Source organism: Acidaminobacter sp. JC074, from assembly GCF_022496765.1.
GTDB lineage: Bacteria > Bacillota > Clostridia > Peptostreptococcales > Acidaminobacteraceae > JABXKX01.
On record NZ_VANV01000009.1, the window covers coordinates 287,928 to 345,598 of the forward strand.

Consider the following 57,671-nt stretch of genomic DNA (forward strand, 5'->3'; position numbering starts at 1 on the left):
AACACCTTTTAAATAACCTATCCCACTTTCTTAGTGTAAACAATTTTCTTTATAGTCTCTTCACTTAAATAAAATTGTTCAGATAATTCCTGCACTCTCACGCCAGTTTTAAACAGTCTACGGATATTTCTGTTTCTATTATCAATATCCAGTCTCGAACCGCTTAATTCACCCCAAGCTGCCTTTTTTGTTGTCTTAGGAACGTAAATTATCCCACCACTAAAATATTCTTGCAAATCCTTTAGTAGATCTGGTGGTAATAATTCCGCCGCATTCTTGTAACCCATATATAGTGCCTCCTAAATCTAATACTACCTTATTACCAATATGTGAGTTTACCGAACTCGTTGTCATTAATCCACCTCCCATCTATTTATTACATTTATAATTATAACCGAAAAATACCTAGTTTTATTTTACAAAAGTATTACACCAAAAATGACACCCTAAAGTGCCATCTCTTTTTCTTCTGTATTTGAAACAGATTTCTTTAATTTTATAGATGCAATAAAAATAATCATCATGACAATAGGTACCACATAAAGAACCGTTTCTATAGGATTACTATAGACAATCGGTGCAGCAATTGCCGGTGCTGCGGCCCAAGCCATAGAACCTACCATACCCTGAAGTCCAAATAAAGCGCCTCTTTCTGAAGCATCAACAGACATGGCTGAAGTTGAAGTAACAATCGGTTCTATACCACCTACTATAACAAAGAACAACATATATATAATTGAAAACAATACCAAACCATTGACACCTAGTAAAGCTGCTAACTTATCATACTGTGTCAGCATGGCCATCACAACAACACCTGATAAAACCAAAGTCGGTAAAACTTTAAACTTATCAAATCGTCTTGTTATCTTACCGATGTTCATAGATGCAAAGGCTGTAGAGAAACCAACCAAACCTGTTAAGAGCCCAGTCACAGATGAAACATTTTCAGGTGCTACAAACTTCTTTACAAACAAGGCCAAATAAGGTGAAAAGATTGTTCTTGAGATTCTTAAGAAGAAAAGTGTTATCAATGCTGCTATGACAGTCGGTATCAATACATTGCCATAAGACTTAAACAAAGAAACTTTTTCTTCTGTTTTCTTTTTAAGTGTTGATTTATCTTCAGATATTAAAAATGTTACCATCAAGGCCCCTATCAGCATGATGGCCCCTCCTAAATAAAACGACATTCTATAACCAAAGAACTTTGCAAATAAACCACCAATCATAGGTCCTAACGAATAACCTATAAAAGTTGAGGAAGATATAACACCAAGGGCATCAGTCAAATGATCTCTAGGTGTATTTGATCCAACAAAGGCTGCAGCTGCAGTAACTGTTCCTGTTAAAAGTCCCTGTAATAGTCTTAAAGTTAAAAGTTGATAAACATTTGACACGGCTCCCATTAAGCCGATGACGATTACAGCTGAAAACATAGCCCTTAGAATCATAAGTTTTCTACCGTATTGATCAGAAAGCTTACCCCATATTGGCGCCATGATCCCCATCGTAATGGCAGGAGCCGCTGCTAATATTGATGTCCATAAATTAACCTGGGCTTCTGATGTAACCCCTAAATCTTCTATAATATAGAGTGGTAGAAATGGTAAACCAAATCCAAAACTCATTAATGATATAACCTGTGTTGTCCATAGAATCCATAGATTCCTTTTCCAAAGTTCCATAAAGCCTCCAATACTTCGTGTATCTAAATAAAAAGATACAGGACTTAGCCTCATAAGTCAATATGATTTACACAAAGAAAAAAAATAGTCAAAAAAGACTATTTTAAATAACCGGAAGCTCTCCGTGATGTTTAATACCTGTTATGACAGACATATATCTTTTATTGTCTGCAAACTTATCTTTGTTCATCCTTAAAATAATATAAGTCACAGCCATAAATGCCAAGCCTAATAATATGGCATAGACATCATATAGTTTTAACCCCATTGATTGAAAAAGATAAATACCAGAAAATAGACCAACTAATAAGGTAATTAGTGGAATACCATATAAGAAAAATGAAGCTCTAAAGAAGTTTACATTTTCCATACTAAGTTCAACCTGGTCACCGACTTTAGCGCCAGCATGGTTGACAGCTGTCACCTGCATATTTAAAGTTTTTTCATCAAAATGACATGCACCGCAATTTTCACACGCTGTGTTTCTAGCGATATGAACATAAGCTTTTTCATCTTCTACTTTAACTACAACACCTGTTGTTATCATATCATCACTCCTATCATCACTAACTATACATTAGTATTCTAAAAAAGTAAACTATAGAATCTTATGATAGATCAAATCATCTATGTAATCACCAAGCTCAGGTTCATATTGGTGCATGACAACTCTACCACCAAGCTCAAAGCCACATTTTTCTATGGTCTTAATAGAAGCCTTGTTCCAAGAATAGATCTTTGTTCTAGCAATTAAAACACCTTGTGATTTCATATCCGCAAGTCCATAATTAGTCAAATCGGTGGCTAGATGTCTTTGCCTGTAGGTTTTTTTTACAGCACATGCTATATAACAAGCATGCGACTTGTTGCCTTCACCTCTTATCGCCCTAAACATTGCCGTAACTATATCATCTTCAACGGCTATATATAGATTAACTTGATCTGATTTTAGTTCATCTACGATTTCTTCTAAAGTATCCATAGAAGTAAAACTCATTTTTGCATCTTGGGCCTTGAGTTCAAGACAAAAGTCTAAAATCAAGTCAGCATCTTTTAAATCTGCCTTTTTATACATATTACCTCCAAAAAATTACAGTGCATATGCACTGTAATATTATTTGTCTATTTCTTTTAATCTTGTATCGATTTCATTATCAATTTCTTCTTTACGCTTATCAAATCTAGAATATTTACCAATGATAGAGTTGAAAAGATAATGTGCTGAAAGAATAGATCTTTCTTTTAACAAAGCATAAGCTCCAGCCGCAATAAGTCTTGTACGTCTATTCTCTTTTTCCATAAATTCTTGATTTAAGTATTCTAAAACTTCCTCAGACTTAGAATCTAACATATTGAAGAAGAAAGCAAGTTCAGCATTACCATATTTCTTATTGATAATATCAGTTACATAGTCCATACCCTTGTCATGACGAATCTTAAGTAGTGCTAGTAAGTCATACTTAAGCTTTCTAATGTCACCCTCAAATGGCTTATACTTGATTGTTGAATCCAACTTAAAACCTTCGGTTTCCAAATCATCAGCATTAGCAGTTGTATGTAGGTTTTCGATTAAGAAATCTGTTCCTAGTAAGTTCATTAGGAAATGATAGATGGCATCTGGATCGAAATTCTTTTCAATCATCAATAACCCCATACCAGTGATTGTGATTTGAGCGTAATATATATCACTTGTTTCAAAGTTCTTGCCATAGTTTACAATAATCTCTTTTACTAAGTCATAGTCACCTAAGTTAACAATTAACATGGCAAATAAGTTATAAGTCTTATTAATTGTATAGTTTGGTGATTTCTCCAATTGTTTGATACCTTCTTTGCAAGCATACTCAGCTTCTGTATAAATCAGCTTCACATACTCATAGAGTTTAAATTTTTCAGTTACAGGTAATTTTCTAATTCTATCTAGTTCTATATGATCTACTAGATTGTTTAATACATCGATTTTTTTCATAGGCTACTCCTTTTGTAAAAACTCTAATTGTTACTTCTATTATACCCATAAAAGATTGAAAATAAAACCAAAAGGTGATACTTTCGTATCACCTTCATTAATCTAGCTTAAATTTACTTAATTCAGTTTTTAGATGTACAGATACTTCGTTTAAGCTATCTGCAGCTCTAGCCACCTCTTCAACAGCTGCATTTTGCTGTTGCATAGTTGCTGTTACTTCTTCTGATGATGCAGCCGTTTCTTCTGAAACAGCAGAAATATTATCAATTGAAGTTACAATTGCATTCTTATCATCTTCTAAATCATGAACACTAGAAGAGATCGCATCAATATTCTTAGTTATATGGTCTACAGAAGACGAAATAGATACAAAGGCCTCATTTACCAGGCTAACTGCTTTAGTTTGTTCCTGAGCAATTTCTTTAACCTCAACCATAGAGTCAACCGTCTGATTAGAGTCATTTTGAATGTTAACAACAATTTCTCTGATTTCTTCAGCTGATCTTGAAGATTCCTCAGCCAGTTTTCTGATTTCATCAGCAACAACTGCAAAGCCTCTACCATGCTCACCAGCTCTTGCAGCTTCGATAGAAGCATTTAAGGCAAGCAAGTTGGTCTGTTCAGCAATCGAACTGATAGCATCTAATATAGTTGAAATTGATTGCGTTTTAGAATTAAGCTCATTGATGATAACTTCAATGTCTGCATTGGCTTTATCACTTAACTCTGTTCTGTTTCTTAACTCCTTAATGGCTTTAACACCATCTTGATTGGCACCAATAACTTCTTGAGTAGAAGATAATAGGACATTTGTATTTTCACTAAGCTCTTGGAATTTAACAGATAAATCTCTTGCTACTACAGCACCAGCTTCTGCATCACCTGCTTGATCAGACGCACCTTGAGCAATTTCATCAACTGTTCTTGCCACTTCATCAGAAGAAGCACTTGTTTCTTCAGCTGTGGCTGCTAAGTTTTGAGCAGATTCTGCTAATTCATCAGAAACAACTTGAACGTTTCTAATAAGGCCTGCAACACCATCAATTGTTTCTTGTAAATAAGAACCAATAGCTCCAATCTCGTCATTTGATTTAACATCTACCTTAACCGTTAAATCACCTGCTTTGATTCTTTCCATGTTTGTAAGAACTTCTTTGGTTCCCTTAGAAATAGATTTAGCAAATGCTAATGCAATTAAAGCACTGACAACCAAAGCAATAGCAATAGCTGATAAAACTGCATAAGTCAACTTACTTACCTGGTCACCAAATTCTGACCTGTTCATTGTTACAAGTACATGAATACCTGCATTTTCTACAGTCTGGAATGTAGCGAACTTATCTTCATCATTAAACTCATACTCAGAAGCTACATGTTTATCACTTTGAATCATTTTTTCAATTTCTGGAATCGGTAATGCCTTACCAACAACATCAGGATTGGGATGAGTTAAAGTTACCAAGTCCTGAGAAACTAATATTGGATAACCTGTTTCACCAATTTTTATGTTGTTTAAGATGTCAGCAATGTAGTCTATTTGAACATCCATAGCTGCCACACCATATAGTCTGTATCCAGTAGAGTTGTATATCGGCATAGATACTGTAAAGTAATAAGAACCATCTTCATTTTGTCTTGGAAGACTCCATGTCAAATCGTCATTTTCTACTGCATCTAAATAGATAGCATGTTCCGAAAGATTTTCACTCGTATTCATTTCAGGATAAGAGAATAAATCTCCTCTTGTATTGATAAAGTATACAGCTGACATGAACTCATTGGCATCATACATATTTTGCATAAGTTCAGATAATCTTTCTCTATAAAACTCACCTATGGTGATTTTTCTTACATTTGGATTAGCCCCGAATATAAGGAGTAAATCTTCATATTCCCTAAAGAAGATTTCTACACTTTTAGCTGTTTGGTTAGCAATCTCTTGTGCGTTATCTTTTGCATTGCTTTCTAGCATACCTGCTGCACTGCTTGTAGCAAAGCTACCAAGTGCATATAAGGCTAAAGATATAACCACACAAAACACGATGACTAACTTAACACCTAATTTAAACATTCTTTTCTTTTTATCTTTGTTACCCTTTTCCATTGTACCTCCTCAACTATCTTCTACCACCAGATGATAACCTCTGTACTCTATAAGACTTCCCCTTTAATTTCATTTTTCTCATAGAAGTAGCAACACTGTCAATTATAGCTGCATTGATTTCAACAATTGTGAAGTGATCTTGTACTTGAATTTTTCCTAAGTCTTTTCCTGTAACCCCTGGGAGACGTGTTATGGTATGCATAAAGTCTCCAGCTTTTAAATGCGCTCTTCTACCAGCAAAGATTTTAACCTTAGAAAACTTAACTGCCTTATCAGCCTTAAACTTAGTTCTCCTAGTTTCTTCTTTTTTAGGTTTTACCCTTTTCTTTGGTCCTTTACGCACAATTTCATAACCCAGATACTCTTGAAGCGAGATGATATTCTCACTTTCTTTGTATGAACATAAGTTAATGGCAATACCCGTTTCGTTGACACGCCCCGTTCTACCAATACGGTGAACATAGTTTTCAAACTCAAAAGGTAGATTAAAGTTTATAACATGCGACAGGTTTCTAACATGTAAACCCCTAGATGCTAAATCTGTTGCAATTAAATACTTTAATTCGCCACGTTTGAACTTAGATATCATCTTCATACGCAGGTCTTGTTCCATACCACCGTGAAGCATACCCGTCTCATTGTTCCATTTACTCATGATTTTGTAAATAGATTCAACTTTGTTCTGAGTATTGGCAAAGATAATACATCTTACAGGCTTTTCATAATCAAGCATTTTTCTTAGAAAGTCGAGCTTTTTGTGTTCTTCTACTTCATAGTAGATCTGCTCGATTTTCTTATGAATGTCCACTTCAGCCTCTATTTCAATTCTCACCGGCTCAATCATGTCATCCATAATAATATGTTCAATTTTGGATTGCATGGTCGCTGAGAATAAAAGCGTATTTCTTTCTCTAGGCATCTTTGATAGTATGTCGTGAAGTTGTTCTTCAAAACCCAGATTTAATAGTTCGTCGGCTTCATCAAGTACCAAATACTTAAGGTCATCAGTTCTTAAAAACTTTCTATCAACTAAATCCCTTAATCGACCAGGTGTCGCCACAACAATGTGGGGATACTTCTTAAGTGCATCTCTTTGGTCTTTGATAAGCGTTTTACCAAAGGCAACCAATGTCTTAATTCCCCTGTATCTACCAATGTTTATTATATCTTCATTAATCTGTAGGGCAAGTTCTCTTGTAGGTGCAATAACCACTGCCTGAGGATGTTTATCCTCAATTTCAATATGATTACATAATGGAATTGCAAAAGCAGCTGTTTTACCAGAACCGGTTTGAGACTTAACCACCACATCTTTACCTTCTTCTATTAAAGGTAGGACTTTTTTCTGTACTTCTAAAGGTTCTTTAAAACCCAGTTCAGAAAGGGCCCTCTTGATGTTATTATCTAATGGATATTCTTTAAATTTCATATCATTCTCCTTTTGTAGCCCATATACCCTAATTACTTCTATTAAACTTGATTTCAATAAAAAAAGAGTATTTTCGACATACGAACGTATTCTAGCATGTTTCAAGCTAAATGGCAACTAAAAAGAGATAATTAACTTATCTCTTCATAACAAATTCGTATACTTAATATAATGAGTAAAACCATATAAACGATGGCAATCAGTAATGAAAATCCATCCACGCCATAACCAAAGAACAATCTTCTCATGAGACGTGTGGTATGTGTCAGCGGAAAAAGTTCAATGATGCCTTTAAAGTACCAAGGTAAACCACTTACTGAATAAAATGTACCACATAAAAAAGTCATGGGTGTAATGACCATATTGGTAAAGCGGTTTAAATCATAATGGGTATCTATGGTCATTGCTGCTATAAAACCAAGTGATGAGAAAATAATGGCGTTTATGATGATGACCACAAACAACATAACAGACCATGTCATGGCCCCAGCAATAAGACCTATTATAATAGTAAACATGCCAGCATAGATACCACGTAGAGCCCCTGCTAAAATATAACCAATGGCAAATCTAGACATTCTAGTTGGAGAATAGATATAAGATTCTAAAGATCTTTCGTGCAATCTGGCTATTGAGATTCTCATAGAAACTGCTGAATAAGAGTTACGCGTTGTCGTCATGGCAAGAAGTCCAGGTATGATAAAATGCAGATAGGGCTTGCCTTCAATAACAACACCAGAAAGTCCAACACCAAAAGTTATCAAGTATAAGAGTGGACTGACCAGTTGTGACGATGTAATCTTTAAAAACCTATGTTTAAAGAAAGTCCGCTCTCTCCATAGTATCGTTAGGATTTCCACTTTATCACCTCTTTTGTGTACTTATAAAATACATCTTCAAGACTTGTCTTAGAAATATTATAAATACATTTCAGTTGACTGGAATAAGCATGAGCCTGATCTAGACTGTCAAAGAAGTACATGTCTTCGTCAGTTTCTATTTTAAACTCACCTATTTCCTTGATTAAATTACCTGAAGTGTTTTCTTTAAATACCTTGCCCCTGTTGACCATAAGGACCCAGTCGCATAGCTGCTCAGCCTCTTCAATATAATGCGTCGTTAAAATGATGGTTTTGCCCTGCTTATGGTAGTCTCTAAGAAACTTCCAGATTTCTTTTCTAGCATGCACGTCAATACCAACAGTTGGTTCATCTAGAAAGATGTAATCTGGGTTATGCATAAGGGCTTTTGCAATCATAAGTTTTCTTTTCATACCACCTGAGAGTTTCTTAGTCACACGATTTCTGACATCACTTAAACCAAGGAGTCCCAGTAGCTCTTCTATTCTAACTTTAATCACATCTTTTTTTAAATGATAAAGTTTACCCGCAAATATCATATTTTCTTCTACCGTCAGTTCTTTATCTAAATTGATATGCTGGCTGACAACACCGATTTTCATTTTGATGTCTATTTGGTCTTTGCCCATAGGAACACCATCGTAAAGAATTTGACCTTCCGTAGGGTCTAAGAGACCGATCATCATACGAATGGTGGTTGTTTTTCCAGCACCATTTGGACCTAGTAAACCTAAAAATCTGCCATCTTCAACTTCAAAATCTATGCCGTCTACAGCTTTTACATCATCAAAATACTTCTTAACCTTATCAACTTTAATCATGTATAAGTCCTTTTTTTACATCATCTAAACTAACGGCATCACTAGGATTGAAGTTACCGTTTTCTAAGTCCATTAAACCATTATAGACAATTGTCTGTATAATTCGTGGATTTTCACAAGCTTCTAGATCATTGATTTTAAAATCTTCATTCTTAAAATCATTGATCAAATATAGAATCATGGCAAACTCTTCACGACTTACAGTCTTTTCAGGATAAAAGTATTCAACTTCATCTATGATTTCATTATGGAAATACCCTTTTTGCATGGCTGTTTCTATCACATCAAAATAGTCATGATCTAAAGTCACATCTTCAAATGCACCATAGTAATGTTCTTTGTTTTCATCTCTATAATAAGAAGCAGTCGGTACAAATATAGGCTCATGTTTATAAGAGATTAAAATATCTGAAAGACTTGCACGTGTAATGGTTTCTGGCCAAACAAGCTTGTCATAAATTTCAGGGTAAAATGCTCTTCTAAGTTCATGAATCCCTTTTATAAATCTAAAGGTTGGACTTGAAATAATCTTCTGATTGATTTCTAGTACCCTATCATTTTTTACAGCCTTTATAACATCAAACCCTGGTCTGATAGATATGGAATGAGTATTACCACCTGCACCCATAACACCACGTTGCGTGACATATACCTCAATTTCACCAGCCTTTTCAATGATCTTTTCTGTACCGTAAATAGCAATCGAAGACCCTTCTTCAATCGGAACAGCATCAGCCGCAATATTCTTACCACCTGCAAACTCAATGGCATGTGCTGGCATAGAAACATTTGTTACTGTCTTATATTCTCTATCTGACGACTCAAAATAAACACCAACTTTATTTTCAATCAAATCAGCATCAGATTTATAAGCTTCAAGTGCAGCATAAAAGTCTTCTAATGCTCTTTTAGCAGTGCTTTCTTTGCCTGTCAAATATGCCAGTTTCATGATGTAATCATCAAACTCGTCATAGTTATCAGGATATAAAGAGACCACTGTAATGCCTGTTCTTCTTAAACTCTTAACAAAATCAGGAGAGTGCCTTTCAATAAAAGGTCTTATCAAAACCACATCTGGTCTTGCAGCTATTACTTTTTCTGGATCGGACTTGTAGTCATAGACTTCTTTAGAAAGTGCCTTATAAGGATAAACATCTGACGTACCAACACCAATAATTTCTCTATCAAGTCCAAGTGCAAATAGATTTTCTGTATGAGCTGAATAAAGTGAAATAATCGTATCCGCAGGTTTTTCCATGCGGATACGATATCCAGAATCATCAACAAAATCTATACTGTAATCACCACTTGGCAAATGGTTGATGCCTTTTTCAATAAAAGGTCGTGCTAAAAACAAAGTAATTAATACCACCAATCCAATGCTCAAGTAAGTCTTAAGTTTTAATTTCAATTAATGTGCTCCTTCAATTGCGTCTTCAGCGTGCTTGATGAAGATATCTCTAATACCTTGATTTTCACCCATACCATGCATATAAACATCTACTTCGTAACCTTGCTTTTTAAGCATTACTTTCCAAGCATCTTCTTCGTCACCACCCATGTCATTTTCAGCATGGTCACCTGCAACGATCATAAGTGGCATTAAAGTCACTTTTTCAATACCTTTTTCTTCTAATTGGCTGACAACATTTTCAAAAGTTGGGAAGCCTTCTACAGTACCAACAAAGACATTGTCATAACCATCTACATGGAATGCATACTCTAAAGATGCATAAACAGCATTGGCTTCATGGTGAGTACCGTGACCCATAAATACAACCGCTTCATTATCCTTCATTTCTGGGAAATTAGTCGCTAATGCTGCAATTGTGTTTTCATAATCTTCATGAGAAGTTAATAATGCTTTACCAACCTTAATCTCGTTAAAGTCATCTCTAAACTCATCAATAACAGCCATCATATCATCGTACTCAGCACCATTCATAACATGTAGAGATTGTACAACTACAGTGCCATAATTTTGCTTTTTAAGTTCTTCAAATGCTTCACGCACATTGTAAACATCGATGCCATCACGTTCTTCTAAAATATCAATAATTGTTTGTGCTGTAAAAGCTCTGTATAAATCGTAAGAACCAAACTTCTCTTCAAACACCTTTTGTGTTGCATCTAAAGTCGCTTCTCTTGTATCAGCATAAGAAGTACCAAATGATACCACAAGCATTGCCTGCTTGTTTGCATCTGGTCCACATGCAACCATCATTGATAATACTAATAAAGCAATTAAACCTAAAATCATAGTTTTCTTCATCTTATTCACCTCTAATAATATAACCTTTATTCTCAATATACTCCATACTGATGCCATAAACTGCTTTTATAGCATCTTCCGTCAACACCTCTTTAGGTATCCCTTCAGCATAGACTTTACCGTCTTTAAGTAAAATCACATGATCGCTGTACTGATAAACCAAATTTAAATCATGCATAACACAGATAATGTTCTTATCAGATAAGCCTTTTAACATGTTTAAGGATTTTATAGTATGATAAATATCCATGGCTGAAAAAGACTCGTCTAAAAGCAGATAAGGTGTATCTTGAACCAAACACTTAGCTAAGTTGATACGTTGAAGTTCCCCTCCACTGACTTCATTTAAAGAAGCGTGGATAAAATCTTCTGTATCTGTCATCTTTAAAAACTTCTCTACTAAGTTTAAATCATCTTTTGTGAAGTCTTCAAAGTGAGTTTTATAGGGACGTCTCCCCATTAAAACATAATCTAAACACGTAAAAGGAAAAATCCCGTTTACATCTTGTCTATTAAAAGAGAGGAGTCTTGAAAATTCACCTGTTGAGTAATCCCCCTGGGCTTTACCCTCAATATGAATTTGTCCCCTCTGATAATCTAAATCATTGCTCAATAGCTTGAGCAGCGTAGATTTACCACATCCATTTGGACCGATAATCGAAACAAACTGACTTTCCGGAATCACTAAATCTAATGACTCAAAGATAGTTTTTTTGCCATAAGAAAAGAACAGATTCTTGATTTCTATCATAGAATTTCTCCCTTCTTATTCATGTATATGTAAATAAAGAATGGACCACCAATAAGTGTTGTAATCACGCCTACTGGAATCTCTACCTGGAACATCAGCCTAGAGATTGAATCTGCGAGTACAAGTACAAGTCCACCTAGTAAAGCTGATAAAGGCATCAGGTAACGATGCTTGGCAGTAAAACCCATCCTGATTAGATGCGGTACAATGAGACCGACAAAACCAATGATACCGGAAGTCGAAACACAAACTGCTGTCAAAACAGCTGCGATAATTAAAAACTGTCTGGCACGTTTGTTAGCATCTACGCCAATCGATCTGGCTTCATTGATGCCTAGTGTTAAAACATCTAAATCATCTGACATGGCATAGGAGATGATGATAGAGATCATTACAAGCGGAAATAATATGACGACGTCCATCCAAGATTTTGCTGATAATCTTCCCATCAACCAGAAAACCATAGCACTAACATCTTCTCCAGCCAAGTATTTCAGAAGACTGATGCCTGCTGAGAAAATGGAACCGATGATAATACCCGCCAGTATAAGTCTAGTTGAATGTAGGGTCCTACCTGCAATTTTCATAATGATTACCAAGGTCAAACCTGCAAATATAAAGGCTACTGGCATGATGGGTATCAAAAGGCTGTAAACCATATTGATGTATATGGTGAGTACTGCACCAAAGGCAGCACCTGTTGATACTCCTAAAGTATAAGGGTCTGCTAAAGGATTTCTAAGTACAGATTGAAAAATAACACCTGCTACAGAAAGGGCTGCCCCTATTAGAAAGCCTGACAAGATTCTTGGTAAACGGATATCCCATACAATGGATTCTTTGATTTCATCATTTTCAAGCCCAAACACCTTATTAAAAATAACTTGATAGCCATCTGCCATAGACATCTCAGATGCCCCCAAAGAAACGGTTGTTACAATTAAGATTATCAGCAGAACCAAACAGATCGTCATATAACTAATGAATTTTCTTTTCTCTTTTAACAATACATGTTGGAGCATCTTCATCTACTTTCATTTTATGCGGAATAAAGTGTGGCGTGTTATTTCTAAAATCAGTATAAAAATCACTATCCACCCTAAACACTTCTTTAAGTTTTAACTGATCAATCACTTCATTGGGTTGACCGGCTGCAACAATTTGACCACGTTTCATCATATAAATACGATCAGAATATCTCATTGCCTGATTTAAATCATGTAGGACCATGAGTATGGTTACTTGTTCATTCTTATTTAAATCCCTGATTAACTCCAATACGTCTAGTTGATGTGATAGGTCTAAAAAGGTTGTTGGTTCATCAAGAACAATAATCTCTGTCTTTTGGGCAAGAGCCATAGCGATCCATGCACGTTGTCTTTCACCACCTGACAATTGGGTCAGCTTCTTATCTTTATGGTGAGTCATACCTGTTTTAGTAAGTGCCCACCTGATGACATTAAGATCTTCTTCCTTTAATTTGCCTGTAAAATTACCATGTGGATATCTGCCATAACGAATCAGCATTTCAACTGTAAAATCCTCAGGTGTCTGACGTATTTGCGGAAGAACTGCCATCTTCTTGGCAACTTGTTTGGTATTCATCTTCAAAATAGACTTGCCCTCTAATGCGATGGATCCAGCTGTTGGTTTCTTTAATCTTGTTAAGGCTTTAAGAACCGTTGATTTGCCACAACCGTTCGGTCCAACAATCGTCAGAATCTCACCTTTTTTCACATGCATATCTATTTGATGAACCACTTCTTTGCCATCATAGGCTATAGATAGTTTGTTAGCTTCAATCAACATTATTTTTTCTCCCTTAACAGATATAAGAAAAATGGTGCACCCAGCACTGCCATAATAATACCAACAGGCAGTTCTATTGGATCAAACATCATTCTGGCAATGGTATCACAGCCAACCAAAACTGCACCTCCTAGGCCAATTGTCGCTGGATACAGATACCTATAATCCGATCCAATAATGAGTCTTGCTATATGAGGGACTATTAAGCCCACAAAGCCAAGTAAACCTGCAACAGAAACCGCTGATGCAGCTAGTAGGGCCGATAAAATAATAAAAACCGTTCTGATTCTTTCCACATTTAAGCCTAAACCAGTCGCCACTTCATCTCCAAGTTGCAACAAGTTAATCTGATTCGATAAGAGCAAGCTCAAAAGACCAGCGGCTAATGTATAGGGCCAAATCAGAATTAGATCAGGCCAAGTTTTACCTGATAAACCACCGATCATAAAAGAAAGACCGCCTTGTACCCTCTCTGGATAAAAAGTCATAAGTATATTTATCCCAGCTCCCAGAAAAGCCGATACAGCTACACCGGATAAAATCAATCTAACTGGACTGACACCATTTTTCCAGGCTAGGGTATAAATTAAAAATGTGGTTAAAACCGCACCAATAAAAGCACCTATGGGTACAAGATATGTATAATCAGGAAACAAAATCATAATGACAAAAGCCATAAGTCCTGCACCTGAAGATATACCAATGATACCTGGGTCTGCTAGAGGGTTGTTCATAACCCCTTGCAATGTGACACCTGATAAAGCTAAGTTGATACCTACAAAGGCTGCTGCCAAGTTTCTTGGCAGCCTCACATTGTAAATAATGTTATGGTTTAAAGTATCTGTTTCAAAGAAAATAGCTTTGATGACATCCACAATACCTATCTTTAAAGAACCCATGCTGATACCAATCAGCAAAGAGAAGGCAAAGACTACGTATATAATGGATAACTTTAAAATTCTACGGTCCTTAACCATTAGTTACCTTCTAAAATGCCTTGAATGTACTCATATGCTTCTAAATATCTCATATTTGGCTTGTATAAGAACAACTCCTTTGGTAAGTAGATAAATCTTTCTTCCTTTACAGCTGTTAATGAGGCCCATGCAGGATTAGATGTAACATCCATTTCAAGTCTAGCTTGTGCATCTTCAACCGAACCCATTGTTTGAACAAAAATATAATCTGGATCGATTTCTAAGATTTTTTCAAAAGAAAATTGCTTTGTTTCTTCGTTGGCAATTTGGTAATCAGATGCAATATTTTTACCACCCATATTGTTTAAAATATCAGCTGAAATATTGTCATCTTTCGCAGAGATTGACTTTGATGATGCAAATAATAATAAGTATGAAAACTCTTCTGTTTCACTTGTTAAAGCAGTGATACCTTCAACTAGAGGTGTAGACTTCTCAACAAATAATTCTTCGTTTTCATTCATACCACAGAAGTTTTCAAACGTAGTCATCGTTTCATCAAAATTATTGTAATCCGCTTCATATACTGCAATATTGTTTGACTCAAAAATTGGCATTAACTCTTCTTGCTTTGCATATCCTGAACGAATAATTACTAAATCAGGTTGCAAAGCTAAAATAGCCTCAATATTCGGCGTAGACATCTTACCTACCTTAGGAAGATCTACAGCTTTCTCATGTAATCTTGATGACTCGATAATTCCAACAAGTTCACCACCTGCTTCATACCACAAATCAGCAAATGAACCATATAGACATACAACTCTTTGAGGTTTAGATTCCACAACAACCTCTCTACCTGCAGTATCAACAAATGTAGTTATTCTTTTAGCTACTTCTTCTGTTTCTACAACTTCTTCCGTAGTCTCTTCAACGACTTCCTCTGTTTCAACAGCTTGGTTTGTTGCTTCGTTTACCTCGTTACCGCCGCCTTGGGCACAGCCTACTAGCATAAAGGCAATCATTAAAAATATAAATAGTCTCTTCATTTTTTTCTCCTAAAATTCTCTCAATAAATTATCTAAGTTGTCATATGTAAGTCCATAATCAATATTTGGACGACTTAGGACATATGTTTTTATATTCAAAGCCTTAGCTGCATCCATCTTTTCTTTAAAACCCCCGGCCTTACCGGACGATTTGGTGACTAGATGTTTGATATCTAAAGACTTAAATATCGCTTGGTTTAATCCCTGATCAAAGGGACCCTGCATGCCAATGATCTGTTTTGGGCTAAAGCCAAGATCATGACATTTTTTTATAACACTTACAGTTGGCAAAACTCTACAGTAAACCCTTTCTATAAGTGTTTCTTGATTAAAGTATTCAAGATTGTTTGAACCTGTTGTTAAAAGTATATTGCCTGAAGTTTTTAATAGCTGATCAACAATGGATTCATATGAATCATAGCCAGACTCTAAATCATCTGGTCGTTCGTAACGCATATAATCAATCTCAAAATCTTTACAAATATCAATCAGATTTTGAGAGATCACTTGTGCATAAGGATGGGTACAGTCCACAACCTTATGAACATTTTTTAACTTCGTCACTAGTTCTACCTTGTTCATTTTCTTATCATAGACAGTCAGGTTTTTATGAGGCTGATAAAGCTCGCCACCATAGGGTGTTGCATTAAAACAAGTCACTGAATAATCTTTTTCCAATAAGTTTTCTACAACTTTTCTACCATCTGATGTGCCTGAAAAAACCGCTATCAAACCGTATATCCTCTAGGTGTAATCATAAAGTCCTCATACTTGTAGGTATTAGAGTTACCGATGACAACCATCGTAGTCATATCGATAGGATGGTCTAACATTTGGCCTAAAGTCGTAATGGTTACTTTTTCACCTTGGCGTTTGGCGTTTTTAACGATGCCCACGACAGTATCTTCTGATTTATGCTCAAGTAGTATATCTCTTGCATCGTTGATATGAGTCGGTCTGCCTTTAGACTTTGGATTAAAGAGGCAAATGACAAAATCACCTTCTGCTGCAAGCTTAAGTCTTTTCTTAATCAAGTCATAATCTGTCAATAAGTCACTTAAGCTGATATAAGCATGATCGTGCATAATTGGTGCACCCAGGGATGCTGAAGCACCATTTGCAGATGTAATACCTGGAATGATCTCTACTTCTAACTTTAGTTTTCTTGATGAAACGATTTCTAGTACAAGACCACTCATAGCATAAACACCTGGATCGCCTGAAGAAATGACAGCAACATTTTTGCCTTCACTAGCCAAATCAACAGCTTTGCTACAACGCTCTACCTCGCCTCTCATACCATTCACGACAACTTCTTTATCAGTTATCATATCTTCAATTAGGTCAATGTATGTTTTATAACCTACAATAACATCAGACGCTTCAATGGCTTTAATGGCATTTAAAGTCATCTCGCCCTTGTTACCTGGACCAATTCCTACAACGTATAACATTTTGTATTCTCCCATATTGACAAGGTCATACCTTGCTTTTTTATTTTATGTAATAAGCACGAGCCTTTATCAGATCCTAGGTATCCACTCGGTTCTGATACACAGCCAACACCTATGGTTTCTTTCACAAATTCAGAGCTTTCAAACAAAGTCTCTACAGATAAAAGCTGATCTTTATCATATGTTTCAAAATCTATTTGCCATGCCTCTGAAAGGACATTTAAACAGTTTTCATCTTTTTTAACCCATGCAGATGTTATCTTTGAGACAGCCTCTTTTTCAAAACCATGTTCACGTAAGACTACCATAATAAAGGCTTCTAGAATGTGATAAGGTGTGTTTTTTCTACAACCAATACCTAATACTAGATTCTTTGGAATCAGTCTTACATTTGGCTTGTCAAAGGTCATATCCTTATGACCAAGATAAACAAGACCATCACCATTTTGATCATCATAAGCTTTTTCATCTACTTTAAAATTATGAGTATGAATCTTATGGCCATCGACCAATAAGGCCGTCACTTTTTTCGCACCTTCAAAGTCTCTTAAAAGCCACCCATTTTTTTCAGCTAACATATCGACACTCAGCAGATTGTTGGTATCGGATGAGGTCGTTATAACTGGAACTGAGTTAAGTAGGCCTGCTATTTCGTGTGTTAAAGCATTGGCGCCACCTAAATGGCCTGATAATAAACTGATGACATGCTTTCCTTTTTCATCCATAACTAGAACAGCAGGATCTGATGACTTATGACCAAGTACTGGACCCAGTGTTCTTACCACGATTCCTGTAGCCATAATAAAAAGTATTTGATCATAGTCTCTATAAATTCTTAGGACTTCTTCTTTAAATGGTTTTGGCTTATGAAAAACATGACACGCTTTAAGGGCTTTTAACTTTTCAGCTTGTTCAAGTCCACCCTTTGTTAAAGAAATCACTGCTAACATTAGCATTTAGCCTTTCTGTATTCATGAGTAAAGCTTGGATCATAGAGTTTTGAAAACTCATATTCATCACCTAAGAAATGGCCAACTAATATTTGGGCTGTTTTTGTAATCTCTGCTTCTTTGACCTTGTCAGAAATTGTTTCTAAAGTACCTATAACAATTTTCTGGTCAGGCCAAGAGGCTCTTTGAACAACTGCAACAGGTGTTTTTATATCATAGTGTGTTAAAAGCTCTTCTACGACTCCGTCAATCATACCCACTGAAAGGAAAATGGCCATTGAAGCCTGGTGAGAAGCTAAAAGTCTTAACTTTTCTTTTTCCGGTACTGGCGTTCTACCTTCCATTCTTGTACAGATAACGGTTTGAGAGATACTTGGTAAAGTAAATTCCTTTTTTAGAGCAGCTGCAGATGCTACAAAGGAAGACACACCAGGAATCACTTCATATGTAATATTTAAATCTTCTAAAATATCCATTTGCTCACGGTGGGCACCAAATATACTGGGATCCCCAGTATGTACCCTAGCAATCATCTTGCCTTCTTTTACACCTGCCTTCATCACATCAATCACTTCATCAAGTGACATGCCAGCAGAGTTGTAAATTTCAGCACCTTCCTTATGATCATCAATAACCGCCTTAGGTACCAAAGAGCCAGCATAGATAATGATATCCGCTTCTTTAACAAGGCGTTTACCTTTAACAGTGATTAAATCAGGATCTCCAGGTCCTGCACCTATAAAATAAACATTAGTCACGGAAACCTCCTTTTTTAATGATCATAGTAGATAAATATGGTAGCTTGGTATTTTCAAGTACCTCAATATCTCTGATCATATGCGAACCTTCAGTACCCACTTTTGAAATCAACATAAAGTTATTTTCTAAACCATGATGTCTAATCGCTTCTACAATTGCCTGAGTATCTGAAGAAGGTTTCATCAAGACTAGGTTGTCATGTTCACCTACGGCCTGAATCAAGTGGTCCTTGGAATTTTTTCTGACAGGCATGACTTTCAATGACTCTTCCCATACCATAAGTGGTTGTTTGATTTCACTGGCTACTGCACAAAATGAAGTAATACCTGGAATCAACTCTAAATCCATAACTGCATCATCAATGTATGGCAGTGTGTAGATAAAAGTTGAATAGACAGTTGGATCACCCAGTGTAATAAATCCGCAAGTTTTACCCTGACTTAAGAGGTCTGAAATCACTTTGCCATTCTCAGCCCATTTTTTCTTAAGATCATGAGTCTTATAATGCATAGGGAAAATCATTTTAAGAACTTCCACATCTTTATTTTCCATGTTTGGTTTAACAATTTCATAGGCAAAGCTTTCTGCATCTTCTGATTTCGAAGGACAAATCAGGACATCCACACTGTTCATGATTCTTTTTGCCTTCAGTGTTAAATACTCTGGATCACCAGGACCAACACCGATTCCATATAACTTAGTTTTCATTCTTTTCTCCTGTAATAATATTGATAGGATTTTGTCCCATCATCATTGTTACACCACCGACACTCCTTGATTTGGAAATGTTAACTGTAACAACTTCTATATTCTTATAATTTTTAGACTTCATAGCCTCTAGAGCCTTAGTTGTATTTTCAAGAGTAATGGTGTTTACAACTACCTTCTTGATAGGATATTTTTCAATGCTTTCAAAGATGTCATACATCTTACCACCTGAGCCACCAATGATGACCTTAGTAACCGCATCATCTGGTAAGCCCTCTGGCGCATAGGCATCAATTACTTGAAGATGACTGACACCAAACTTGTCTTTATTTTTCTTAATCAGATCTAGTGCCGCTTCTTTTCTTTCTAAAGCGTAGGTTTTACATATCCTTGCCGCTTCAATACTCAGAGAGCCTGTACCAGCACCGATGTCTAGTACAATATCTGAATCTGATAGGTCTAATTTTGAAATAGTAACAACTCGAACTTCTTCTTTGGTCATAGGTACATCACCACGAATAAATTCATCGTCTTTAATACCAATTGTTCTAATCAAATGTCATCACCACCACACACAAACTGCTGTGAGTCCTTTCTTTGTAATCTTCTAATCTATATGACGCAATAACTTCATCTTCATAAGAAAGATTTTCACCTATATGAATCCATCCAGACTTGCCTAGCTTTATAGCTTCATCCACAAGAACACTTGGCGTCATGATCTTATCCGTTAAAAGACCACATACATTCTTATTAAATACCTGATCTAGATCGGTCCTTCTACCATGAACACTGCCTATAAAGGCTTCTTGATAAGACATATTCAGTCTAGAGAACATGTATTGTAAAGAGGAAATTCCTGGATAGGTCTCAAGTTCATCTGATTTAAAGTCTCTTTTAAGGGTTTCAAGAAAGCTATAAAAACCTGTGTCGCCTGATACCAATACAGCAACTTGTTTGTCTTTATAATATTTTTTTATATCCTGAATGGTTTCTTGTAAAGGTATCAAAAGTTTTACCTTATCACCTTCTACATCTAAACCTTCTAGATGTCTTTTACCACCATAGATTCTGTCTGCCTGGCTCAACTTAATCTTAGCTATTGGTAGCATATAATCAGGATGGCCAGGTCCTAAACCGATCACCCAAATTTTATTCACTCAGCACCTCCAATAACTCTTCAGCTCCAGATGTTTGAGAAAGCCAACCTTGATCCATTGAAAATACAATCACTTCAACTTCAATTTGATCAAAGGTAAACAATTCTAGCCTTTGCTTGATACTATTTGCAATCAAGAGAAAAACATTCGTTAACTTTTTATCTACTATGTAATTAACCGCTTCTTCTGTGGTATTGCAACCCAAGACATAATGTAAATCTTCATAAGGTGCGTTGATTCTAACAAGAAAAGATGTCAGAAGATCCATTCTAGCATCCGATACACGACTGTGTGTATGAAAGATACCCCCTGCGACTTTTATGAGTTTACCTATATGGCCTGCAAATAAGATTTTTTTCTTCTTTTGCTCTACTGCTCTTTCAAACATATAACCGATAAAGTTAGATGTCTTGATAATTCGTTCTTCATTAACACCCTTAGACACACAATAATCTCTGCCATAGTTACCAGGCGCCATGACAAGTGTATCTTCATGAATCTGTTTAAGCTCTATATTTAAACTATCTTTAAAGGCTTCTTCGCTCATCGGTTCTACAATACCTGTTGTCCCAATAATTGAAAGACCACCTACAATGCCAAGTCTAGGATTAAATGTTTTCTTAGCAAGCTCTACACCCTCTGGCATAAAAACCTTTACTGACACATGAAGACCATCACAAACTTCTTCAATGGCATCAAAGATCATTTGCCTTGGTACAGGATTAATGGCGTACTCGCCAATAGGAACAGATAAGCCTTTTTTAGTCACCATGCCCACACCAATACCGCCTGTTAAAGAGGTCTGGTCTGAATAAGTAACTTCAGCATATATAGTCATCCCATTTGTAATATCCGGATCATCGCCTGAGTCTTTCACAATACCACAGATCACCTTGTCAGGTGTCATTTCTATATCTATAACATCAAGATTTAAAAGCCATCCCTTAGGTGTCATCAAGTCAATTTCGTCCACGAGTTTTCCACTTACAAGCATCTTTACAGCAGCCTTAGTAGCAGCAGCAGCGCAAGAGCCTGTTGTATAACCAAACCTTAGATTTTTCCCATTCTTATAGATGGACTTTTTCATATCATTTTAAATATGGCATTGATTATAGCAACCGCTACGGGACTGCCACCCTTTCTACCGTTAACCCTAATATAAGGCACATCCATATCAGATAAAATTTCTTTAGATTCATCAGCACCTACAAAACCCACGGGTACACCGATAATTAAATCAGGCTTAGGATAACCTGCCTCAATAAGCTCTTTTAATTGAAAAATTGCTGTTGGTGCATTACCTATTGCAAATATTTTAACCTTGTCATCTTTACAGGCTTTCTTTATGCCTGCCATTGATCTTGTAATGCCTTCTTTCTCAGCAGTTTCATAGACATCTTCATCATGAACATAGTTTAAAACAGAAACATCAAACTCTTTTAGTTTTCTTCTGTTAACGCCCATCATGATCATAGACGTATCTGCATAGATATGGTGTCCATTTCGTAATGCTTTTTTTGCAGCTTCAATGGCTTTTGGATGAATCTCAGTTAACTTTGCATATTCAAAGTCTGCTGTTGTATGAATGATTCTTTTTACAATCATCAACTCTTCTTTAGTGAAATCCTTTAGTAATTCTTTGCCCTCTTCACCTATGATGTCAAAGCTTTTTTCCTCTATCATCATTGGATTTTTAATATAATTCATGATCATCCTTTCTATACAGTTCTGGCCTTCTTCTATTTATATAATTAACTTTGTGTTTTTTTCTTCGTTCTCTCAAAGCGTCTATATCTATTTCTAAAACTCTCGTACATGGCACTCTATCAAAATGACCTAAAATTTCATTACCTAGATAATCATAGGCTAAAATACCACCTGAGAACTTATCACCTGTAAGATTTAAGGCGATCACATAAACACTGTTGTCATAAGCCCTTGCAGGTAAATACTTTGACCATAAATCATATCTATCACCACACACATGTGGCGATGCAAATGGCATGATAATGACTTCTGCTCCCATCAGCCTAAGGGTCTGTGAAATATCAGGTATATGACTTTCAATACATAAAGCTACACCTACTTTTACACCTTTAACATCAAAAACTTTTAGTTCATTACCAGGTTTGAACAACTTTTTTTCTTTTAAGCCTAAGTGACTTTTATGATAAAGGTCTATTTGATCACTTATGTGCAAATAAGATATATGACCATCTATATTTGCACCTAATAAATAATGCATGTTCTTTTCTTGCAGGGCTCTAATGGATGAATGATCTAGTGTGATGGAATTATCACAATCTGACCGATAACCTGTTAAGGCACTTTCAGGAAAAACAAGAACATCCACGTCTTCTTGTAATTGCAATATATTTGATAAATTATCATTTATATCCATGCACTGCTTAAACTGTACCAATCCTAGTTTCATATTTACTCCAAAAACATAAAAAAAGCTGATTTTTAAAATCAGCTTTGATAGACATATATCGTATATTATATTTTATCTATGGCTCCCCACCGAAGCTGATTACAAATCAAGGCAGGTTTCCTGGCTTATAGATCAACTTACTCTCTAGTCTTCCCAATTTCTCAGTGACATTTAGATTTCATCCCTATATACAGTAGCGGTGGCTGCTGAGGCATTGAACCTCATTCCCTATTACCCTTTTTCAAGGCACCTTAATCGCTTATTGTTAACTTTTAATCAATTCTCGCTCATTATAGCACAGCATGTGAAACGATTCAACACATACATCTTATTTTATTTATAATTGCTTATATACAAAATCTCACCTTGTTTTATATAGCTAAATAAGAAGTTCCATCATCTCTTGACTATAGATCAGTTTCAAGGTAAATATATGGTCATCTGACATTTCCACTAGAACACTTTCATATATTTTAGACCACACTTCTCTGGATTCTGTAATGACACCATTTTCATCACATTCATCTTGATAAAGCTTGATCTCTTGGCTCATAAGATAAGCTATTATCTTATCTATAAGATCAGATGAAAGCTTTGTCTTATATTCTTCTAAGCAGACTTGGACCTCATTGGAAACTCCGCCTAGATTCATTAAGATTGTCTGACCATCTTCTATAATCTGATCACCAATTTCTATTATCAACTCTTCAACTCTACTCGTCATTATGCTCCTTATTTTTAGATACTCTTGTCATGAGTTCCCACAGTGCTGTTCTGTTGCTGTCATACTTAAGCAAGTCAATAGCTTCTTGATAGGAAACCCACTTATAGGATTTGTGTTCTTTTGAAAGAAATAAGTTTTCATCTTTTAACTCTACGCCAAAAGCATATTCTGGTATGACATAAACATGGTCTCCCCATGGAAACTCCCCAAATATGGATACTGGTATAGAAGTCACAGTGTCCAAGCGAAGAAAATCATGTTTATCCGAAATCCCTGCTTCTTCTAGACATTCTCTTTTAGCAGCGTCCAAAATAGAAGCATCAAAGTCTTCTCCACCGCCTGCAATCCACTGGAAGCAATCCATATCCGCTCTAGAAAAAATTGCAAAACTATAGTCGTTATCCTTTTTTAAAAAAGGAATAACCAACACTTGGTAAGGTGCTCTCATAGTAATCCTCTTTCTATCTTATAATATCAAAATCTTATTCCCGTCAGGATCTTGAATCTTTAATTCCATGCCACCCCAAGCAGCTCTAAAAGGTGGTTCAATGTTCGGTATGACTTTCTTCAGTTTTTCATATTCACCATCTATATCATCTGTAGATAAAACGATGGTTACAAAACCAGAATTAGAAGGTCCCCATTTATTTTCATCCCACACCCATATAGAGATTCTGTCATCTGTTTCTTTTTCGCCTAAAGTCCATCCGTCATAGGTATCACCATCGACAAAAACACCCACACCTATACTAGTGTAAAATTCTGCTAAGGCTTTAGCCTGTTTTGAACTGATATTAATGCCTGAAACCTTCATATATCCCCCTTGTCTTAATATTTATAACACCTTATTTATGAAGTGATGCTTTTATAAACATCTCTTCATTTAAGTTAGTTTGGTTCAACGTAATATTTGTCTAAGCCCGTGTATTTTCTCCATTCAGCAGAGATTTCAGCTAAGCTCTTATCATAGACATCTTCAAACACATCTTTAAAATTATATGAGCTTGTATGAATCCTTTTATAGACTTCAAGTATCTTTTCTTTTCCATAAACATTGACAAGATATTCTATAGCAGAAGCTTCTAAAATTCTACCATTTTGAACACAAGCCAAACGGTATGAGTTATGATTTAGATTTTCAAGTGTTCTTAAATCTGTATATACAAGGACTGGATCTGTATCTTTTATCTTACCTATTACAGAATACGAATCCATCATAACTTTTAAGTCATATGCACCATCAGATTCAAAATAATCAAAAATAACTCTACTCGTTTCATCAGGATAATACTTAGGATCGATTTTCTTGTACTCAAAGTTGTAAGCCAAGTAGTATGCCATAGACTCTTCAAACCAACCACCATCTGAATCAAAGTTCGGAGGTATCTCTATCCAGTGGGCCAACTCATGTAAAACAGTGGCTCTAGGATCTTCATAGTTGTTACCTTGGATATTTACCATATCCGCTGAAAAAGTTATGGCCTCAGTCGTATGATTAAAACCAGATCCCCTATAATTTCGATCATTTATGAGTTCTTCTTTTTCATCTAGAAAATAAAGTTTCGCTTTTTTACCATCCCATGTCTTTTCATGAAAGTCTAGAATATACTCAATCATATCATCCACATCATTTTTAATATAAGAAAGCCTAATAGCCTCATCATAAAAATATACATTAGCATACTTGGTCTCAACCTTATACCACTTGTCACCAGACTTTCCACTGGTTTTACCTATAAACTCAAGTTCATAAGCACTTTCCACTTGGTAGTCAGTGGATTTGGGTACTCTAATTTCATCAAGTGTTTTCCATATAACTTCAATGTCTACATCAGTAAACGATTCGCCAGAATCATTTGAAATATTCTTCTTGGCTTCTTCTAGATTATTGATAATAATCAAGTCATTATAAGATGATGTTTTCTCATAAACAGGCTTATCAGAGTTAGAGTTGTTCTTAAAGAACTGCACCACATGCTCTAGGTCTGAATCACCAGCGTTATGTCTTGCGTTTACATTGGTAATAAACTGCCCCTGACCACCAAGCTCATAAAAAACCCTTTGAGCATTTTGCCAACGAGATTTTACATCATAGCCATACAACTTCATAGCCAGCTCTCTTTGCTGTTTGGTAAAGGTATCTGTACCAAGAAGTGCATCATGTGAATCCTTACCACCTAAGTACATTATTTTTGCTACATCATTATAGTCTTCCAAGTCAAAGGGTCTACCAAATAGGTATTCATGGTCATAAGATCCAATCTGATAAATCAGTTTCTGACCCTCATAAGTCTCTCCCGGCACAAATGGAATAAACATACCACCTGAATACATAGCTTTAACAGTTTCAGGATAAATAGATGTATATCTAGAAGAAAAGTTTCCTGCACCTGAAAAGCCAGCTGTAAAGATCTTATCTTCTAAAACATAACCTGCTTCTCTCAGATTAGCCTGTGCATCTAATACCATGGCATGAATCTGCTCCTCTATATCATAAAGCTTCATCATGTCTGCTTTAGAAAGATAGCCATCAGCATCTAATGATTCCATATGGTCAATGTTGTCTTCTATAAACATAACCGTTGAATCTAAGGCATGATTATGAGCATACTCAGGCATATTGGCATTGTTTTTAAGTGCAAATTTTGGAACTATCGGCATCATTCTTGGGATGTGGAGCCTTTCTTGAACCAAAGTGGCTACATGAGAATTTTGTCCTCTAACAAGAGCATTGTAGATATGAACATCCATATCATTTGAAACGCCACCGAAATTATGACCTTCAAGTAATAAATACTTCTTATTGTTAAGGTTTTCATCTTTGTATCTGTCTGATGGTATAAAAATCACATATGGAAAGTTGAAGCCTTTTTCTGGATCCGCTTCAAAATAAACCGCTTTGGTTTGACCATCTGCTTCCAATGTCGGATTATTTTCTAGTAGTTCATCTAAAGTCATAGACGTTTGTTGAAGTCTGTCACTATCCTGTGATGTGTCCTCTACAACAAGTTCACCTTCTAGTGACCTTTCAATATCGAATGAATAAGCGATTACATCTGATGCCTGATCTGTATAAAGATAGTCTATGTATTTTTTATAATCATTTTTATCACATTTGATATAAACAATCTTTCTATTTTCTAATCCTATAAAGTAAATACCATTATCATTGATTGTATAGAGTTCCGGCAGTATAGTTTGTAAGGCTGCTTTTTCAGGTCCATTTAAACCAAATCCATAGTCATCATTGTTAATTAATATTGAGTTGAAGCTTGCATATTCTCTTTTATTCAGCCAATTGAATAGATTTCTAGCACCAGTAACACCATAATTAAAAGTATACTCTGCTGGCTCCTGTAAGCCTACTACTAAATAATTACTTATGAATGATTTACTGAAAAAGTCATCAAAAGCAGATTTGTCTATAAGCTTCAGTGTCATTTTTTTCTGCTCCTGAGTATCTGCATTATCTTCTGAAGATACATCGATTGCCAATCCGCTTTCCTTTGTCCATTGATACTTAGCACCAAACTCATCTACCATAAAACGCCATGTCATAGGAAAATAAGTTATGTCTCTAAATAAAAGAAGTGGATATTCTTCACTTGTATTGTTTATTTTGCTCCCATTGACCTGAATGGACGAGCTTGCAAGACTGGCCTTATATGTACGAGTCGCATCATTACTTGAAGTTGGCGATAGCTTAACACCATCATTTTTATCAGCCTTTTTAATAACCAAGCCATTCTCAGGTGTCCAATTTGATTCAAGCCCCATGGCTCTTGCATAGTCCCATGTTAGAGGAAAATATGTAATATCCTTATAAACTATAAAAGGATAAGCTTCTTTGGTGTTATCTATTTTCGTCCCATTGATATATAATTCATCTGTGGCTATTTTCACATCAAGATCATTTTCTTCAGCAGAAACTATAAATGCATTAAATGAAAGTAAGACAACTAGTAATAATATAAACTTTTTCACGATTCCTCCTAAAAACTTGTTTTGTATCTTGTTTCTAATTCTGTTTTGTTCATGAATCCCTTTGAAGCTGTTGTATATTTGATCTTTTCAGCAGCAAACACTTGTGCCTTCTTTATGGCTACATCCGGACTGTCACCGTTAAAGTAACAATGAACAAAACTAGCAAACAAGGCATCACCTGCGCCAACAGTGTTTACAACCTCTGTCTTTACAGCCCCATAATAAGAGATCTTTCCATCCACACATAAGGCACACCCTTTTGAACCAAGTCCAACACCAATAATGCTGTATTTGTACTTTTTATATATAGTCATTAATAGACTGTCTAAATCATCTTCATAATTATCATTAGAAAAGAAGATGATGTCAGCATAAGCCATAAAATCTTTACCGTATTCATTGTCCAGATTATGGACATCCTGTATATCACAGGCTATAGGAATACCCTTTTCTTTGATTATAGGCAACAAGTCTTTTGAGAAACCTGCCATCGAAAAAAGTGCAACATCATAATCGTCTTCTAGCTTTTCATAGGCAGATGGTTTCATCTTGTACTTATAATCCATCCTACCTTCTCTAAGAATCGTTCGTCTACCTTCATTGTCATATAAAATAACTGATACCAAAGATGCCTTGTCTTTTCTATCAATCATAAGTGATGCACCACTGTCTTCTATGGCTTTTTCAATCACGCAGGCATAAGGGTCGTTACCGATGCCAGTTAAAAAAGTGATTTCATCTTCTAACTTTCCTAGAATTCTACAATGACTGTAACCGACGCCTGCCACATCCATAGAGACCTTGTCATCCATAAAAACAATAGATTTATATTCAAAAGGAAATGAATCTATTGGAATGTTAATCTGTAAACCTGCTGTGCCTAATATAAGTGCTTTCATGTCAATCTCCTTAATTTCGTACAATAATTATATAATAAAATACTTTGTAATGAAACAAAATAGCCCCTATCAATAGATAAGGACTCATCTTATTTTTCAAAGTTAAATGGCTTTCTTATTAGATTACCAAATGTTGTAGATAAGATAATTGCAGAAGCAATGATCACTGCCACCATAATGGTTTCTACACCTACTCTCATGGCTTCATCGTAGTTGGATTCAATGATGCTTAACATTGAGAAATACAAACCATAACCTGGTACCAAAGGAATAATACCCGGTATAACAAATACTGTTGCCGGCATTTTTCTGTATCTTGCTAAGAGTTCTGATAAGATACCTACTACTAGTGCCCCTACAAAAGAAGCAAAGATGACCGATATGCCCATATCTTTTAAGAGTTCATAAAAGTACCAGCCAAAACCACCAGTGATGCCTGCATAAAGCACTTCTTTTCTTGGACTATTAAACAAAACAGCAAAACCCACTGATGCAAAAAAAGCATAAATAAAATGAATCATATAACACTCCCTGTTACTATTACCTTGATATGAAGAACAACACCCACACCAAGGGCAATTGCAATGGCTGCTAATACAGCCTCTGTCAGTTTAGAAACGCCAGACACAAAATCTCCAGTAATGGAATCTCTAAAGGCATTGGTAATGGCAACACCTGGTACTAAAGGCATCAAGGACCCGATAACGATATTGGAAAGTTCGAGTTGTATGCCTATATTATGAAAGCTTAAAATCAAGATAAAAGCCACTAAAGTATTGACCATACCGCCTATGGCATTTCTAACAAATGAACCAATGTACCTGCCTAAAAACCTTACAACGGAAACAACAGTAAAGGATGTTACAAATGCTGAAAATGCTTCAAGCATGTTACCACCAAACGTCAGTGTAAAAAATCCACCGGCAAGTCCTCCAAACAAACTCACAATAATCGGCTTAAAGTGTGGCGTATTTAATATATCTTTTAAGGCTTGATTGGCCTCTTCTATGGTCATGTCCGAATTTACAAAACTTCTCGAAAAACTATTGATCTTCGAGATTATCTCCAAGTCAATTGTATGGGACTTGGTTCTTTTTACATATGAATATAATTCCCCATTATAATCGCATGATAAGAATATACCTGTAGGAATCGTAAAGATTTCTACATCTAAACCTCTACTGCAGCAAATTCTTTGTATGGTATTCTCTACACGCATGGTTTCAGCGCCATGTTCTAACATAATCTTGCCTGCAGCAATAGAAACCTCAAGGATTTCTTTTACTTGATTTTTTTCCATTCACTCACCTCGAATATATTGTATATGAATGTAAAATAAAAAGAAAGTAATATCACTTTCTTTTAACGTCATAGCCCTTATCATTTAGCATTTTTATAACTGAATCTTCACCCAAGTAGTGGGCAAGGCCCACAACGACAAAGTATGTCTTGTCTGTTTCAAGATATGATTCTATCTTTTCTGTCATTAAGATATTTCTATCATGAAGCATCTTATCTTCCACATCATCAGAAAAGCCACCCTCACCTGTAAATAAATACTCTGTCATTTTTTCATCATCCGCTGCTAGATAAAGTTCATACATGGTATTAAAATCTTGAACAGTCTCTTCAGTTGTACCTAATCCAAGTAAAAAAGCTGACTCCTGTTCTGCATCTGTAAAATCATTGATAAGGTTAATCTGATATTCCAAACCTTCTAAAGCGGCAATTTCTTTTTCCATCTCATTTGCCTTTTGAAGAAAATACATGTCAACGCCTTCTAGGGCAGAATAAGGCGATTCACTTAACTGAAGTGCCAGTAAGTTAGAACCTAAGGCCCAAACTTTAAATCTCTGAAGCATCAAAGGATTGACGCCAGCTTCTTTGCATATAGACTCAAACTTCTCTATACCTTCAGGTGACAAGTGATCGTAAACTGTTTCCTCGCCCTTATAAAGCATCAGGGGTAGTGTCGCCTCAACTGCTTTACCATCTGAAATATCCGCTTCAACGCCAAGTACATCCGCCTCATAAAAGGCCTTCTCTACTTTTTCGGACATAGGATAAAGTGATTCATCTGCCATATGTATGGAGCCAAACATATAAACTGTGGCATCTCCCTTTGAGACTTCCCACATATAGCCTTCATAGTCACCATACTCTAAAGGTAAAACAGCCTCTTTCGTATCTTCAACAGATATTTCATTATTAATAGCCTGATTATTGGCTTCATTAGACTGACACCCAACCAATACCAGAACAAAACATAAAATTAGTGTAATTATTTTTTTCATTTCAATCCTCCTGTAACAAATATAACACAAGAAATAATCAGTTCAACTAAGTCCATTATTCTTAATACAATGAAAATATCTTTTAAGATTTCTTTATACCTTAATAAATATATTTCAAAAGGGTATTCATTGAATGAGGTGGTCTTATGCGAAATAAAACAATTGATATGTTTAGAGGTATCATTATGATCTTAATGGCCCTTGATCATGCATCTTATTTTATTATAGATACACATTTTTATGAAGGCTATGATTTTATCACGCCCTATCCATCTAGTCTTGCCTTTATGGTCAGATGGATCACACATTTGTGTGCACCTGGATTTTTCTTTGTTCTAGGATATTCTTTGTATCATGCTTATCAAAAGAAGAAAGCCTATAAACTCATTTTAAGAGGCTTTTTCTTAATCTTCTTACAAGTAACTTTTATTAATTTTATATGGCAAATTGACTATATTTATATAGGTGTCATAACTATATTAGGACTATCTATGATTCTCATCACCCTATTCATGCCACTTATAAAAAAATATGGCTTTATCATAGGACCACTACTGATTCTTATGGGCCAGTATATACCAGAAAGTCATCATTTACTTACTGGTCTGCTTTTAAAGCCAGGTCTATATGGTGATTTTTATATCTTATACACCTTAACTACATGGTTGGGTATAGGCATTCTCGGTGTATTTGTAGCTTCACTGAAGCAAATACCATATTTAAAACTATCGCTAATTTCATTTATCGTATTCATTCTTTTTAGTCTAGATAAGGCAAATATGAAGGAAATTTTTATCATTGTAAAATATCCACCCTCTATTGGCTTTATAGGCATCACACTAGCCATAAACTTTTTTATGATGTTTGTAATTGATAAATACAGCATCTACATAAAGTCCGTTCTTATTATTGGCAAGGAACCATTATTCTTTTATATAGCACATTTGTATTTATACAGTCTGGCAGGCTCCCTTGTAGAGTCTAATGCCTACTGGATACTTTTTCTATCTTATATACTAAGCTTGCCACTTCTGTATTTAATGGTTAATTTATATGCAACCGCTTGCATAAACCTTCAAAACCAGTATAATAAATATAGGAGGCGTATATGAAAAAATTATTGATACCACTATTTATAAGCCTGACACTCTTTTCTTGTCAGGATAATCAAGCAGTTAATGACATGCAATCTGAAAACGAAACAATAACTGAGCAAAGAGTTGTTGAAGAAACAGAAGAAGAAACATCTCTTTACGAATATGAGGTACCTTACACTTCTTCTAACTTTAGTCCAGAGGATTTGATTTACTTCATCATGGTAGACAGATTCTATGATGGCGATCCTTCCAACAACAATTTTGACGATTTTAGTGATGACAAAACTCAGCTTAAATACTTTCTAGGTGGAGACTTAGAGGGGGTTATTAAAAAGCTTGACTACATAAAAGAACAAGGGGCTACTGCCATTTGGTTAACCCCAGTAAATGACAATGAACCTTTTGGTTATCATGGTTACTGGACTGAAGACTTTGAGGCCGTTGACCCTCACCTAGGTGATATGGCAACCCTTAAAAAACTTGTAGATGAAGCCCACTCTAGAGACATTAAAGTTATTTTAGACTATGTGGTCAACCACACAGGTTATAATCATCCATGGTTAGAAGACCCAGAAAAGAAAGACTGGTTCCATGGTAAGGGCACCATCACCAACTTTAATGACAAAGACCAACTTCTCAACTACAACTTGGCAGGTTTACCTGATTTGAATACCGAAAATCCTCAGGTAAAGGATTATTTCTATAAGAATGTTTTGTACTGGATTGATCAAACAGGCGTCGATGGCCTTAGGTTAGATACTGTTAAACATGTTCCTAATGAGTTCTGGAACGAGTTCGCTTATATCATAAAAGATAAGTATCCAGATTTCTTTTTACTAGGTGAAGTTTTTGCATCAAGCCCTACTCTTTTGTCTTCATACAATGAAGTTGGTTTTGACAGTGTGACCAATTACAGCATGTATGATGGTATCAAAGATACCTTTAAACTATACGGCGATGCTAATAAGCTGAAGATCGCCCTTAATAATCAGGAAAAATTTGATGACCCAACTATGTCTTCTATATTCTTAGACAACCATGATGTTAAAAGACTTATCAGTCAATCTTCTAAGAATGGCGACTTATTCTTAAAACAAGGCTTAACATTTGTTATGACCTACCCATCCATCCCGATTATCTACTATGGTACTGAAGTAGGCCTTGATGGCAAAGACGATCCTGAAAATAGAAAAATGATGGTTTTTGAAGAAAATGAGATCTATGACTATTACCAGTCATTAATAGGTTTAAGAAATGAAACACGTGATCTAAAAGATGTGGAAATACTAGACGTATCAAAAGACTATATCGTTATCAAATACTCAAACTTTGAAAGGTCTATGATTACAGCATTTAATATTTCTGCTTATGAACAGACCATTCAAATATCAGGTCCTTACAAGAATTATTTCACAGGTCAAGATATGACAGGAGAACTTATATTAGAAGCCATGTCGTCTTTAGTCTTAATGGAGGAATAAATGCATCAGATAATTATTGAAAAGATTACAATACCTTATTTAAAAACGGAAAGAACCCTAAGGATATACCTACCGCCTAATTACGAGGAGGACCTCTTATTTCCTGTCATCTACATGCATGATGCACAAAACCTCTATGATGTTGAAACATCTTCTTACGGGGCTATATGGGACGTTCATACCCATATGAACAATTATTACAAGATGCATGGACAAGGCCATATCGTTGTAGGCATAGACAACTTTGAAGGCAGACATAATCGTCTAGATGAATATTCCCCTTGGGTCAACACGACCATTAAGGAAGACGAACTCCTTCAAGGTATTCATGAAGATGTCGGCGGACTAGGTGATGATTATGTAGATTTCTTAGTAAAAGTTTTAAAGCCCTACATCGACAATAAATACAAAACAAAAAAAGACCGAACATCTACATCCATAATAGGCTCGTCAATGGGTGGTCTTATCTCCTTATATGCTGGTATGAAATATCCTGAAATATTTTCAAGAGTTGGTGCTTTTTCGACAGCTGCATGGTTCGCTGAAAAAGACTTGTTAATGGCCTTGAAAGATTATCAAAACGAGCTTGTTACAAAATGGTATCTCGATATCGGTACCAATGAAAGCAGTAATGACAAGAGAGACGATTTTGATGATCTTTATCTAACTGGCACTCAAAAGATCTATGATATTTTAAGAGAAAAAGTTGCTGATGAAAACCTAATGCTTGTCATCGATAAAGGTGGTATCCACAATGAAAAAGACTGGTCTAAGAGATTTCCAGCTGCAATAGAATTTTTACTAAAATAAGATAAAAAGAATGTGCTGAGCACATTCTTTAACTTTCTTTGATTAACTTAGTATCTACTATGTATGAGTTCATTGCTGACTCTAAATTGTTTAACTTATCTATTAGAAGCTTTGCCGAGTAATGGCCAAGTTCTACTGCATTGATTTCCACAGTTAAAAGTGGCGGTGTTTGGTAATTGCCAATTGGTGTATTGTTAAAACCTGTGACAGTTATCCCCTCTTTATTTAAATCCTTAAGTGCCTTAAGTGCACCTACTGCAATCAAGTCATCTGTTGTTGCAATGGCATCTACATCATTTTCTTCTAGCAAGTCTTTTGTCGCTTCATAACCGCCCGCTTCAGAGAACTTAACACCCTTAACCATGTTTTCATCTAAATGCAAACCACGATTTTTCAGTGCCATTTCATAACCAGCACGTCTATTTTTTGTTACCGTCAACTCCTTAGAACCACCAATAAATGCAATCTTTTGATTACCCTCTTTGATTAAATAGTTAACCATCTCATACATGGCCTGGAAGTTATCGTTATCCACCCATAAAGTAGAATCCGTGTCATTTGGTCTACCGATGACTGCATAAGGATGATTGTTTTCTCTTAAGAACTCAATACAAGGATCCTCTTCTCTTACAACAGTCATGATGACACCATCAATCAAGTTGGATCTGAACAAGTGATTTAAAGCTTCTACTTCACCCTCACGTGTTTCAGCATTTGTTAACATGATATAATAACCCTTTGACTGTGCATATGTTGTCACACCTGTCAGCACTTGAATAAAAAACGGGTTTTCAGCAAGTAGCTTCACATCATTAGGTAATAATAGTCCAATTGTTTTTGTTGCATTGGTTGCAAGCTTTCTAGCTGTTACGTTTGGATGATAGTCTAACTTTTTCATCGCTTTCCATACTCTATCTTTTGTAGCCTGACTGATTTTTGGATGATCAGTCAATACCCTTGATACAGTAGATGGTGATACACCTGCTAACTTTGCAACCTCTTTTATTGTTACTCTCATAATACCGCCCTATAATTTCATGCACCAATGATTGCTTTTCCTGCAACCGTTTGCATAATAAAATTATAAAACGTATTTGCACCTGTGTCAAGCGGCTCCATTATTTAGGCCATTTTATGCATAAAAGAAAGCGCTATTTGCGCTTTCTAATGATGATAAGGATAGTTGCCAATGCAAGTATTACTACAATCCCTACGATTAAAGTATTTACTGTATTAGAGTCAGCCTGAGGCATTTCCTCTTCTAAATCACCAATTCTATAAAGTACCATCGAGCTCATGGCAGGTACTTTTACAGAAGCCGCCACTTGTTCAATACCCTCAAGATTTGCCTGACCGTCTTTAACAACCACTTGATAGTCACCATTTAAATCAAAGCTTTGATCACTTTTACCTGCATTATGAATCACAATAATATTATCCCATGCATCATCTGCATAGTTGATTTCGTATGCAATGACTTGATTGTCTAACTGAATAGGCTTAATAGATTCTTGAATCTCTTCTTTAGTAGCCAGTCTAAATGCAGGGTGTGCTTTTCTCATTTCAATGAGTGTCGTGAAGTAACTTACAACATCGTCGTACTTCTCTCTTCTAGACCAATCCAAACGATTGACAATATCACTTGATTTATAAGAGTTTTCATCCCCTAGTTTGGTTCTTAAAAACTCCTGTCCTGCATGTATAAAAGGCACCCCTTGAGAAGTTAAAATAATGGTATCTGCTAAAAGATGCATGTCTTTAATCTCATTAGGCATAGCTTCAGGATTTGAAAGCTTTAACTTATCAAACAAGGTGTTGTTATCATGTGCTTCTACATAGGTTACAGACTGTCCAGGTTCAATGTCTCCCCAAGTCTTTAAATCCTCATAGTATACACCACCTACAATACCAGTAAAAACAGTGGCTTCCATGCCTTCTTTTCCATTGATAAAACCTTGATCAAGTGAATCGAATACTGACCCTTTAAGACCATCTCGAATGGTATCATTGAAATGAGCGATGCCAGGCATTAAGTGGGCTTGATTTTGATTGGCTTTAGAAGCTTCATCAAGAACTGAACCCATGTTCCAACCTTCTCCTATGACTGTAATAGAAGGATCAAGGGCTTGTCTGATTTGATTCATAGTTTCTACATCATGCAGACCCATTAGGTCAAATCTAAAACCATCCAAGTTATATTCATCAGCTAAGTATGTCACTGAATCGACCATAAACTTTCTCATCATGAATCTCTCTGAAGCTGTTTCATTACCGCAACCAGAGCCATTAGCGAAGTTTTCACCTTCTTTTCTAAAATAGTAACCTGGCACCAGCTTTTCAAAAGCCATAGCATCTACAGAATATACATGGTTGTAAACAACATCCATGGTTACCTTTAAACCTTTGTCATGAATAGCTTGTACAGCTTGTTTGAACTCACCTATTCTAACATCTGGTGTAAAAGCATCTGTCGAATATGAACCCTCAAGTGCATTGTAGTTAACAGGGTCATAACCCCAGTTAAATGAATAATCGTTTTTAGCTTCATTGATCGATCCATAATCATATATTGGCATAAATTGAATATGAGTCACACCTAAATCAGCTATATAGTCTAAACCTGTTGTAAAACCATTCTTTGTTTGTGTATTTGTTTCAGTAAAGCCTAAGAAAAGACCTTTATTCTCAATGCCTGACTGTCCATGCATAGATAAGTCTCTTACATGGATTTCATACATAATGGCATCCGTTATACTAGAAAAATCAGCTGTGTAGTCCGCTTGCCAGTTCTCTGGATCCGTTGAGTCAAGATCAATAACAGCAGATCTTAATCCATTAACTGATACACCCTTTGCATAAGGATCGACCACATACTCATAATCACCGAATAAACTGACATCATAAGCATAGAGTTGGTTATGAAGGTCTCCCTCAACTCTTGTTTCCCATACCCCTTTTTCAGACATGGTCATTTCATAGCTTTCAGCTGGCGTATCTACATCTGTAAAGAATGTCAAGTTTACATCCTTAGCAGTTGGTGCCCATACTTTAAAAGTTGTAGATGTCTTTGAGTAGATTGGCCCTAAGTCACCTTCATAATTGTAAGTCGAATTAAACTCAAGTGTGTCATAAATCTGGCCAAGTTGAACTTCAGAAGTCTCAAACCTAGGAATAGATAATTCTATTTCATCTGTATACTTAACAGCTTGGTCCAGAATAATGTTACCAGAAGACTGGTAAAAATCACCCGACATTTCAATTGAAGTCTGACTCGTCACAAGCTCACCGTTGACATAAACTTCAATAGGTCCCTTAAAGAACATATTTGTTTCTAACTCAATTGTCTTGGTATCATTGAGTCTTGCCTTTGTAATTTTAGGCATATAAACAGCATCTTCTTCTGAATAGAAAACACGTTCATTGTTCTCTACTAAAAAGATTTCAGCCTGACCATCTTTGATTTTCTTTACTTCATATGTAGCTAAGACTTGGTCGTTTTCTAGAACATCAACTAGAATGCCAGCCTTTCCTTTTGTCTCTTCGACTCTTAGAGAAACATTCGGTCCAAAATCAGATTGGCCATCTAATGAAATCGTTTGCCCAACTTCATCAAAAAAATAAACCCTTAGTGAAGTGTTTGCATAATTCTCATCATAGTTATGATAATTGATCATAAGTTCTACAGATTCATCTGTGATTTCATCTGCGCCCTCTGGATTTTCGTAAAAGAATTCTTCTCTACCACCATAAACCCATATCTCACCAACGCCACCGTCAAATTGGTCTATAAAACGGTCGTTTGGTGTATCTTTTTCCCATGAATCTGTTCTTACTATAAATCCAACCTTTTCATGTTTACCAGGAAGCGTAACAGTACAAACTTTACCGAAGTTATCTTCTTCGGTAAAGTCATTTGCACTACCCTCGCCACCTGCAGGCCAAATCCATAGATTCCAGTCTTTATCGTTATCCTCTGTTTCTTGATAATGAATAACGACTGTCGTATTCTCTTCCGCAACCGCTTGCATTGGTATTAATAAAAAGCATTGCAGTAGGATTAATAAACTTGCAAGTAATCTTTTCATCTGGCCCCCTAGATTCTGTTCTTTTCTATGTTCCAGATGTCTTTTGCATATTCTCTAATTGTTCTATCACTTGAGAACTTAGACGCATTACACATGTTCATCCAACATTTTCTCGCCCAAGCTTTCTTATCTCTATAAGCTGCATCAACTTTCATTTGAGCATCTCTGTAAGCTGCAAAGTCTTCAAATACAAAGTAGTTATCAGCAGCATGCCATGAAGCACCCTTTAATAAAGATGTGTAAAGCTCTTGCATATCTTCATCACCAGTGTAGTCAAATGTTACATCGATTAATGCATCCACAACTTCTTTTAAACCAGGTACTGTCATGTAAGGTACCTTAGGATCATAGTTACCCTTAAGCTTGTTTACATCTTCTACTGTTAGACCGAAGATAAAGTTGTTTTCTTCACCAGCTTCTTCAACAATCTCTACATTTGCACCGTCAAGTGTACCAATTGTTGGTGTACCATTTAACATGAACTTCATGTTACCAGTACCCGATGCCTCTTTACCAGCCATAGAAATTTGCTCTGATAAGTCTGCTGCTGAGAAGATTCTCTCACCGTAAGAAACTCTGTAGTTTTGAACAAATACAACCTTGATTCTACCTGCTACATCTTCATCATTGTTTACTAAGTCAGCAATATCATTGATAAACTTAATAATTGACTTGGCTCTGATGTAACCAGGCGCAGCCTTTGCACCAAAGATGAAAGTTCTCTTAACAATATCCATTGAAGGATCTTTTTTGATTTTATGGTATAAGTCTAAAATATGGAATGCATTTAATAATTGACGCTTGTACTCATGAAGTCTCTTAACTTGAATATCAAATATAGAATCAGGATCAATTTCTACACCTTCATGTTCTTTGATGTATTCAGCAAGTTGAACTTTCTTTTGAAGCTTGATAGCCATGAATTTCTCAAGCACAGCTTCATCATCTGCATACTTTTCTAACTCTTTAATTTTTTCTAAGTTGTTAACCCACTCATCTGTACCTAATAATTCAGTTACATAAGCAGATAACTCCTTGTTTGCAAGTGCCATCCATCTTCTTTGAGTGATACCATTCGTTTTATTTTGGAACTTATTCGGATATAACTGATACCAGTCATTTAACTCTTCATGCTTTAATAACTCTGTATGAAGGTAAGCAACACCATTAACAGCATATGAACCATAGATTGATAACCATGCCATTTTAATCATATCATTTGAGATAATTCTCATTGATTCAATTTTATCAGCATCATAACCCTTGCCTTCAAGTTCAGCAACAAACTGCTCATCAATTCTTACTAGGATCTCATAGATTCTAGGTAAAATCTCCTTGTAGAAACCATTCCACCACTGCTCTAATGCCTCTGCTAAGATTGTGTGGTTTGTATAAGCAAAAGTTCTTCTTACAATTGACCAAGCTTGATCCCACGCTAATCCTTCATTATCCATTAAAAGTCTCATCATCTCAGGTACTGCTACAGCTGGATGTGTATCGTTTAACTGGATAGCATAGTATTCTGGGAACTCATTGAAGTCATTTGACTTCTTCTTAAAGTCTTTGATCATATCTTGTAAAGATGCAGAAACAAAGAAGTACTGTTGCTTAAGTCTTAAAAGCTTACCAGCTTGCTCTGAGTCATTTGGATATAATACTCTAGAAATATCCTCTGCTGAGTTTTTCTTCTCTACTGAAGCAGTGTAGTCTTGATCATTAAATAATTTAAAGTCAAAGGCATCCACAGATTCTGCTTTCCAAAGTCTAAGTGTGTTGATGTTGTTTGTACCGTACCCAACGATTGGTGTATCATATGGAATAGCCTGAATTGTCTCATCAGCAAACTCAACCATGACAGCATCTTCTAATCTTCTTACAGACCATGGATCGCCATATTTTAACCAGTTGTCCACTTGCTCTACCTGACGACCATCTTCAAACTTTTGCTTAAAGATACCATAATCGTAACGGATACCATAACCTGTTAAAGGTAAGTCTTCTGTTGCAGCTGAATCCATGAAACATGCAGCCAGTCTACCAAGACCACCATTACCAAGACCTGCATCTTCTTCTGCTTCTTCTACAGCATTTAATGAGATACCTAACTCTTTTAGAGTTTCTTCAACTTCTGTGTATAAACCTAATGAGATTAAGTTATTACCTAAAGCTCTACCCATTAAGTACTCAGCAGATAAGTAAGATGCTTGCTTCTTCTTACCGTAAGACTCTTTTGTTTTGTTCCAGTCTTCAGATAACATTTCCATTAATGTCATTGAAACTGCATTAAACTTTTCATACTCTAATGCTGAATCAAAAGACTTAGCATACTTCATTCTCGTGGCATCCTTTACTGATGCAATAAACTTATTTTTGTCAAAATTCATATTAGCACAACCTTCCATATAATTTCGTCATATCATATATCTTCTTTGCAAGTTCGTCCGTTAACTGACCTGGTGCCATGCGCCATTCCCAGTTACCGCCGATAGTTGATGGTATGTTCATTCTTGCCTTATCGTCAAGACCTAAGAAGTCCTGCATTTGAGCAACAGCTACTACACCAACAGATGACCAAGCACCTCTGATAAAGCCCCAGTGATAACCTTCTTCTTTAGTCAGCTTAAGATAATCAATGGCCTTATCTATGTCTCCTTGATCTGTATTAATAAACCACCCTTGTACTGTATCGTTGTCATGAGTACCTGTGTACACAAAACAATTTGTTTCATAATTATGTGGTAAATAATCACTCTCTTCTTTTGAGTCAAATGCAAACTCAAGTACTTTCATGCCTGGATAACCAGATGCATCTTTAAAGTCAGCAACCTCTTGAGTCAAGAAACCTAAGTCTTCAGCGATAACTTTTAACTCGCCCAGTTCTTCTTTAATTGCATCAAACAGCTTCATTTCAGGGCCTTTGACCCACTCACCGTTGACAGCAGTTTCAGCACCGCCAGGAATTGACCAGTAGCTTTCAAAGCCTCTAAAGTGGTCGATTCTTACAACATCAAATAACTCATAAGTTGCGCGGATTCTTTCAATCCACCACTTATAACCTTGTTGATCCATCAGGTCCCAATTATAAATTGGGTTGCCCCATAATTGGCCTGTTGCAGAAAAGGCATCTGGTGGACAACCTGATACACATACAGGTCTGTTGTCTTCATCTAATAGGAATAATTCAGGGTTTGACCAAACATCTGAAGAATCTTCTGCCACATAGATTGGAATATCACCAATCATCTCTACACCATTTTTGTTGGCGTAAACTTTAAGTTCATGCCACTGCTTGAAAAAGATGTATTGAACAAAAGTCCAAAACTTCATTTCAGACTCATGCTGAACCTTAGCTGCTTCTATAGCGTCAGCTTGTCTTGTTCTTAATGCCTTTGGCCACTCCTGCCATGATCTTAAATCATTGTCATGCTTAAGTGCCATAAATAAAGTGTAGTCAATTAACCATGACTTGTGTTCTTCAACAAAAGTGTCCATTTCTCTTTTATAAGATTTTTCAGCTCTGGAATATGCAAGTCTAAGTAGAGCAGTCTTTTCATTGTTAACCTTTGTAAAATCAACCACATCAGTTTGATTGCCAAAATCTCTACCAGAAAAATCTTCTTCTGTTAAAAGACCTTTTTCCTTTAATACTTCTAAATCAATTAAGAGGATATTACCTGCAAATGTTGAAAGAGATTGATATGGGGAATCTCCATAACCCGTTGGACCAATCGGTAGAAGCTGCCAATATGATTGTCCTGATTTCTTTAAGAAATCTACAAAATCATAGGCCTCTTTACCAAAGGTACCAATACCCTGCTTATTAGGTAATGATGTGATATGCATCAAGATACCACTAGATCTATTAAACATGATACACTCCTTTATGTCGTTTATTATCAGTTGTTACAATATCATATGAAATCTCTTTACAACCAATATCGCCTGTATGTGATAGATGGATTTGACCATCATATTTAACATGAATATCAAAATAACTAGCTTCAGCGTCTCTAGAAATACCGTCATCTGAATACACTTGGTAAGAAGCATCTTTATCAACAAAGCCAATTAAATCCAAAGTCTCAACAGAAATATCTTCAACCTTGTTTTTAACTTCATTAAGTATTAATAGCGTACCCTGTCTTAAATAGTTTAACCATTCTTTTGTCTGAACCTGAACATACTGATGACCAGATTCTCTAAGCTCTAGAGCATAATTATCATTAGACTTGATCTTATACTCAAGCATTTTTTCAGGTAAATAGACATATCTTCCTTTTGCATTTGCCTGATGAACTGGTGCAAGCATAATACCAGAACCATACATCAACTGGTCTTCTACTTGATGACAATGTTCATCTTCAAAGTCAAATGATAAAGGTCTAAAAAGTAAAGTATTGTTAGTTCTTGCCTTCATAAACTCAGAATATAAGTAAGTAATGAAAGCATATCTGTATCTAATAATGTCACGTGTCACTTGAGTCGTATCATCTTCAAAAGAGAATGGCTCTTGGTGTCTTGAACCCATGCATGCATGATTTCTAAAAAGTGGTGTATAGACTGCAAACTGAGACCAACGCGTTGCAAGCTCACCACTTGCATTGCCCCCAAATCCACCTATATCAGCACCTGAGTATAAGAAGCCGCACATATTTAACGAAGGCATCATCTTAATGTTTTGTGTTAAGTGTTCCCACCATGCATGGTTATCACCCGTCCAAATACCACCATAACGGTGCATACCGATGTAAGAAGCTCTTGAGAAAAGTAAGATTCTTTTTTCAGGATGATTTCTTTCAAAGGCTTCACCAGCAGCGCGTGTCATGTTGTAACCAAACAGGTTGTGTAAATCATAGTGGTTATAAGTGTTACCATCTACTCTGTGATAGAAAGATTGATAATCTTCTTTATTATTAGATAACCACATAAACTGATCTTTCAATTTAAAGAAATCATAAATACCTAAGTTCTTACCTTTTTGATTGGATGCATACTCGATGGCTTCTTCAAGTTTCTTAGCAGAATAGAATATAGCCGGCTCGTTCATATCGTTCCAGAAACCTTCAATGCCCTTGTCAATTAAGAAATCATATTGGTCACCAAACCACTTTCTTGCTTCTGGATTAATAAAATCAGGAAAATGTACAAGACCAGGCCATACAGCACCAACAAAAGGTTTACCTTCAGAATCCTCACAGTAGTATCTGTTTTTGACACCTTCTTCATGCGTCTTGTAACCGTCTTCAATTTTGCAGCCTGCATCAATGATTGGGATTAGTCTAAACCCATCATCTTTAAGATCTTTTACAAATGATTCGAAGTTAGGAAATCTTTCTTCATCTATTGTAAAGTTTTTAAAATCCTTCATATAATCAATGTCCATGTAGATGGTGTCACATGGGATATCCGATTCTATAAATTTATCTGCAATTTCTCTGATGGCCTTATTGTCTGGGTATGACCAACGAGATTGTTGAAAACCAAATGCCCACTTTGGTGGTAAAAATGATGGTCCAATTGCCTTTAAAAACTTAGACACAATTGTTTTCTTATCACCTTCAATGATATAAAGTCTAAGATCTTTTCCTTCAATAGAAACTTTCAATTCATCTTTATGACTGAATCCAAAGTCAAACTCTATATAAGTTGGAAAGTCAATGTAAACACCAAATGATTTTTTACCATCAACAATAAAGAAGTTATGTGCCCCGTATAAAGCTCTTTTGTCTGGTGTATGGTTTGGATCATCTGTACAAAACGACTCATAGATGCCACCTCTTTTGTTGATGCCCCTAAGATTTTCTCCTAGACCATAAACCTTGTCATTTGAATCGAATTTATATGTAAGTGTCGTTACATCTTTTACGTCACATGATAAACCAGTACCATCAAGCAAGTCACTTAGCGATTCTACTGGTCTTATATTTTCAAAATCTACGATACTATCCGTTTCAAATGGCGTACCGATATTTAAATACTTCATTGTCCACCTCTCTCTTTAATTGTTTGTCCCTTATAAAATGTGGTCTCTAAGACTATATGACTCTTTACATCTTTATCTTTAAACTCAGATAAGACAATAGAAGCTATATTGGAACCCATTTCATCATAAGGCTGTTCAACTGTTGATAAACTAGGGTGCATGAACTTTGAAATTTCAAGACCATCAAAGCCTACAACAGATATATCATCAGGAACTGATTTACCAGCATCAAATACAGCTTTTACAGCACCTATGGCCATTAAGTCTGAAATTGCAAACACTGCTGTAAGGTCAGTTTTAAGAAGTTCTTTCATGGCATCATAGCCTGACTGCATAGAATAGTCTCCCATTGCAATCAATTCATTTGATGAAATAAGTGCATGATCCTTTAAGGCTTGTTCATAAGCCAGCTGTCTTCTTTCAGCGACATTGTCCTTACCATCTTCAGATGATATAAGGCCAATAGATTTATGACCAGAACTTATAAGTTTTACAACACCCTCATAAGAAGACTTAAAGTTATCAATGGTCACACTGGAATATAAATCCCTATCACATGCTTCATGAATAACTGTCGAACCAAATACTACTGGTATATCAAGTTGTTTGATATAGCCTTCGTCTTCTGGTAATAAACTACCACCAAGTATGATCAGACCTGCAAGTCTTTTCTCAAGTGCAAACTCAACAGCAACTTCCACTGTTTTAATGTGTTCCTTATGAAAATGTAAAACCAGTGCATGTTTCTCATTAGAGATTTTTTCTTCAATGGCTTCTACAACCTTTGAGAAAAAGTTTGAATATTCACCTATGATAAAAATACCTATATGGTTTGTTTTATTTCTCTTAAGATTTCTTGCACTGTTGTTGGGAACATAATTCAGTTCCTCAATAACCTTTAAAACTCTTTCTTTAGTAGAGTCTTTTACATCAGGCTGATTGTTAAGCACCCTTGAAACTGTACTGACACCAACACCAGCTGCTTTTGCTATGTCTTTAATATTTACTGATTTCATTTTATCTCCTAATGAAACTCTTTATAGTAATTATGACAACGTTTCCGGAAACGTTTCCGAAACTATATTCATTTTATCATAATTTAAAAAAATATCAAGAAAAAAAATAGCCGAAGCTATTTTATAAACAAATCCATTTTAGAGAAATTACCAAAGACACCACCTGTATGAATAAATAATATGTTGGCATTATCTTTGTATTTTCCATTTTTTATGTCCGTCATTAGACCATACATGGCTTTACCTGTATAAACTGAATCCAGAAGAATGCCTTCATTTCTTGCCATATCCAAGATAAAATCTATTTCCTCATCTCTACTTAAGGCATAGCCTCTACCAACATAGTCTGTCCTAATATCTACATCTTTAGGTGTAATCTCTGGAAGCATCGTATAAGGCTTTGACTCATTCAAAAGACTCTTAACCATATCAAATCCATCAACATTTGGATTGTAAATGTTATAACCGACATTTTTTATGTCTCTACCATGCTTTTTAATCCCCATCAAAAGACCAGTATAAGTCGAACCAGAACCAAAGGCAGACACAATATAATCAAACTCTATCCCTAGCTCATTTTCCTGGTTTTCAATTTCTGAAAAAGCATGTTCATAGCCAAGGTTTCCAATGCCATTTGAAGCACCTTCAGGAATAAGATATGTATGCTTACCTGAAGCATCTAAATCCTTTTTCATATCAGCCATAATTTGATGTCTATTTTTATAGTCTTCTAGGCTGATTAAATGTATTTTTGCGCCTATCATTTTATTTAAGAAATAGTTACCACTGCCTGGTACTTCATTTTCTTTTAAGACTAGGTGAACCTCAAAACCAAGTTTTACTGCGGCTATGGCTGTTGCTCTGCAATGATTTGACTGAATGCCACCACAGGTGATAACTGTATCAGCACCTAGAGCCTTTGCCTCTGCAAAAGAATACTCCAGTTTTCTTACTTTATTACCAGACAACTCAAAACCGGTTTGGTCGTCTCTTTTGATATACACATTGATGCCATTAAAATTGAACTTCATTTTTTCAATACGTGTCGGTAAGTTTGCTAAATTATACTTCTTCATTTCAACCTCTTTTCATATTGTATCCAGTCGTCTTTTATAGCAAGTCTCTTATAAGCCATCTTGTCAAAGAGGTGCTGTGCAGGATTGATAAGTCTAGTAGATAAAGTCATCCTATCATAACCATGAATTTGTACACTTTCTTCTAAAGATAACATCAGCTTTTGACCAATACCTCTGCCTCTAGATGATTCATCGACGTAAATAGAAAATACACACGGCATATCTTCATGTATACTCCAGTAGGCAAAACCCAAGATACTTTCTTCTTCAAATACAAACATACTGTCTAAGTTATCCTCATAACCTTTTAAGATATGTTCTTTGGCATCAAGCCACCTACTCAGGTCCTCTGGTTCAAAGCTTTTGATATATTTAAAATCCATATTGTAGATCTCTAAAAAATCCTCTATTATAGCCCTTCTTATCAAACAACCACCTCCGATACTATGATAACACAAAAGATGCACCTGAGTGCATCTTTTAGAATAAGTATTTTTACTTTATAATCGCTCTTTTTAAAATGTCATTTGAACGTTTAACAAACTTTGTCATACCTTCTGCAGTTAAAGGACGATGACTTAATACAGCCAAGTCATAGATCTGCTCAGTTACAAGATTAAGCGTCTCTTCATCACCTTCTAAGTGATCAATAGTGTATGATACAAGTGGGTTTTTCTTATTTAAAACTAAAGTCTCATCACTAGGGAACATAGAAGCATCCATACCCATGCCACCATACTGCTTCATCATGTCTTGCATACGACGTGATTCTTCAGTTAAAATGATCATACCTGCTAGATCTTCATTCTTTAATGACTCAATCTTAATTTTAATAGATTCTTGTCCAGTAGACTTCTTAAAGAGTTCTACAAGCTTTTCTTCTACATCTTTATGGTCTGTATCATCCTCTTCCTTTAGCATGTCAGAAATACCAGAGTCAACTCTCTTGTATTTCACATCCTCAGCCGCCGCTTCCATATGAGAAATAAAGGCTGAATCAATTGGATGGTCTAAGATAGCCACTTCTACACCATGCTCTTGTAGGTTTTGGATGTATTGAGTTTGCTGTAAAGTATCTGTTGTATAATAAATTTCTTTGTCTAATTTACCTTCATGTCTTTGAAGATACTCTTCTGCTGTTACATACTGGTCATCTGTCAGCTTAAATAAAAGGACGTCTTTAACCTTGTCGTTGAATTTCTTTTCTTTAATGGCACCATACTTAATGAATGGCTGAATATCATCCCAGTATTTTTCGTAAGCATCACGTTCAGTTTTGAATAAGCCTGTTAACTTATCTGCTACCTTCTTAGAAATGTAGTCAGAAATCTTTTTGACAAAACCATCGTTTTGTAGCATCGATCTAGATACATTCAGTGGAAGATCTGGACAATCAATCACACCTTTTAAAAGCATTAGGAACTCAGGAATAACTTCTTTTAAATTATCCGCAACAAAGACTTGGTTGTTGTATAACTTGATTTGACCTTCTAAAGTATCAAAGTTAGTACCTAACTTAGGGAAGTATAAAATACCCTTTAAGTTAAATGGATAATCCATATTTAAATGAATCCAGAATAATGGCTCTTTGAAATCCATAAATGTTTTTGAGTAGAAGGCCTTGTACTCTTCATCTGTACATTCAGATGGTTTCTTTGCATAAAGAGGTGTCGTATCATTTAATGCTACAATTTCTTCTACAATATCATTGCCTTCTTCATCCTTTTGAGCTTCTTTATCTTCAACTGTAAAGAAAATCTCATATGGCATAAAAGAGCAGTATTTTTCAATGGTTCTTTTAACTGTAAACTCATTCTCGAAATCTACACCATCTTCACCTAAGAACAACTTGATTTCAGTACCACGAGTCTTTCTTGTACCTTCTTCTAACTCAAACTCAGTACCGCCATCACAGTGCCACTTAGCAGATGTCGCACCTTCTTGATAAGATAATGTGTTGATTTCTACCTTTTCCGCTACCATAAAAGCTGAGTAAAATCCTAGACCAAAGTGACCGATAATTTGATCTTGGTCTGCCTTGTCCTTGTATTTCTCAATAAAGTCTTCAGCACCAGAAAATGCAATTTGATTGATATATTGCTTAATTTCATCAGCTGTCATACCAATACCATTATCTATAAATGTCAAAGTCTTTTCACCTTGATTTAAAACAACATCGATTTTATATTCAGTTTCATCTGACTTAATTTCGCCTAGTGATACCAATGACTTGTACTTTGTAATTGCATCTGATGCATTTGATATCAATTCTCTAATGAAGATATCATGATCTGAATATAACCATTTCTTAATTATAGGAAATATATTCTCACTATGTATTGAAAGATTGCCTTTTTCCATTTAAATCACTCCTTTAATAATTCTTGTATCTCTTATATCCAAGTATAATTATAGAACTACCATTTATCTCTGTCAAGAAATTTTAGCACTCTTTAATATTAGTGGCTAATAATTTATAATTTACAAAGAAAAAAGACCACTATAAGTGACCTTTCGCTATTTCTTCAATTAATTCATCTGTTATGTTAAGATGTACTTTACCATCAATCAATATCATTGGAATCCCTACTGCATGAACACGTCTAACAATATTGAAATCATCGCTGTTGTCTCTGATTTTCAAGAACTCCTTTAGATTTTTCATACTATCTGTAATTTCCACATAATCAAACTCAACATTTTTTTGTAAAAGAGCCTCTTTTACACCAGGACAGCCTGGTCAATGTTTTGAACCATATAATTTAATTTTCATGAACACCCTCCTCAAAGTTATTATACACGATTTAGGTATAATATTGTATTACTTTTTCTCTTCAGGTGCTTGAACATGAACTTCTTTTGGAAAGACCTTTCTATAAATCTTTTTACCTACAAGAATCAAGATAAATAAAAGTGGCACGTAGATAACAAGAAGTGGAATAGAACCGATAGCCCATACTGCAAAACCTTCAAAGAAATCAGTAATTTCTTCTAATGAATCATTGAACTTAGCAGCAATTCTCTCACCTAATGTTTTAGGCGTTTCTTCTTTTTCTACAATTTCATGTACCTCATAGATAGAAACACTTAAAGTAGAATATGAAACCAAGTTCTCAAGTCTTTTAAGGGTACCTGTTAGGTTTTCAATCTGATATCTTATATTAGAAAGTTCTCTTTCAAGTGTGATGATATCTTCAATCTTTTCAGCCTTACTTAGGATATTTAAAAGGCGTTCTTCTTGTACTTCTAAAGTCTTCTTGTGAGCTTCATGATCAAATACTTGTGCAGTGACATCTTCACCGTATGTGTTTGATTGAATAACCGTTCCCACAGTGGTCATATCACTCATAAACTGTTCAAACTGCTTGGCAGGAATTCTTAATGTAAAATGAGCTGACCTAGTTGACCAAGAGTCTTCAATGTCTTTGCCTCTTACATTGGATGATTCTATATAGCCACCAACACCAACAATCTTGTCATTGAGTCTTTGAACAGCCAAGTCATATTCCAAGGTTTGAAGTTCCATTGAAGCCGACTTGATGATCATCCTATCGGCCATGGGCTCGGATGGTGCTTCAGATTTTGATTCTGATAGTGTATAGTTGGTGCCACCAAAATCATCCATAGAAGCTTCCGTTTCATACACAGCCTCTTCTGTTTCAACTGCGTAGTTGTAATCAGCTGAATTAGCCATGCCGGCATCATCACTGGACCCACAAGCTACAAGACCAAATACACTTACTGCTACTAAAAGTAAAGATAAAATTTTTTTCATAACAACCTCCAATCTTTTCCCCTATATTATATGGACGCAAATGTGAAATTAAAGTTCCATAAAATCAAAAAAATTAATTGCATTTCCTATCATCTATCTTTATTATAGACCATAGGAGGGATAATATGTTTGATTGGAAAGAAGATTATTCTGTTGGTGTAAAAGAAATTGATGCCCAACATAAGAGACTATTTGAAATGGGTCAGGCTATGTCTGATTTGGTTTCAAACCACGGTGATGAGGATATCTACGATGAGTTAACAGCTATGTTTAACGAACTGATTGATTATACAAGATATCACTTTAATGACGAAGAAAAATTGATGGAAAAAGTAAATTATAAGGATTTAGAAGATCATAAAGTCCAACATCAATTATTTGTAGAGAAATTAGAAGCCTATGATTTAGAGACAATTGATGAAGATCAAGGGGCATTTGCACTGAAACTTCTTAAGACAGTTGCCACTTGGATCTTTAAACACATCACAGGTGATGACTTTAGATACAGAGAGGCTATGACAGCATTAAGTTAGGAGATAAATATGAAGCAGATAGATAAAATTGATTTTGAAACTAAAAAGCAACTTTATAAGTATATGAACATCAAGTTAACAGGACTTATAGGATCAGAAGATGATTGGCTGGCTAATTTATCTAATGCTTCTGCCCTACTTTGGCTACTACTTGATGATATCAACTGGGCTGGTTTCTATTTATATAGAAAAGACAAGCTCATCTTAGGACCTTTCCAAGGTAAACCTGCATGTGTCAACATTGAAATAAGTAAAGGTGTATGCGGTACAGCTGCAGAGACTAGAACAACACAATTGATTAAAAACGTCCATGACTTTCCTGGTCATATAGCATGCGACTCTGCATCTAACTCTGAGATTGTTGTGCCTATTATCAAAGACGATCAATTGATTGGTGTATTAGACATAGACGCACCTATTTTGAATCGTTTTGACCAAGATGATCAAGCAGGTTTAGAGAAGTTTGTAGAAACACTCAACAAGTATATGAAATGGGAAGATATTCTTTAAATGTCTTCCTGAAATCTTTTTATACTTTTTTTGTACAAATCACTTGCCAAGTGTCGAATAATCTGTTATTATATTATTAAATTAATAAAACAGTTGAGATTTTCAACGAAAAGGCAAACATGCTGAAAGGCATGGACGCAAAGCTAAAGGGCCTTCCTCTTATGAGATGGCAGCCAGCTCCCGAAAGAAGATTTTTTTTAGGTCTTAAATGACCAACTAATTATGTTTAGAAGGGAATTGAACATAGTTCAATCTCTTTATCTAATATCTCTTTATCATTTCAACCAAACTAATAAACCCAAGAGCTTCTCACTCTTGGGTTTATTAGTTTTTGTTTTATTCTTTTTTCTTCTCTACATCATAGTAAATGGGAATTCCCACTCTTTTTCCTAAGTAGTTTAAATTTTGAAAATCAATATCAATCTCCTTTTTAATATCATAATCCAGGATCGATTGATTAATTCGATCAACAATACCTCCAAGCTCTTCCTGACTGGTATTGTCATGAATACTTTCTATTTGAACAAGCAACATACGATGTTTATAACACCATGGTAAAAGCTCCATAACAGCAATCCCCTCTTGTCCTTCCTTAGCTGAAGAAACAACCACTATGACCTCTTTCCCCTTTAATTGCTGATCTCTAAAAGGATACAAACACTCCATCAGCGACTTGGTCTTGCCAGTCAAAGAACCATAGTATATAGGTGCTGCAATGATAATGATATCAGCCTCATGAAAGGCTCTTAATACAATGTTATTCATCTTGTTGATGCAAACTTCATTGTCTGCACAGCTTTCACAAGCACTGCAGGATAAAGAACTGTAATCTTTATCAATAAGATCTAACTGCTTGTAGTCAATCGTCTTATGTTTATCTAAATTAAGATCATTTAAAAACTTACGTGATCTTGATTTTTTACTCATGGAAGTAGATATGCCAAGTATCTTTATTGTCTTCGTCATATTCAGTCACCTCTCTTAGATATATACCAAATATTTGACAAAAACAATAGAGTAGGCGTATAAATCTCTTTATACGCCTCTCACAGATCCGGACGTGCGGGTCATCGCATCCGGCTCCTCCGCTGTTATCCCCTTTGGGGGTGGAATTCATCATAAATGTCCACTAAATCGACCAAACTTTGTTCTTTAAACCATTTGTTTGACATAGCTATGTGTGATTGAATTGTTTTAGTGTTTCTCCAACCTCTAATTGCTATTGAGTCTATTTCACCTTTCCATCCAGCCTTGCGTAACGCCTTGTTAAATTTCTTCGGCGTTTTCCAGCTTCGCATTTGCATGCCTCTAAGCCGTCGTTTAATCCAACTCATCAGCTCTTTAAATAAACTCTTCACATTGCCTTTACCATAATAGTTTCCCCATCCTCGAATTATTGAGTTAAATTTGTATTTGAGAGAATACATCATATTTACAGTTTGATTTCGACTCGTTAATGCCTTAATTTTTTCTTTAAAGGCTTTCACACGTATCTTGTCTATTCCTAAGAAACCTTTGTTGAATACAAAGCCTAGAAATGTAAACTGCTCTTCAAATGTATCAATTATCTTCGTCTTTTCGGGATGAAGTATTAACTTATACTTGTCCTTTAAGAACTTCGTTAACGATTTTAGTACTCGTTCTGCGCCTTTTCTTGATGTATGGAGTATCACAAAGTCATCTGCATAACGTACAACTTTATGTCCTCTCTCTGTTAATAACTTATCCATCGGATGCAGGAAAACATTTCCATATAATGGACTTGTATTCGAGCCTTGAGTCGCGCCCCGTACAGTCTCTTGATAACAACCATAGTCTAATATCCCAGATTTCAATGTTTTAGTTATTAAGGAAAGTATATCGTTGTCCTCAATCTCTAAAGCTATCTCGTCCAGAAGTAAATCGTGGTTTATCATATCAAAGTATGATTTCAGGTCTGCATCAATTACATATCTGTATTTGCGCTTTAAGTTCTTATTTACATCTTCTACTGCTTGATGACAGTTCCTATTTGGTCTAAACCCATAACTGCAGTCTAGAAACTTATTTTCAAATACCGGTTCTATCACCTGACGTAATGCTTGTTGTACTATACGGTCTTCCACGGTTGGTATCCCAAGCGGTCTTTTACTACCATCTTGTTTGTCTATATATACTCGCCTTACCGGTCTTGGGACGTATGTTTGTTTTATTAACTTAGTTTGAAGAGCTTCTAGATTGCCATCCAAATCATGCTTATAATCAGCTATCGTCACATTGTCCACTCCAGCAGCTCCACGACTTCTCTTTACTGCTTGAAAGGCTTCTTTTAAATTAGACATTGCGTGTACCTTTTCATACACTACATTTACCACCGTCCTTTAGTTTTTCTTTACTCCTACTCGTTGAAAACAATCTCTGATTCTGTCTAATGTTTATGTATCAAGTCAACTTATAATGTACCGTTTCTTTAACGTCCTCTTATAGTCTCCTTATAGCAAACGGTGTACCCTGATGTTCCACCCTGGCTCTGCGGTCTTTTCTCCCTCACCAGCTTCTGCTTGCTCATTTTATCAGTCATATCTGTGTTTTCAATCTTCTGCGGACACTATCCTTCGCATCTAATAGACGCCTTTTGGGTCGTCTTTAGTCCTATACATCTTAGCATAGGTCATCTAGGTACCACATCTCCATCTGTCGCCAGACTTCTTCGCCTAGACTTTGTTACTAATATATAGTGCTCTGACTTCTCACTGACCATCATGTTTGCTTCGGCATACCGCCGTTGGTCCACATTACCTTAAAGGAGTCAATGAGATCTCCATGGGTCACGTCATTATTCTTTCCTTCAGCCGCAGCCCTCATAACTTACTTAGAGTGTTCTCGACAGTATAGGACTACCCACTTTGTACAAGGTCATCCGCTCTTAGCCAGCTAGCATGGGATATTAATAGTGATTCTGTGCTGAATTTTGTCTTACAGACCTCCCCACAACTCCTCACGAAGATGCAGTAATGCTCAACTATATGCTTCCGCTTGTCTCGGTGCATTAGGGACTTTCACCCATTAGAATAATGCGCTGCCACGCGCACACAAAAAAGTTGGCATAAAGCCAACTTCTCTTATTCTTCATCCTTAACTGGTGTTACTAAGTTTAAGAACAACTCTTCTAATTGTGCATCTTCAGCAGGTGCTGGCGCATCTGTTAAAAGACATGTTGCCTGTTGTGTTTTAGGGAATGCAATAACGTCTCTGATATTGTCGATATGAAGCAGTTCCATAACCACTCTATCTAAACCATATGCAATACCGCCGTGTGGTGGTACACCATATTTAAAGGCATCTAGTAAGAAACCGAACTTAGCTTGTGCTTCTTCATCAGAAAAACCAAGCGCCTTGAACATTCTTGCTTGTAAGTCAGTGTTGTGGATTCTAATAGAACCACCACCGATTTCAGAACCATTTAGAACCATATCGTAAGCTTTTGCTCTACAGTTAGCAGGATCAGATTCAATCATGTCCATATCCTCATCTAAAGGTGAAGTAAATGGGTGATGTTTAGCAACATAACGATCATCATCTTCTGAATACTCGAATAATGGGAATTCATTGATCCAAAGAATCTTATAGTCGCCTTCTTCAATCTTATCTAATTTCTTAGCAATCTCACATCTTAATGCGCCTAGAGTGGCATATACAACAGATGGCTCATCTGCTACAAATAAGATTAAGTCGCCAGCTTTGGCTTCCATTCTTTCTGTAATAGCTTTTACATCATCTTCTGTTAAGAACTTAGCAATTGGAGAATCAAGGCCTTCTTCAGTTAACTTCATCCATGCCAAACCTTTAGCACCATAAGTTTTTGCTAACTTCTCAAGGTTTTTCATACCCTTCTTTGAAAACTCACCAGCACCTTCATTGATGTTGATGGCTCTTACATCTTTGCCAGCCTTAACTGTATCTGCAAACACACCAAAACCACAGTTTTCAACGACATCATTAAGGGCTTTTAACTCATAACCAAATCTTAAGTCTGGCTTATCTGAACCGAATCTTTCCATGGCTTCTTTATAAGGCATTCTCATAAATGGTACTGGAAGATCAACGCCAATTGTTTCCTTAAAAATCTTTTGCATTAACTTTTCGTTGATTGCCATGACATCTTGCTCTTCAACAAAAGACATCTCAACATCCACCTGTGTGAACTCAGGCTGTCTGTCAGCTCTTAAGTCTTCATCTCTGAAACACTTAACAATTTGATAATATCTGTCTACACCTGATACCATTAACATCTGCTTAAATAGCTGAGGTGATTGAGGTAAAGCATAGAACTTGTTAGGGTTAACTCTTGAAGGTACTAAATAGTCTCTTGCTCCCTCTGGTGTCGGTTTGTTTAAAAATGGTGTTTCAACTTCTAAGAAACCTTCACCATCAAAGAAGTTTCTAAATACAGACGCTACTGTTGATCTGAATCTTAAGTTTCTAAACATCTTAGGCTTTCTTAAGTCTAAGTATCTATACTTTAATCTTAATTGCTCACCAGCCCCATCTTCATCGTTGATGTGAATTGGCGGTACTTCAGATTCTGAAAGTACCTTGATATTTTCAGCAAATACTTCTACCTTACCAGAAGGAATATCTTCATTTATACTTTGTCTTAACTTAACTCTACCTTCTACAGCGATTACATACTCGCCTCTGATAGCATCCGCCTTGTTAAAAGCCTCTTCTGATACTGCCGTATCAAATACTACCTGTGCAATACCTTCACGGTCTCTTAAGTCTACGAATAATAAACCACCAAGATTTCTTCTTTTTTGAACCCAGCCCATTAACACAACCTTTTGATCGATGTGTTCTTCTCTTAATAAGCCGGCATAATGTGTTCTTTTTAAACCATTCAATAATTCAGCCATAATGCCTCCTACAAATCTAATTAAGTTCAGGACATTCGTCCTTTAACATTTACGATTACAAGTAACAAAAAAACTCGTCACTTGTACAAGACAAGGGACGAGATTACTCCCGCGGTGCCACCCTAATTGGTTAAACCCACTTTCAAAATAGGTACACGATTCAAGTGTCTTTCTACAACCCTCATACACTGGCTTTCACCATACCCAGTTCGCTTAAGAATTCCTGTTGTATACTCCTCTTGAGTACCTCATATTCATATAGAAATAGTATAATACAATCTTATACTTTTGTAAACTAATTTCTTTGACTTAAAGTTCTTACATTTCAAAGAAAGTATGACCCTTTTTAATAACATCATCTATTCTTTCAATATAAGCCTCTATGCCTTTTATATTGGCTATACGCTGAAATCTGTCTTCTCTGGGAAAACACCTCTTAGAGACTGCACCAGCGCCTAAAGCCAGAATATTATGCTTTTCTTCTATGATTCTGATGTTATAAAGAGATTCATAGCCAGGTTTACAGTAACCCACATTTTCGAAGTTGCCAACCATGTTCTTTTGTCTGTACATATAATAAGGTACATAACCTGCTTTTCTTACTGTTTCTTCAGTATACTCAAGCATGGCTTCAACGAGTTCACTCTGAGTCATATTATACTTGTCTAAGGTTTCTTTTAACCTAGAACTTGTCTTAACAGCTAGCGTATGAATCGTAATGTTGGTTGGCGATAAGTCGAGTACTGAATCAATTGTCTTTTTAACATCTTCTAAATCTTCATCTGGTAAACCAAGAATCAAATCCATATTGATGGACCTAAAATCAAAGCCAGACGCCACCTCATAAACAGAATTGATTGAATCTACAGAATGGTCTCTTCCAATCAAGCCAAGTGTTTTTTGATTCATTGTCTGTGGATTGATACAGATTCTTGATACATGATGGTCTTTAAAGACCTGTAACTTATCTGCAGTTATGGTATCCGGTCTACCCGCTTCTATTGTAAACTCCTTAAGACTTGATGTATCAAAATACTTATCTAACTTAGATAAAAGCGTCTCAAATTGATCATCTCTTAAAATACTAGGCGTACCACCACCAATATAAATACAGTCAACTTTCTTACCATATTTGATCAGATTTTCGTAGGCATGGTCGATTTCTTTGTGTAAACACTCTAAATAACTTTCAACAAGACTACCCTTTTTTCTCATATCATTTGAAGGAAAAGAGCAGTACAAACATCTTGTTGGACAAAATGGAATACAAATATAAAGACTGACCAATGAATCATCATAAACATCTGCTAAATATGGTGCTTCTCTTTTACCGATTTCTAATAAGAGTGCTCGCTTCTTTTCAGATATTCTGTGA

Annotated in this window: 54 protein-coding genes and 2 riboswitches (1 of these 56 only partly in view); of the genes, 5 read left to right on the top strand and 49 right to left on the bottom strand. The window is 35.8% G+C overall.

The annotated features are described in order from the left end of the window. Nucleotides 1-17 precede the first annotated feature (17 nt). The 34 genes from EZV73_RS11815 to EZV73_RS11980 all read right to left on the bottom strand — a co-directional run bounded on the left by EZV73_RS11815 (nt 18) and on the right by EZV73_RS11980 (nt 31,035). The gene (locus EZV73_RS11815) at nt 18-287 is read right to left on the bottom strand and encodes a CD3324 family protein (RefSeq protein ID WP_240840523.1); all 270 of its coding nucleotides are present in this window, start codon (nt 285-287) and stop codon (nt 18-20) included. 159 nt (nt 288-446) lie between these two features. Next, on the bottom strand, nt 447-1,688 hold the full coding sequence (locus EZV73_RS11820; protein ID WP_240840524.1) for an MFS transporter: 1,242 nt from the start codon (nt 1,686-1,688) through the stop codon (nt 447-449). Between the two features lie 103 nt (nt 1,689-1,791). Further along, a complete protein-coding gene (locus tag EZV73_RS11825) occupies nt 1,792-2,235 on the bottom strand; it encodes a SoxR reducing system RseC family protein (protein WP_240840525.1) in 444 nt (147 codons plus the stop codon). A 51-nt stretch (nt 2,236-2,286) separates the two neighbouring features. Continuing rightward, the gene (locus tag EZV73_RS11830) at nt 2,287-2,763 is read right to left on the bottom strand and encodes a GNAT family N-acetyltransferase (RefSeq protein WP_240840526.1); all 477 of its coding nucleotides are present in this window, start codon (nt 2,761-2,763) and stop codon (nt 2,287-2,289) included. A gap of 39 nt (nt 2,764-2,802) precedes the next feature. Further along, nucleotides 2,803-3,657 carry a hypothetical protein gene (locus EZV73_RS11835; protein ID WP_240840527.1) on the bottom strand — a complete coding sequence of 285 codons (855 nt, stop codon included), beginning with the start codon at nt 3,655-3,657 and terminating at the stop codon, nt 2,803-2,805. Nucleotides 3,658-3,754: 97 nt separating this feature from the next. Continuing rightward, the gene (locus EZV73_RS11840) at nt 3,755-5,761 is read right to left on the bottom strand and encodes a methyl-accepting chemotaxis protein (RefSeq protein ID WP_240840528.1); all 2,007 of its coding nucleotides are present in this window, start codon (nt 5,759-5,761) and stop codon (nt 3,755-3,757) included. 13 nt (nt 5,762-5,774) lie between these two features. Further along, nucleotides 5,775-7,190 carry a DEAD/DEAH box helicase gene (locus tag EZV73_RS11845; protein ID WP_240840529.1) on the bottom strand — a complete coding sequence of 472 codons (1,416 nt, stop codon included), beginning with the start codon at nt 7,188-7,190 and terminating at the stop codon, nt 5,775-5,777. 131 nt (nt 7,191-7,321) lie between these two features. After that, nucleotides 7,322-8,050, bottom strand: a complete 729-nt coding sequence (locus EZV73_RS11850; RefSeq protein WP_240840530.1) for an ABC transporter permease — start codon at nt 8,048-8,050, stop codon at nt 7,322-7,324. Next, entirely contained in the window at nt 8,038-8,871 is an 834-nt protein-coding gene (locus tag EZV73_RS11855; RefSeq protein WP_240840531.1) for an ABC transporter ATP-binding protein, read from the bottom strand. Before EZV73_RS11855 ends, EZV73_RS11850 begins: the two co-directional genes overlap by 13 nt. Then, nucleotides 8,864-10,282 carry an ABC transporter substrate-binding protein gene (locus EZV73_RS11860; RefSeq protein WP_240840532.1) on the bottom strand — a complete coding sequence of 473 codons (1,419 nt, stop codon included), beginning with the start codon at nt 10,280-10,282 and terminating at the stop codon, nt 8,864-8,866. The genes EZV73_RS11855 and EZV73_RS11860 overlap by 8 nt, the downstream gene beginning before the upstream one ends. Continuing rightward, the gene (locus tag EZV73_RS11865; protein ID WP_240840533.1) at nt 10,283-11,143 is read right to left on the bottom strand and encodes a sirohydrochlorin cobaltochelatase; all 861 of its coding nucleotides are present in this window, start codon (nt 11,141-11,143) and stop codon (nt 10,283-10,285) included. A 1-nt stretch (nt 11,144) separates the two neighbouring features. After that, nucleotides 11,145-11,894 (bottom strand): ABC transporter ATP-binding protein, encoded by a 750-nt coding sequence (locus EZV73_RS11870; RefSeq protein WP_240840534.1) that lies wholly within the window; start codon nt 11,892-11,894, stop codon nt 11,145-11,147. Next, nucleotides 11,891-12,856, bottom strand: coding sequence for an iron ABC transporter permease (locus EZV73_RS11875; RefSeq protein WP_240840535.1), 966 nt, complete (start codon nt 12,854-12,856; stop codon nt 11,891-11,893). Before EZV73_RS11875 ends, EZV73_RS11870 begins: the two co-directional genes overlap by 4 nt. Nucleotides 12,857-12,872: 16 nt before the next feature. Further along, nucleotides 12,873-13,703: an ABC transporter ATP-binding protein gene (locus EZV73_RS11880; protein WP_240840536.1), complete on the bottom strand. Its 831-nt coding sequence runs from the start codon at nt 13,701-13,703 to the stop codon at nt 12,873-12,875. Continuing rightward, nucleotides 13,703-14,680, bottom strand: a complete 978-nt coding sequence (locus tag EZV73_RS11885) for an iron ABC transporter permease (protein ID WP_240840537.1) — start codon at nt 14,678-14,680, stop codon at nt 13,703-13,705. The genes EZV73_RS11880 and EZV73_RS11885 overlap by 1 nt, the downstream gene beginning before the upstream one ends. Further along, entirely contained in the window at nt 14,680-15,669 is a 990-nt protein-coding gene (locus tag EZV73_RS11890; protein WP_240840538.1) for an ABC transporter substrate-binding protein, read from the bottom strand. Before EZV73_RS11890 ends, EZV73_RS11885 begins: the two co-directional genes overlap by 1 nt. A gap of 9 nt (nt 15,670-15,678) precedes the next feature. After that, complete coding sequence (gene cobK, locus EZV73_RS11895; protein WP_240840539.1) at nt 15,679-16,401, bottom strand: precorrin-6A reductase; 723 nt, start codon at nt 16,399-16,401, stop codon at nt 15,679-15,681. Next, nucleotides 16,398-17,123 carry a precorrin-3B C(17)-methyltransferase gene (cobJ, locus tag EZV73_RS11900; protein WP_240840540.1) on the bottom strand — a complete coding sequence of 242 codons (726 nt, stop codon included), beginning with the start codon at nt 17,121-17,123 and terminating at the stop codon, nt 16,398-16,400. The genes cobK and cobJ overlap by 4 nt, the downstream gene beginning before the upstream one ends. Continuing rightward, nucleotides 17,108-18,079, bottom strand: a complete 972-nt coding sequence (cbiG, locus tag EZV73_RS11905; protein WP_240840541.1) for a cobalt-precorrin 5A hydrolase — start codon at nt 18,077-18,079, stop codon at nt 17,108-17,110. Before cbiG ends, cobJ begins: the two co-directional genes overlap by 16 nt. Next, nucleotides 18,073-18,831 (bottom strand): precorrin-4 C(11)-methyltransferase, encoded by a 759-nt coding sequence (gene cobM / locus EZV73_RS11910; RefSeq protein ID WP_240840542.1) that lies wholly within the window; start codon nt 18,829-18,831, stop codon nt 18,073-18,075. Before cobM ends, cbiG begins: the two co-directional genes overlap by 7 nt. Next, nucleotides 18,824-19,540 carry a precorrin-2 C(20)-methyltransferase gene (cobI, locus tag EZV73_RS11915; RefSeq protein ID WP_240840543.1) on the bottom strand — a complete coding sequence of 239 codons (717 nt, stop codon included), beginning with the start codon at nt 19,538-19,540 and terminating at the stop codon, nt 18,824-18,826. The genes cobM and cobI overlap by 8 nt, the downstream gene beginning before the upstream one ends. After that, the gene (gene cbiT, locus EZV73_RS11920; RefSeq protein ID WP_240840544.1) at nt 19,530-20,096 is read right to left on the bottom strand and encodes a precorrin-6Y C5,15-methyltransferase (decarboxylating) subunit CbiT; all 567 of its coding nucleotides are present in this window, start codon (nt 20,094-20,096) and stop codon (nt 19,530-19,532) included. The genes cobI and cbiT overlap by 11 nt, the downstream gene beginning before the upstream one ends. Continuing rightward, complete coding sequence (gene cbiE, locus EZV73_RS11925) at nt 20,089-20,700, bottom strand: precorrin-6y C5,15-methyltransferase (decarboxylating) subunit CbiE (protein ID WP_240840545.1); 612 nt, start codon at nt 20,698-20,700, stop codon at nt 20,089-20,091. The genes cbiT and cbiE overlap by 8 nt, the downstream gene beginning before the upstream one ends. Further along, nucleotides 20,693-21,787 (bottom strand): cobalt-precorrin-5B (C(1))-methyltransferase CbiD, encoded by a 1,095-nt coding sequence (gene cbiD / locus EZV73_RS11930; RefSeq protein WP_240840546.1) that lies wholly within the window; start codon nt 21,785-21,787, stop codon nt 20,693-20,695. Before cbiD ends, cbiE begins: the two co-directional genes overlap by 8 nt. Further along, a complete protein-coding gene (locus EZV73_RS11935) occupies nt 21,784-22,407 on the bottom strand; it encodes a precorrin-8X methylmutase (protein ID WP_240840547.1) in 624 nt (207 codons plus the stop codon). Before EZV73_RS11935 ends, cbiD begins: the two co-directional genes overlap by 4 nt. After that, nucleotides 22,394-23,134 carry a nitrilase-related carbon-nitrogen hydrolase gene (locus tag EZV73_RS11940; protein WP_240840548.1) on the bottom strand — a complete coding sequence of 247 codons (741 nt, stop codon included), beginning with the start codon at nt 23,132-23,134 and terminating at the stop codon, nt 22,394-22,396. Before EZV73_RS11940 ends, EZV73_RS11935 begins: the two co-directional genes overlap by 14 nt. Before the next feature lie 92 nt (nt 23,135-23,226). Next, a riboswitch (cobalamin riboswitch) is annotated at nt 23,227-23,403 on the bottom strand. Nucleotides 23,404-23,513: 110 nt separating this feature from the next. Continuing rightward, nucleotides 23,514-23,858: a hypothetical protein gene (locus EZV73_RS11945; RefSeq protein WP_240840549.1), complete on the bottom strand. Its 345-nt coding sequence runs from the start codon at nt 23,856-23,858 to the stop codon at nt 23,514-23,516. Beyond that, entirely contained in the window at nt 23,848-24,306 is a 459-nt protein-coding gene (locus EZV73_RS11950; RefSeq protein WP_240840550.1) for an NUDIX pyrophosphatase, read from the bottom strand. Before EZV73_RS11950 ends, EZV73_RS11945 begins: the two co-directional genes overlap by 11 nt. Before the next feature lie 18 nt (nt 24,307-24,324). Further along, entirely contained in the window at nt 24,325-24,672 is a 348-nt protein-coding gene (locus EZV73_RS11955; RefSeq protein WP_240840551.1) for a VOC family protein, read from the bottom strand. 74 nt (nt 24,673-24,746) lie between these two features. Next, nucleotides 24,747-27,842: a hypothetical protein gene (locus EZV73_RS11960; protein ID WP_240840552.1), complete on the bottom strand. Its 3,096-nt coding sequence runs from the start codon at nt 27,840-27,842 to the stop codon at nt 24,747-24,749. Nucleotides 27,843-27,850: 8 nt separating this feature from the next. Continuing rightward, the gene (locus tag EZV73_RS11965; RefSeq protein WP_240840553.1) at nt 27,851-28,741 is read right to left on the bottom strand and encodes a carbohydrate kinase family protein; all 891 of its coding nucleotides are present in this window, start codon (nt 28,739-28,741) and stop codon (nt 27,851-27,853) included. Nucleotides 28,742-28,830: 89 nt separating this feature from the next. Next, nucleotides 28,831-29,262: a threonine/serine exporter family protein gene (locus EZV73_RS11970; protein ID WP_240840554.1), complete on the bottom strand. Its 432-nt coding sequence runs from the start codon at nt 29,260-29,262 to the stop codon at nt 28,831-28,833. Then, on the bottom strand, nt 29,259-30,041 hold the full coding sequence (locus EZV73_RS11975; protein WP_240840555.1) for a threonine/serine exporter ThrE family protein: 783 nt from the start codon (nt 30,039-30,041) through the stop codon (nt 29,259-29,261). Before EZV73_RS11975 ends, EZV73_RS11970 begins: the two co-directional genes overlap by 4 nt. Nucleotides 30,042-30,093: 52 nt before the next feature. Then, complete coding sequence (locus EZV73_RS11980; RefSeq protein ID WP_240840556.1) at nt 30,094-31,035, bottom strand: TraB/GumN family protein; 942 nt, start codon at nt 31,033-31,035, stop codon at nt 30,094-30,096. Nucleotides 31,036-31,181: 146 nt separating this feature from the next. Between EZV73_RS11980 and EZV73_RS11985 the strand changes: the two genes are divergently transcribed. From EZV73_RS11985 to EZV73_RS11995, 3 genes are read left to right on the top strand one after another with little or no spacing between them, the layout of a single operon-like run. Continuing rightward, nucleotides 31,182-32,147 (top strand): DUF1624 domain-containing protein, encoded by a 966-nt coding sequence (locus EZV73_RS11985; protein ID WP_240840557.1) that lies wholly within the window; start codon nt 31,182-31,184, stop codon nt 32,145-32,147. Continuing rightward, nucleotides 32,144-33,613: an alpha-amylase family glycosyl hydrolase gene (locus EZV73_RS11990; protein ID WP_240840558.1), complete on the top strand. Its 1,470-nt coding sequence runs from the start codon at nt 32,144-32,146 to the stop codon at nt 33,611-33,613. Before EZV73_RS11985 ends, EZV73_RS11990 begins: the two co-directional genes overlap by 4 nt. Then, nucleotides 33,614-34,423 (top strand): alpha/beta hydrolase, encoded by an 810-nt coding sequence (locus EZV73_RS11995; protein ID WP_240840559.1) that lies wholly within the window; start codon nt 33,614-33,616, stop codon nt 34,421-34,423. A gap of 28 nt (nt 34,424-34,451) precedes the next feature. Here EZV73_RS11995 and EZV73_RS12000 read toward each other — a convergent pair whose 3' ends face one another. The 11 genes from EZV73_RS12000 to EZV73_RS12050 all read right to left on the bottom strand — a co-directional run bounded on the left by EZV73_RS12000 (nt 34,452) and on the right by EZV73_RS12050 (nt 50,358). Continuing rightward, nucleotides 34,452-35,441: a LacI family DNA-binding transcriptional regulator gene (locus EZV73_RS12000; RefSeq protein ID WP_240840560.1), complete on the bottom strand. Its 990-nt coding sequence runs from the start codon at nt 35,439-35,441 to the stop codon at nt 34,452-34,454. Nucleotides 35,442-35,574: 133 nt separating this feature from the next. Continuing rightward, nucleotides 35,575-38,508 carry a type I pullulanase gene (pulA, locus tag EZV73_RS12005; RefSeq protein WP_240840561.1) on the bottom strand — a complete coding sequence of 978 codons (2,934 nt, stop codon included), beginning with the start codon at nt 38,506-38,508 and terminating at the stop codon, nt 35,575-35,577. A gap of 8 nt (nt 38,509-38,516) precedes the next feature. Next, nucleotides 38,517-40,892: a glycogen/starch/alpha-glucan phosphorylase gene (locus EZV73_RS12010; protein WP_240840562.1), complete on the bottom strand. Its 2,376-nt coding sequence runs from the start codon at nt 40,890-40,892 to the stop codon at nt 38,517-38,519. Between the two features lies 1 nt (nt 40,893). Then, nucleotides 40,894-42,378, bottom strand: a complete 1,485-nt coding sequence (malQ, locus tag EZV73_RS12015) for a 4-alpha-glucanotransferase (protein WP_240840563.1) — start codon at nt 42,376-42,378, stop codon at nt 40,894-40,896. Then, nucleotides 42,371-44,491 (bottom strand): TIM-barrel domain-containing protein, encoded by a 2,121-nt coding sequence (locus EZV73_RS12020; protein WP_240840564.1) that lies wholly within the window; start codon nt 44,489-44,491, stop codon nt 42,371-42,373. Before EZV73_RS12020 ends, malQ begins: the two co-directional genes overlap by 8 nt. Continuing rightward, nucleotides 44,488-45,507, bottom strand: coding sequence for a LacI family DNA-binding transcriptional regulator (locus EZV73_RS12025; protein WP_240840565.1), 1,020 nt, complete (start codon nt 45,505-45,507; stop codon nt 44,488-44,490). Before EZV73_RS12025 ends, EZV73_RS12020 begins: the two co-directional genes overlap by 4 nt. Nucleotides 45,508-45,623: 116 nt before the next feature. Further along, nucleotides 45,624-46,583: a 1-aminocyclopropane-1-carboxylate deaminase/D-cysteine desulfhydrase gene (locus EZV73_RS12030; protein WP_240840566.1), complete on the bottom strand. Its 960-nt coding sequence runs from the start codon at nt 46,581-46,583 to the stop codon at nt 45,624-45,626. Continuing rightward, on the bottom strand, nt 46,580-47,011 hold the full coding sequence (locus EZV73_RS12035) for a GNAT family N-acetyltransferase (RefSeq protein WP_240840567.1): 432 nt from the start codon (nt 47,009-47,011) through the stop codon (nt 46,580-46,582). The genes EZV73_RS12030 and EZV73_RS12035 overlap by 4 nt, the downstream gene beginning before the upstream one ends. Nucleotides 47,012-47,078: 67 nt before the next feature. Then, nucleotides 47,079-48,944 (bottom strand): molecular chaperone HtpG, encoded by a 1,866-nt coding sequence (gene htpG, locus EZV73_RS12040; RefSeq protein ID WP_240840568.1) that lies wholly within the window; start codon nt 48,942-48,944, stop codon nt 47,079-47,081. A 139-nt stretch (nt 48,945-49,083) separates the two neighbouring features. Beyond that, nucleotides 49,084-49,248, bottom strand: coding sequence for a hypothetical protein (locus EZV73_RS12045; protein ID WP_240840569.1), 165 nt, complete (start codon nt 49,246-49,248; stop codon nt 49,084-49,086). A 156-nt stretch (nt 49,249-49,404) separates the two neighbouring features. Then, nucleotides 49,405-50,358, bottom strand: a complete 954-nt coding sequence (locus EZV73_RS12050) for a DUF4349 domain-containing protein (RefSeq protein WP_240840570.1) — start codon at nt 50,356-50,358, stop codon at nt 49,405-49,407. A 125-nt stretch (nt 50,359-50,483) separates the two neighbouring features. Here EZV73_RS12050 and EZV73_RS12055 point away from each other — a divergent pair, with 125 nt between their 5' ends. Both EZV73_RS12055 and EZV73_RS12060 read left to right on the top strand, forming a co-directional pair. Then, on the top strand, nt 50,484-50,891 hold the full coding sequence (locus EZV73_RS12055; RefSeq protein ID WP_240840571.1) for a bacteriohemerythrin: 408 nt from the start codon (nt 50,484-50,486) through the stop codon (nt 50,889-50,891). Nucleotides 50,892-50,900: 9 nt separating this feature from the next. Next, nucleotides 50,901-51,401, top strand: a complete 501-nt coding sequence (locus tag EZV73_RS12060; RefSeq protein WP_240840572.1) for a GAF domain-containing protein — start codon at nt 50,901-50,903, stop codon at nt 51,399-51,401. A gap of 102 nt (nt 51,402-51,503) precedes the next feature. Beyond that, a riboswitch (cyclic di-GMP riboswitch) is annotated at nt 51,504-51,586 on the top strand. Between the two features lie 151 nt (nt 51,587-51,737). Here the strand turns inward: EZV73_RS12060 and EZV73_RS12065 are convergent. The 4 genes from EZV73_RS12065 to hemZ form a co-directional block, all read right to left on the bottom strand. Then, the gene (locus tag EZV73_RS12065; protein WP_240840573.1) at nt 51,738-52,367 is read right to left on the bottom strand and encodes an NAD(P)H-dependent oxidoreductase; all 630 of its coding nucleotides are present in this window, start codon (nt 52,365-52,367) and stop codon (nt 51,738-51,740) included. Nucleotides 52,368-52,492: 125 nt separating this feature from the next. Next, nucleotides 52,493-53,743 carry a group II intron reverse transcriptase/maturase gene (gene ltrA / locus EZV73_RS12070; RefSeq protein WP_240840574.1) on the bottom strand — a complete coding sequence of 417 codons (1,251 nt, stop codon included), beginning with the start codon at nt 53,741-53,743 and terminating at the stop codon, nt 52,493-52,495. Between the two features lie 759 nt (nt 53,744-54,502). Continuing rightward, on the bottom strand, nt 54,503-56,296 hold the full coding sequence (aspS, locus tag EZV73_RS12075; protein WP_240840575.1) for an aspartate--tRNA ligase: 1,794 nt from the start codon (nt 56,294-56,296) through the stop codon (nt 54,503-54,505). A 318-nt stretch (nt 56,297-56,614) separates the two neighbouring features. Next, a protein-coding gene (gene hemZ, locus EZV73_RS12080; protein WP_240840576.1) for a coproporphyrinogen dehydrogenase HemZ crosses the window boundary here: on the bottom strand, nt 56,615-57,671 show its 3' portion. 359 nt of this gene lie beyond the right edge of the window; only the last 1,057 of its 1,416 coding nucleotides appear in the window; the start codon falls outside the window, past its right edge; its stop codon occupies nt 56,615-56,617.

Excerpts from the sequence above, each read along its gene's own strand:
- EZV73_RS11950 (WP_240840550.1), bottom strand. The coding sequence starts at position 24,306 with ATGAGAGCACCTTACCAAGTGTTGGTTATTCCTTTTTTAAAAAAGGAT.
- EZV73_RS11815 (WP_240840523.1), bottom strand. The coding sequence starts at position 287 with ATGGGTTACAAGAATGCGGCGGAATTATTACCACCAGATCTACTAAAG.
- EZV73_RS11820 (WP_240840524.1), bottom strand. The coding sequence starts at position 1,688 with ATGGAACTTTGGAAAAGGAATCTATGGATTCTATGGACAACACAGGTT.
- EZV73_RS11975 (WP_240840555.1), bottom strand. The coding sequence starts at position 30,041 with ATGGAAAAAAATCAAGTAAAAGAAATCCTTGAGGTTTCTATTGCTGCA.
- EZV73_RS11985 (WP_240840557.1), top strand. The coding sequence starts at position 31,182 with ATGCGAAATAAAACAATTGATATGTTTAGAGGTATCATTATGATCTTA.
- pulA (WP_240840561.1), bottom strand. The coding sequence starts at position 38,508 with ATGAAAAGATTACTTGCAAGTTTATTAATCCTACTGCAATGCTTTTTA.
- EZV73_RS12065 (WP_240840573.1), bottom strand. The coding sequence starts at position 52,367 with ATGACGAAGACAATAAAGATACTTGGCATATCTACTTCCATGAGTAAA.
- EZV73_RS12010 (WP_240840562.1), bottom strand. The coding sequence starts at position 40,892 with ATGAATTTTGACAAAAATAAGTTTATTGCATCAGTAAAGGATGCCACG.
- EZV73_RS11855 (WP_240840531.1), bottom strand. The coding sequence starts at position 8,871 with ATGATTAAAGTTGATAAGGTTAAGAAGTATTTTGATGATGTAAAAGCT.
- EZV73_RS11845 (WP_240840529.1), bottom strand. The coding sequence starts at position 7,190 with ATGAAATTTAAAGAATATCCATTAGATAATAACATCAAGAGGGCCCTT.
- EZV73_RS12025 (WP_240840565.1), bottom strand. The coding sequence starts at position 45,507 with ATGAAATCAGTAAATATTAAAGACATAGCAAAAGCAGCTGGTGTTGGT.
- EZV73_RS12055 (WP_240840571.1), top strand. The coding sequence starts at position 50,484 with ATGTTTGATTGGAAAGAAGATTATTCTGTTGGTGTAAAAGAAATTGAT.
- EZV73_RS11995 (WP_240840559.1), top strand. The coding sequence starts at position 33,614 with ATGCATCAGATAATTATTGAAAAGATTACAATACCTTATTTAAAAACG.
- htpG (WP_240840568.1), bottom strand. The coding sequence starts at position 48,944 with ATGGAAAAAGGCAATCTTTCAATACATAGTGAGAATATATTTCCTATA.
- EZV73_RS11885 (WP_240840537.1), bottom strand. The coding sequence starts at position 14,680 with ATGGTTAAGGACCGTAGAATTTTAAAGTTATCCATTATATACGTAGTC.
- EZV73_RS12030 (WP_240840566.1), bottom strand. The coding sequence starts at position 46,583 with ATGAAGAAGTATAATTTAGCAAACTTACCGACACGTATTGAAAAAATG.
- aspS (WP_240840575.1), bottom strand. The coding sequence starts at position 56,296 with ATGGCTGAATTATTGAATGGTTTAAAAAGAACACATTATGCCGGCTTA.
- cbiG (WP_240840541.1), bottom strand. The coding sequence starts at position 18,079 with ATGCTAATGTTAGCAGTGATTTCTTTAACAAAGGGTGGACTTGAACAA.
- EZV73_RS11825 (WP_240840525.1), bottom strand. The coding sequence starts at position 2,235 with ATGATAACAACAGGTGTTGTAGTTAAAGTAGAAGATGAAAAAGCTTAT.
- EZV73_RS12000 (WP_240840560.1), bottom strand. The coding sequence starts at position 35,441 with ATGAGAGTAACAATAAAAGAGGTTGCAAAGTTAGCAGGTGTATCACCA.
- EZV73_RS11955 (WP_240840551.1), bottom strand. The coding sequence starts at position 24,672 with ATGAAGGTTTCAGGCATTAATATCAGTTCAAAACAGGCTAAAGCCTTA.
- EZV73_RS12020 (WP_240840564.1), bottom strand. The coding sequence starts at position 44,491 with ATGAAGTATTTAAATATCGGTACGCCATTTGAAACGGATAGTATCGTA.
- EZV73_RS11880 (WP_240840536.1), bottom strand. The coding sequence starts at position 13,703 with ATGTTGATTGAAGCTAACAAACTATCTATAGCCTATGATGGCAAAGAA.
- EZV73_RS12045 (WP_240840569.1), bottom strand. The coding sequence starts at position 49,248 with ATGAAAAATCTAAAGGAGTTCTTGAAAATCAGAGACAACAGCGATGAT.
- EZV73_RS12060 (WP_240840572.1), top strand. The coding sequence starts at position 50,901 with ATGAAGCAGATAGATAAAATTGATTTTGAAACTAAAAAGCAACTTTAT.
- EZV73_RS11940 (WP_240840548.1), bottom strand. The coding sequence starts at position 23,134 with ATGAAACTAGGATTGGTACAGTTTAAGCAGTGCATGGATATAAATGAT.
- EZV73_RS11935 (WP_240840547.1), bottom strand. The coding sequence starts at position 22,407 with ATGAATTATATTAAAAATCCAATGATGATAGAGGAAAAAAGCTTTGAC.
- cbiD (WP_240840546.1), bottom strand. The coding sequence starts at position 21,787 with ATGAAAAAGTCCATCTATAAGAATGGGAAAAATCTAAGGTTTGGTTAT.
- EZV73_RS11865 (WP_240840533.1), bottom strand. The coding sequence starts at position 11,143 with ATGAAGAAAACTATGATTTTAGGTTTAATTGCTTTATTAGTATTATCA.
- EZV73_RS11840 (WP_240840528.1), bottom strand. The coding sequence starts at position 5,761 with ATGGAAAAGGGTAACAAAGATAAAAAGAAAAGAATGTTTAAATTAGGT.
- EZV73_RS11945 (WP_240840549.1), bottom strand. The coding sequence starts at position 23,858 with ATGACGAGTAGAGTTGAAGAGTTGATAATAGAAATTGGTGATCAGATT.
- EZV73_RS11990 (WP_240840558.1), top strand. The coding sequence starts at position 32,144 with ATGAAAAAATTATTGATACCACTATTTATAAGCCTGACACTCTTTTCT.
- EZV73_RS11870 (WP_240840534.1), bottom strand. The coding sequence starts at position 11,894 with ATGATAGAAATCAAGAATCTGTTCTTTTCTTATGGCAAAAAAACTATC.
- EZV73_RS11835 (WP_240840527.1), bottom strand. The coding sequence starts at position 3,657 with ATGAAAAAAATCGATGTATTAAACAATCTAGTAGATCATATAGAACTA.
- malQ (WP_240840563.1), bottom strand. The coding sequence starts at position 42,378 with ATGTTTAATAGATCTAGTGGTATCTTGATGCATATCACATCATTACCT.
- EZV73_RS11890 (WP_240840538.1), bottom strand. The coding sequence starts at position 15,669 with ATGAAGAGACTATTTATATTTTTAATGATTGCCTTTATGCTAGTAGGC.
- EZV73_RS12050 (WP_240840570.1), bottom strand. The coding sequence starts at position 50,358 with ATGAAAAAAATTTTATCTTTACTTTTAGTAGCAGTAAGTGTATTTGGT.
- EZV73_RS11980 (WP_240840556.1), bottom strand. The coding sequence starts at position 31,035 with ATGAAAAAAATAATTACACTAATTTTATGTTTTGTTCTGGTATTGGTT.
- EZV73_RS11970 (WP_240840554.1), bottom strand. The coding sequence starts at position 29,262 with ATGATTCATTTTATTTATGCTTTTTTTGCATCAGTGGGTTTTGCTGTT.
- EZV73_RS11830 (WP_240840526.1), bottom strand. The coding sequence starts at position 2,763 with ATGTATAAAAAGGCAGATTTAAAAGATGCTGACTTGATTTTAGACTTT.
- EZV73_RS11965 (WP_240840553.1), bottom strand. The coding sequence starts at position 28,741 with ATGAAAGCACTTATATTAGGCACAGCAGGTTTACAGATTAACATTCCA.
- cobI (WP_240840543.1), bottom strand. The coding sequence starts at position 19,540 with ATGAAAACTAAGTTATATGGAATCGGTGTTGGTCCTGGTGATCCAGAG.
- cobJ (WP_240840540.1), bottom strand. The coding sequence starts at position 17,123 with ATGTTATACGTTGTAGGAATTGGTCCAGGTAACAAGGGCGAGATGACT.